This is a genomic window from Chitinispirillales bacterium ANBcel5 (assembly GCA_029688955.1).
Taxonomy (GTDB): Bacteria; Fibrobacterota; Chitinivibrionia; order Chitinivibrionales; family Chitinispirillaceae; genus Cellulosispirillum; species Cellulosispirillum alkaliphilum.
Window position 1 is genome coordinate 115344 of the sequence record JARUKZ010000007.1, and the last position, 47659, is coordinate 163002.

Below are 47659 nucleotides of genomic sequence, written 5' to 3' on the forward strand. Positions count from 1 at the left end.
AATCCGGTATCCTGGCAAATGGGAATGTTTGAAGAGGAGCCGATCTGGCAATTGGTAATTAATTGCTCAAGGATCATTTTAGCTCTTGGGAACGGTTCTTCCCTGTAAGCATCCTTAATCTTTGAAAGAACATCATTGGGCAAATTGCAGGCTGCCTCAATACACATTTGCCGTATTGCTGATACAACTTTTTTATAGGGTAGTGTTTTCATGGCAGAAATTATCGAATACTTATGGTTTGTGCGAGTTGTTCCAGTTTAGATCTGTAAGCTTTAAAATCGAGCGTAGTATTTCGAGCCACACCAGAATCTATCGCGGCTTTTGCAACAGCTATGCTTTCCTCCACCAAAACGCGGGGATCAAGTGGTTTTGGTATAATATATTCAGGGCCGAAACTGAGCTTTTGCACTCCGTATGCTTCAAGAACCGTTTGAGGGACATGGGGATCGCGTGCAAGTGAAGCGAGCGCATGGGTTGCAGCAATTTTCATCTCTTCATTGATCGTTGTTGCATGTACATCAAGAGCGCCCCTGAAAATGAAAGGGAACCCAAGAACGTTATTTACCTGATTTGGAAAATCACTTCTGCCCGTTGCCATAATTAGATCATCTCTGACAGCGCACGCCTCATTATAACCAATTTCGGGATCGGGGTTAGCCATAGCAAAAATGATTGGTTTGTCTGCCATACTCTTTACCATCTCTGCAGTAACCAGCCCTGCCATACTTAGCCCTGCAAAACAATCTGCACCTTCAAGCGCCTGGGCAAGAGTACGTTTGTTTGTTTGTGCTGCAAATGGGTCTTTATATTTGTTCATTCCCTCTTTGCGCCCTTTATAGATAACCCCTCTGCTATCCACCATAAGAATGTTTTCCATTTTTACTCCCAGGGATGCATAAAGGTGAGCGCACGATATGGCTGCTGCACCAGCCCCCGAAAAGACTACCTTCACCTCTGAAAGCGGCTTATCCTGCAATTTTGCTGCATTAATGAGCGCAGCTCCGCTGATTATCGCGGTTCCGTGCTGATCATCATGGAAAACCGGTATATTCATCCGCTCCCTGAGCTTTTCTTCAATATAAAAACACTCAGGAGCTTTTATATCCTCAAGATTTATTCCCCCAAAAGTTGGCTCCATACTTTTAACGGTGCTTACAAACACCTCCGGGTCTTCTATATCCAGCTCAAGGTCGAAAACATCGATATCTGCAAACCGCTTGAATAAGATGCCCTTACCCTCCATAACCGGCTTTCCGGCCAGGGGACCGATATCTCCAAGCCCAAGTACCGCGGTTCCGTTGGTTACCACTGCTACCAGATTACCCCGGGCTGTATAACGATAAGCTGTATCAGGGTCATTTTGGATCTCTTTGCATGGTTGGGCTACTCCCGGAGTATAAGCAAGGGAGAGATCGCGCTGCGTTTTGCATGGTTTGGTTGAAATTACTTCGATCTTTCCAGCTCTGCCCTGTTCGTGATAGGTAAGTGAATCTTCTTTTGATACCATTTTTCTATTCCTGTTTCGGTAGATTATCTTTTGCTTTAAATTTGTCGTTGTAGCCCAATAATATAGAAAAAAAAGAGCCATACTACAAAAAAATTATCCGCAAGTGCTATATTTCTCTTTTATTCACAGCTGTTTACCTTCTTATTTTCAGGATAACTATGGTTAGAAGAGTTTTTTGTTGTATCACTGTTTTGTTTCTATGCATTAGTGGTGAGCCGGTTGTTTTAAACGGTGAAATGGTCCCTGAGCTTTTGGGTGAACCGCTCGGTTCAATTAGAGTTGTGCGCCGGGATGGCAGAGCATTACCGTTTCAGATTGATGAGGTTACTGAAGAGGGGGAGTATGTACTTCCTCAGGGTGAGTATCCAAACAGTGATGAGGGTAGTGGCTATTTGAAGAAGAGGGATGAAATAGTTTTTCTGTGGGATGATACAGATAGAGGTGGTAATACCTCTCCCAAAATAGAGAATGCCGTAGAGGTGAGCATAAGACGAGCTGGTGAAAAGAGAGAGGTGTTTTTACTATCTGATTCACAAATCCCTCTTTCTGAAAGACGGTATATAGAATATGAACATGATAGCGGGCTGTTACGCACCCCGTTTTACTATGCTCAGTTTGCAGAGGAAAGGTTTCATTTCACCAGAGCCGGTGTTCGTGATTTTGAAACCGGCACATACATAGATCTCACCAATGAGCTTCGTGTTGATATTCTCTTTAGAGCGCTGTGGGGGCTTCTTCCGATCAGGTACACAGAGGATAACATAATTTGCTATGTAAGGCGTTATAAGGTGGGGCCTGTGCGGCTGATCAGGCGTGGAGATTTCAGTCTGAATTTGGGGCTTGGGGTAAGAGGGAGCCGTGCTGCGGTGAATCAGATCTGTTATCCTTCAAAGGTAAAAGTGCCGGTGTATGTTCATGTACCATTCAGGTTCCGTTCATTCTTCAGTCATGCTCACATAGAGATGACTCCGGTGATGAATAAGGATGGAGAGCAATTTGCTTTCTCTGTTCCATCCCATGATATCAGGCAAGAATTTGGGGGAGAAAAAGATACCCTGTGGGAAGTGATTCCCGACAATACACTTTTTTCGGTAAAAAAGGGTGATAAAGGATACGGATGGTTACTCCAAACAACCATGGATAAATCCTTGCTTAGTGGTAGTGGGTTTGTGTTCAGGACTCCTTCAGAAAGAGAGGGGATTGGGGAGAGTGGTTATCGCCTTGGGGTACGCAATGTACGTAGGGGGTATTATCACATAACCAATTGGGTGATTTTTTCTACCGGTTCTGCTCAGTCTATAAATAAAGGACACAGAGCTTTGGTTGAACCGGCTGAAATACGCAATGGTAAAACGGGGTTTCAAAGCCGATTAAATGCACTCGATCCCATTATCTCGATTATGCAGGAGGAGTAAGGGAGCAGTAAATACAATTTAGCTTGACCCGTTAGAGGCAGGCAACGTATGATTTAAACTGAATGGCACAAGTTTGTTTTTAATGGTAGTATTCATTTGCTGGTAAGGTGGTTTAAAACTAATAATCTGCTCTACCCGGAGGTGGGCCAATGAAAACCCCAAAAAACGAAGATACTAATTCGGTTGTAACGGTTGGGATGTTGGGAAAAGTTATAGCTGCAGAGGATTCCATAGGGAAAAACAACTCACTTAGTGATCTTTGTTCCCGGGTTAAGCAACTTACATGTTCCTACGAAGATGTCGCTGAGCAGATTGAGGATAATGCTTATAATGAATGCGAAAGTGGTAACCTTAACTATGCTATAGAGCAACTTGTTTCGGTGGCGTTCTTTTTTGAAAAACTTGAGAATAAAAACGAAGAAGTAAGTCGTGATCTGGCACAAATCTATCTATTGATTGGCCAGATTTATCAGTACTGTGGCTTTTTTGAAAAGAGTATCCTGTGGCTTAAGCGATCGGTGGTGGTTGATGATCAGTTCGCTGCTCCTTACCATAGTCTTGCCATCTCCTACAAAAATAACGGTGATATCAAGATGGCCCAAAAGTCTCTGATACAGGAAATCACCGTTGAGCCAGGCAACTACTACTCTTATCTGCTGTTAGCGGATCTCTATGAACAGAGCCAGGAGTATGAGGAGGCTGAGAGGTGTTTAATCAATCTACTGAAAAGAGATCCTCAAAACAGCCAGGCACTTCACCGATTAATCGTCTATTATAAAAATTCTGATCCTAAACTGGATACCGACCTGCTCAGAAAAAGGATCATAAACAAAAGCAGCAATTTAAACCGCATAGAAGTACTTATTCGGACCTATCATCTATGTACCGAGTCTCACTTCAATGAAGCACTTCAGTTCATTTTTAGCTGGTCGGAAAAGTTTCCCCACGTAACTATCACTCATCTTGTAGCGGCACATATCTATGGGGAACTGGGGCAGTATGCACGAAAAAGAAGAGAACTTTCCCTTTTTAAGCAAAGAAATCATGGCAGAGAACAAATCATTTTGAATAAACTTGGAGAATTTCAGGTGATTTTTGGAAAACAGGCTGCCGGGAGACTAAAAAACAAGTTGCTTGTTTCCTATCCGGGTGCAAATTAATACCACAAAAAAAATAACTGTTAAGAGAATCGGTCGCTTAATGCAATGTTAAACCTTCCTTAAGCTGCTCATTTATTTTACCCTTCTTTCGATCAGAATATTCTTTCTTTTAGAGGTGACATTTTTTTAATTGAATAATGTATATTAGAAAAATTGTTTTTTTAGCGAATAACCTTAACAGGAAAATCGATGAATCAGAGCATAAGAAAAAAATCCGCATTCGAGCTTAACCATCTTAGTGAAATTGCTGAACTGGCGTATCAGAAAAACAAAATCGAGCAGCAATTATACCAAAAATATAACGTTAAACGTGGGCTTCGAAATGCAGATGGAACCGGTGTTCTGGTTGGACTTACAAAAATTGGTGATGTGCATGGGTATATTCTCGATGAAAATGAGAAGGTACCGGTTGAGGGCAGGCTCAGGTACCGTGGCATAGATATAAAGGAGATTATTGAGGGGTGCCGCCGTGAAAACAGGCCCGGCTTTAATGAAGTGATCTATCTTCTTCTTTTTGGAAATTTGCCAAACAGGGATCAGCTTGAGCATTTTAAGGAGATGCTTGGGGCATGCAGAGATCTGCCCAATGGGTTCACCGAAAATATGATCCTTAAAGCTCCCAGTCGCAATATCATGAACAAACTGGCACGTTCTGTTCTTGCCTGTTACTCCTATGATGAAAATCCTGATGATTTAAGTATAGAAAACGTGCTGCGTCAAAGCATTGAACTTATCGCCCGTTTTCCTACTCTGGTGTCTTATGCTTACCAGGCAAAATGTCACTACTATGATGGAAAGAGTCTGGTTATTCATAAACCACAGCCAGAGTTAAGCACTGCTGAGAACATTCTCCACATGATTAGGCCAGACTCTTGCTATACTCAGCTTGAGGCAGAGACACTTGATCTTTGTCTTATAATACATGCTGAGCATGGGGGGGGTAACAACAGTGCGTTTGCGCTTCACGTTGTTTCCTCATCTGACACCGACACCTACTCCGCAATAGCTGCTGCTGTTGGTGCCATGAAAGGTCCTAAGCACGGTGGGGCAAATATTTATGTGGCAGATATGATGGAGGAGATAAAGCAGCAGGTAAAGGACTGGAAAGATGAAGATGAGATAAGTGCTTATCTCTCTAAAATTCTTAATAAAGAAGCTTTTGATCGTACCGGACTTATTTATGGAATGGGGCATGCAGTGTACACGCTTAGTGACCCCCGTACTATGGTGTTAAAGGGTAAAGCTGAGGAACTTGCAAGAGCAAAGAACCGGGAGGATGAGTTTGAACTCTTCAGGACTGTGGAACGTCTGGCTCCGGAAGTATTTGCACAATTTAAGGGAAGAAGGCATCTTGCTGCAAATGTCGATTTCTATTCCGGATTTGTGTATAATACCTTAAACATCCCCAAGGAACTGTATACACCTATATTTGCTATCTCAAGGATAGCCGGCTGGTCTGCGCATAGAATTGAAGAAATAGTCAGCGGTGGAAAGATAATCAGGCCTGCCTATAAGAGTGTATCTGCCAAAAAACCTTTTACACCTATTGATCAAAGATAGTTTGATCGACTATAGTGACTCCTGTTGTCATCATCGCCCAAAACATTGTAAACCCCTGTTGTATTTATAACTGCCGCCCCTGCTGCAATGTTATTATTGATCAAAGTGTCTTTGAGTGTTGGCCGGTTAGAGAATATGGAACAGTTGTTGAATATCAGTAATTAAAAAGTTAAGGGTATGTTTAGTGTTGAGAAACGGGCTGAATCTATGGCCCTTAGCTCTAATGCTATGGATAAAATAACAGGGGAGTAGTATATTAAAAAAAGCCATAGTTTGAATCGGTATTTCGTTTCACCAGTGCATAGGGATTTCTTAAAGTGATTATGGAAAAATTAACGGGAGAATACGAAGGGGTGAAAAATTATATACTCGATACTACAGTTCTTCTCTATGATGCTCAGGCACTCTTTAATTTTAGAAAAAACAATGTGATTATCCCTATCACTGTTATAGAGGACATCGATCATTTTAAAAAAGAGGTTAGTGAGATCGGCAGAAGTGCCCGGCAGACCTCAAGAATACTCGATACTCTAAGAAACAGAGCCAATCTCTCTACCGGTGTGAAGCTTGAAAATGGTGGGATGCTGTTTGTTAAAACCGGTGCAGGATCAACCTTCAGAAAACTTCCCGATGAACTAAGGGAGCGTAGCAGAGATAACCTGATACTGGCTATAGCGCTTCAGGTAAAAGAACAATCGGATAAACCGGCTATATTCGTATCTAAGGATATCAATCTTCGTATAAAGGCTGATGCTCTGGGGCTTGATGCAGAAGACTATGAATCGGACAAGGTAGATATCGAGGAGCTTTATCCCGGGTTCAAAAATATTGAGGTATCCGGTAATACAATTTCCCGGTTTGTGGAAAATGGTTTTTGTTCTTTGGAAGAAAAACTTCTCCCTAACCAGTATGTTTCCCTTATTTCCCAGCAGGATTCTCAGTTATCATACCCGGGACGTTTTGATGCCCTGGAGGAGAAAGTAGTGAGCGTTTCTCCTGAAAACAGGGAAGGGGGGTGGAGGATCACTCCAAGAAACAGAGAACAGGCATTTGCAATGGATGCCCTCTTAAATGACGAAATTCAGCTTGTTACACTCGTCGGTAAGGCCGGTACCGGTAAAACGCTTCTTGCCGTAGCTGCATCTCTGTTTAAAACAGTAGATGAAAATATCTACAGTCGTATTCTGGTTTCCCGGCCAACTCTGCCGCTGGGCAAAGACATAGGGTACCTTCCGGGTACTGTTGAAGAGAAGCTTACTCCCTGGATGTACCCGATAGTGGATAATGTTGAACTTTTAATGAGAAAAGACAGCAAGTCTTCACGGCAGAGTCGTGGTTTTCGCGAACTGGTTGAAATGGGTATCCTTATTGTCGAACCCCTTACCTATATCAGAGGGCGTTCTATTCATAATCAATACCTTATAATAGACGAAGCACAAAATCTCACACCACATGAAATCAAAACCATCATTACCCGGGTGGGGGAAGGCACAAAAATCGTGGTTACCGGAGATCCCTACCAGATCGATAACCCCTATATCGACTCTTCAAGTAACGGACTTTCCTATGTGGTTGAAAAGTTTAAAAAACAGGATGTGGCTGCGCATGTAACTCTCACCAGAGGTGAACGGTCCCGCCTTTCTGAGCTTGCTGCCAATTTGCTCTGAACACTGTTTGGGAGTAAGTGGTATAAGCTCACTTATAATTTTACCCCTGAGTCTTTGTTTGTTGTTCTTTCTGCTCCCCCCAAAAAAAACCGACCACTGCTATATGTAGGGGTTTATTATCCAGTGTCTACTTAATTTAAGACCATTTATTCTCTCTTTTACTTATTTACCCAAAAAAGACTACCTGAAATCTTAGTAAATTATTAATTTCAAGTAGTATAGTTGATCGATTTCTCTGTTTTGGGGAATATATGAAACATATCATTGTAATTTTAGCGCTTTGCGCCATAGTGAACGGCGGTGTGCGCAAGGAAATTTTTGGAGAATTATCGGGGGTATATCCTGCAGGGGATTACTTTGTTACTGGTACAATATATGTGCTTAGAGGAAAAACCTTGCATTTTGAAGCCGGTAGCAGACTCTACTTTGAGCAGTTCTCAGGAGTAACGGTGTTTGGAACTTTGATTCTTGAGGGCAGTGATGAGCAGCCGGTAACATTAACTTCAGCTCAGAAACTACCCGAACGACGACAGACTCCCGAGTCTTTTGACTGGAACGGGGTAGAGTTAAACGCTGATGCGGTGTTAATGAATGCCGAAAATACCATTATTACCCACAGTGTTTTTGGGTTTAATATCAAATCACATCAAACACCCGTAAGTCTGACCAATGTGCAGTTTGATAATATTGGGTATGCAAGTGTAGTACGGGATGGAAAGATTGTCACGCTTCTTCCTGAGAAACCGTATAGTAACCAGTGGAATATAAGCTCTGGTGATTAGAGCTACCGGCGACTCTAAAGAGGAGTCTGTTCGGGCAAATGCAGCAAGGGGAGCAAGCGGTGGAAAATTATACACAATCAGATACGAGAGATATACATGAATAAACTGAATCTTACTGTAGTCATCCTCTCTCTTTTATTTGCTAATACCTTCGCACTTACTGATCAGGAGATTGAATATTACCGGAATCAGGGCTTTTACGTTATAGAAAACAGTTTTCCATCAACTGTGACTCACGGTGTGTATTTGGTCACAAACGATTTAGAGATCGCACCTGGTGAGCGTGTTGAAGTTGAGCCGGGCACACTGATTCTTTTTATGAAAAACGCCGCTCTTAAGGTGAAGGGAACACTTATATGCCGTGCTACTCCACGCTCTACGGTCACCTTTTCTTCACTTCCTGCTCAAAGCTATAAAGAGCCTGTATCTAACGACGATGAGGTGATGTGGAGAGGAATAAAGGCCTTTGAAAATTCGACCATTGATATTCGTTACTGTAACATAAATGGTGCACTGGTAGGGGTTGAGCTTACATCACAGAACCTCTCCTTTGAATCAGAGATGGTTAATTTCAGGTACAATTTTTTAAATCTGGTGGTTTCTGATGTAATAGCTCCGGTAAAAGACGGGCAGTTTACCTCTGTTTCTCTGGGGCCAGACGACATACCCGATTATATCGCTTCCATAGAAGACTACAAATATGCAACGGATGTTTTTGATCTGTTTGCTGTTGAAGAGCAAAAGAGAAACAGACGTTCAAAACTCAGACGAGTCAGTATTATTTCTGCAACCACGGGAGCTGCGATCACCGCAGCATCATTTGCAGCATTTGGCTACTTTAATAACCAGTATAACAATTCAACCGATCGCTCCAAATTTAGCCCATCTCAAGTCGATTTGTATGAAAGAAGAAGACAACAGAGCTTTGATGCCGGGTTGGCAAGTGCGGTGTTCACCGCGGTCGCTGTTTCAATGATATTTTTTACAATTGAGTACTGATATTCTTTGTGAATATAGAATACCTACATAAGGAGATGAAAGATGCATAAGAACCAGATCACGGTTTATCTCTTTTCGGCCCTATTTCTGGTTTTTTTACGCTGCGCATTGGATGTGACAAACCCTGTTTCCAGTAATTATGAGGGAGATTATAAATTCGAAATCACAACGGAACTTGAAAATGAAAATGGTACCATTTTTACCCCCTACACGATCATAGTAAATAATCTTGGAGAAGATCAGTTTCTTCACTTTTTACTTACCACCGAGAAAAATGGCGTATTAAAAAAGGATACCATTTCACTTAATGATTCTGCCACAGTTACCTTCGTAAAAGAGTATGATGGGCAATTAAAAGTGACAGGTGTACGCCCAAACGATAAAACACTTACAGAAACGATAGATATATCGATCATTAATTCTATTTTTATTAGTGGGCCGGATTCCAGTAGCAGATCGGTATCCAGTGACACAGGGAAAATTGAATTCTTTGTGAATTTCAGTGAAGAATCAGAACTAAGCGACATGTTTATAGACTGGTATGTTAATGACTCTCTGGCACAAAACCTCAAAATTACCCAACCATTCACCTTTTATGCAGAAGAGGAAGGTGATTTTACAATTGTCGCGAAGTTTTCAGATTACGATTTAATAATCACCAATACACTTAGTGTGAGAAAAAATCAGCCTGTGTTAACATGCAGGGACAAACGAATTGTCTCGATGCCGGGGCAGACCATAACACTTACTGCTCCATTTGAAATAGAAGAGGGTACACCACACCTTTATCATTGGGAAAACAAGTCCGGAAATATAGATACAACTACTACAACCGATACACTATTCATTGTTTTTGATGATCCGGGAGAGTATAAAATAGATGTATGGTTTAGTGAAGAGAATAACGTTAACAGCCAGGCTTGTGTAATAGAGGTTGTTATCAATCAACCGGGTATACCAGTTATCGAAAGTATTAAAATCGATGCACCTGATTCGATATTCGTTCACAGTAAGAGTAAAATAAATATAGAAGCATCAGATAAAGATGGTAGTGTTGAGTGGCTGTATATGGCCAGAGATACTACCCGGGAAAGTGTATTAGACAGTATAAAAACTACCGGGGAAACGGTAGATACATTTTTCGTTCATATCTTTGAGGAGTATGACGTAAATGAGTTGTACTTTTGGGTAATAGATGATGAAAGTAACCGTTCACGAATAGAAAAGAGAGAATTCAATGTACGCAAAGGTAAACCGGTGATAGATACTGCCTGGATTGAAAGAGATACCATTTTCAGGGGGGATAAGGTAAAGCTCCATGTCTCTGCAATCAGTATAAATGGAACGGTTGAGGAAATACGGGTAGATTTGGCGCAAAATGATGCTCAGATCCAAAAAGTATCTGATTCGGTGTTTACAATTGTACCCCAGTCAGATGGCATCTGTACTCTGATTGTATATGCAGTTGATGAGCATGGATTTGAATCTCTAAAGGATACCACGTTACTTACTGTACTACCGGCGGATCCTCGTATCGATAGCCTGAGGCTTGTTACACCTGCCGATACTCTTTTTGCAGGTGAGAAACTTTTGGTCGTTTTGAGCGCTTCAGATCCTGATAACCTTCTTGATAGCGTCACAGTGTGGATATCAAAGGATGGTGAAGAAAGACGAAGAACACGAGAGGTTTTAGAAAACTCTGCAGAAGTTGAATTCCACTTTAGAACGGTCTCCGATACCGGAAAATGGGTGATCAGTGCCAAAGCAGTAAACAGTAAAGGGTATGAGTCAGAGGTAAAAAGAGACTCTGTTTTGGTTGAACCGGGATATCCGGTTATCCGTTCCATAAAACCGGATATCCCGGTGTGGGTTCTTGATCCTGTGGAAATTGTTATTGATGCCTACGATAACAGTGAAGTTGAGCGGTATTGGGTAAGTATTGATGGTGGAACAACCTGGAAGGAATCGGAATCCGGAACAAATTCTGTTTTGTTGGAGAATGGTTTTCCACTAACAGAGGATGATACTACCTACCTGGATGTATTGGTTAGGGTTAGGGATGATATGGGTTTAGAGGCAGAGAGGGAGTTTAAGCTCGAGGTACTGCTCGGTGTGCCAAAGCTTGAGGGATTCGTTTCCGGAGCAGGCGCTGAGAAGGATACATTTTTTGTGGTGGTGGATACTGGAGCCGGAACGTATCCGCTTCATGAGTTAGGCGCACGCGCTTTAGTAGGTGAAATAGAGCAGTATTACTGGAGCTTTGAAGAGTCGTTTGATACATCCGTTGCACAGAGTAGTTCTGATCCCGTTATTGAGATAGACGTAGCGGATAGTGTGATAAATGACAAAGCAGCTACCATGTGGATCTACGCCCGTGACAGTCGTGGTATACTGGGAGGCGGGGAGTTTGTGGTTGTGGCGGATAGTGTGCCGCCGGCACCAAGTCATTTTGATCGTGAAATAGTCGAAAATTCTGTTGTTCTGAAATGGAATGCTGTTCAGGACGCCTATGATGGGCCGGATACCCGTGTTCAGATCTATGTAAAGGAGGGCATATCTGGGGAGCCCGACAGAGCATTATTTGATGAAGATAATTTACCAACCCTTGGTGATGGGACTTTTGGTACAGAAACGGTGGCAGGTTATGACTACTTCACCTATAAATTTGAAGCTTCGTTTACCGGACCTGGTCGCTGGCGGGTGGTGCTCGAGGATGCCAGAGGTAGTAGAACTCCGGGTACAGATGTAGTTTCGCTTACAGCGCCTTAGTAACGTGATGTCAGATCATAATTAACTGATCTGACATCAGCAAAACCTTCAAGAGTGTACAATACCGAATACGATGAACGGTATATGTGGGATTGGGAATATCCCGCGCTTTCAGCGCTTGGGTTCATTTACGCACCTTCACCCGGGGCTGCGCCAGCGGACTGGCTTACCCCGGGCTATTATATTTCGCGCTTTCAGCGCTCCGGAAGGGGATTTGGCAGCAAGGTTCCGTTATATATATTTCGCTTCTTCAGCGCTCCGGAAGGGGATTTGGCAGCAAGGTTCCGTTATATATATTTCGCTTCTTCAGCGCTCCGGAAGGGGATTTGGCAGCAAGGTTCCGTTATATATATTTCGCGTCTTCAGCGCTCCGGAAGGGGTTTTGGCAGCAAGGTTCCGTTATATATATTTCGCGCCTTCAGCGCTCCGGAAGGGGATTTGGCAGCAATGTTCCATTCTATAGATTTCGCGCCTTCAGCGCTCCGGAAGGGGATTTGACAGCAATGTTCCATTCTATAGATTTCGCGCCTTCAGCGCTCCGGAAGGGGTTTTTCGGTAGCAAGGTTCCGTTCTATAAATTTCGCACCTTCAACGCATCTTAATTGGATATTCGGCAGCTAAGGTTCCAGTCTATTAAAACCGTATCTTCGACGCTTCGCAATGGTAATTCAAATTTCACGTTTTCAGTGCTTTGGAAGGACAATTAAGGCAGCAAGGCTATTTACTCTTTCTTTAGCCCTGATAAGGGCGTGATTTAAAAGCCCAGGGTAAGACGGTCTTCCGTCGCGGCCCTGGGTCGAGTGGGCGAAAAATTCCTCAAGCCCTGAAGGGGCGTGATACCCTGAGATGGAGGTTCTGCCGTAAGCTGTGGAATCAAGGAGGTTGAAATGTCGATTCAGGTATTTTCGCGCTGTTTATTCAACCCCGCGTATTAACCTTTTAATCTTCAATCTCCAAACACCTTTTCAGGATTCCACCACCGTATAAAACCCCGGTCGTTTTCTTACCACAAACCGCTTACCTCGTCCATTGGTTACCGTTTCTGATCGGTCACAGTGTGACACACAATCATCGTCACAGAGGCGCTTTCCGCATCCGGAGATATTTCTTATAAGACATTGACGGGAAGTCATGAGTGCTCGTTTTAGATTTAGGGCACTCCATAATTCAATGTGTGGTGGAATCGCTACTGCTCCACGCTCCTTTTTAGAAAACTCAGGAGAAAGAAACACTCCGCAAAACCCCTCTATGGACATCAGTGCCCTAACAGCATAGGAATTTACTATGTTAAAGCCTGGCCCGGCTATCCACTCTATACCCATTTTGGAAGCTTCGTGTGCGATGCCACTGTTATCAGTGACAATACGTCTTCCATCAAGCATTTTTAGCAGTTCTTTAGCCCTGCTAAAATCTGTTCCAATGAGTATGGAGCTGAATAAAGGGGTAATACCCTGATTACTATTAATCATTTCTGCTGTTTTAGCTACATTACCAATTCTGTGTGGAAGCACAAGGATGGTTGCATCACTGTCCTTTTTCAAATGGAAACCGGCCGAAATATCATCAATAAAGAAAGCCTTTTTCGCTCTCTTATCATTGAATGCAGCGTGCGCAACGGGTGGAACAGTAAACCGTGAAGAATCTATTGTTACACCACTGAGCTTCCCGACAGCTTCACATCTAAGCCGGTTCAGTTCTTTTTGGGGGATAAAACAATTGGGCGCAAGCTCCTGCAGATCAAGTTCACCCAGAACAAACTTGCTTGCCCCGAGTCGTGAGAACTGAGAAAAGAGAATTTCCCGGTCAAGGGGCCTTTTTGACGCTTCCGACAGAGGCACCTTTGAATAAAGGGTAACGCTTTCCTTTGGAGTTGTAAATACTGCTTTTAGATTAGTACCAGTGGTGCCCGACACACTGATCTTCAGAGGCACTCTCGTCCAGTTTACCTTTTCGATTATTGCTTTTATGTTGTCCGCTGTTTCCGACAGATCCTGTGTAAATACCTGACATCCCTTACTGATCTTACCCATCAGTTTATGCTCAATATTAAACTTGTAGTCAAATGCGTCTATCTTTTTCTCAAGAATACCTTTGCAGATAAAGGTAAAATCTGTAGTATAGATAAGTATTTCGGTGTTGGGTGGCGGATTGGTTTTGGCATCGAGAGTTAAAACCTTTTTATCAGCCCAGTAACGCGATACGTTCGCGATCAGCTTAAGAGACTGATCCCGTGATGTAGCAATAAACATATCTGAGCTGAGTTTCCCTTGTATATAACCGGAGGTAAAATCCCTGTTAAAGACCGTTTCCAGCCGTTTGTCTTCACTGCGAAGCGTTTTACCAGCTTCTAATGCATCAACCTGTTCTCTCCAGGCAGAAGTTACATTGTATACGTAGGCAAACTTTTTAATCCGTCCCTCTATCTTAAAAGAATCCACCCCCGCATCATAGAGCGCCTTGGCTTGGGGAAAAACAAAGTTATCTTTAAGGTTAAACACCGCTTTTGCGTCACTATTATTCTTTCTGCTTTGCGCTAAATACTGACGTCTGCAGGGCTGTACACATTCACCTCTGTTGCCCGATTTTTTGCACAGGTTACTGCTTAGATAACACTGGCCGGAGAAGGAGACACAAAAAGCTCCGTGCACAAAAGCTTCCACCTTTATAGAATGCTTATGGGCCGTATGGCAGAGTGGTTTTATCTCTTTTGCAGAAAGTTCTCGGGAGATGTTTATCTGTGATACTCCAAAGTGCGAAAGAAAAGATATCTGTCCCTCATTGTGAGTGGTGAGTTGTGTTGATGCGTGTACTTCAATCTCCGGCAGATGTGACCGTATGAGGTGCAGTAATCCAAGGTCCTGCACGATCACAACACGGATGCCTGCCTTGTAGACCTCTTTAAGAAGCTCAAAAACCCGGGGGAGTTCATGATCAAATATAAGGGTGTTCAGTGTTAAATAGAGCCTGCAATCCCTTTGTTGTGCAATACGCGCAAGGTTCTCAAGCTCCTGAACAGAGAGGTTAGCGGCTCTTTGACGGGCATTAAATGAGCTGGTTCCGCAGTAAACGGCATCCGCGCCGGCGCAAATGGCAGCTTTCACACTTTCTGTGTCACCACCGGGGGCGAGGAGTTCAATCTTTTTATCTATCTTTTCACTCATCTTTTTACAATTATCAAATAAGGAACAGTTAATTTCGAAGTAAAATATGGTATATTTAACCCCAAAGCATGAAAAAAATTACTTATTCTTAACACTGCAGGCAATTAAATGTTTCTACCCACCACCGCCAAAGAGGTAAAAAACTTAGGCTGGAAACAGCTGGATATAATTCTTGTGACCGGAGATTGCTACATCGATTCACCGCTGGTTGGTGTATCGGTAATAGGCCACTGTTTAATGGATGCAGGATTCAGGGTTGGGATCATTGGCCAGCCTGATATCAGGACTTCAAACGATATAACCCGACTTGGTGAGCCGGCCCTCTTTTGGGGCGTTAGCGGTGGGTGTATCGATTCGATGGTTGCAAACAGAACCGCATCAGGCAAACCGCGCCGAACCGATGACTATACTCCCGGGGGGATAAACAACAAACGTCCCGATCGTGCAGTGATTGCCTATTGCAATCTGATCAAGGCTCATTTTAAAAACAGTGCTCCCATTGTACTGGGGGGGCTTGAAGCGTCCCTTAGAAGAGTCGCGCATTATGATTACTGGTCAAAAAAAATACGTAAATCGATTCTGTTTGACAGTAAAGCCGATTACCTTCTCTACTCCATGGCGGAAAAATCGGTGGTTGAACTTGCCTGGCACCTGAAAAAGGGGCAGGATCCACGCGCGATTCGCGGACTATGTTTTATCGCTGAAAGTGCTCCCGGTGAAGGTATTGAGCTTCCGGAATTTGAAACGGTGCGATCCGATAGATGCGCATTTACCGAAATGTTTAATTTATTCTATAGAAATAACGATCCTGTAACAGCCAGGACCCTCTATCAGAAGCAGGATACACGTTTTTTGATTCAAAACCCGCCTCAGCCCTATCTTACAGAGAAGGAGCTTGATACCGTGTACTCTTTTGATTACATGCGCGATGCTCATCCTTATCATCTGAAGAATGGGCCTGTGAAGGCACTGGATACCATTCGCTTTTCGGTCTTGACTCATCAGGGATGTTATGGTGAGTGCAGTTTCTGTTCAATAGCGGTGCATCAGGGACGCGGTGTCAGGTGTCGCAGTAAAGCATCTATTGTAAATGAAGTAAAACGCGTTGCCGCTCATCCACTGTTTAAGGGAAATATCATGGATGTGGGCGGCCCCACTGCCAATATGTATGGTTTTGAATGTTCGAAAAAGCTTAAAAAGGGTGCGTGTGCTGATAAGGCATGTCTGTTCCCTGAAGTTTGTTCGTCAATGAAGATCGATCACTCAAAACAGATTACCCTTCTCAATGATATAAAGAAAGTTCCCGGCGTCAAACGGGTGTTTGTAACCTCAGGTATTCGCTATGATATGATCCTTGCGGACAAAAGTAATGGCACCCGATACTTAAAGACACTTATCCGCAGCCACATTTCCGGACAGATGAAAATTGCCCCGGAACATTGTTCTTCAGCAGTTCTGAAAAAAATGGGAAAGCCTGCTATAAATACCCTCTTACAATTTAAAAAACTTTTTGAACGACTTACAAAAGAGGATGGTAAAAAGCAGTTTTTGTCCTACTATTTTATCGCGGCTCACCCTGGGTGTGGTTTGAAAGAGATGAGACATCTAAAACAGGTTTGCTCAAAGGATCTTCACTATATACCAAAACAGGTTCAGCTTTTTACACCTTCACCATCGACGCGTTCGACTATGATGTACTGCACGGGAATCGATCCTTTCACCACCGAAAAGTGCTTTGTGGAAAAAAGTGATGCGGGACGAAAGAAGCAGATATCAGTGGTGTTGTAAGGCTCGATAAGGAGATGGGAAGGATTGTCCCGGGTGGATCGAAACTACAAAAGGTACTACGCTTTTTTTGTTCAGACATTTTCCAATAAAAATGCTTGCCGAAAGTAGCTGTTCCTAACGTCAGTATACAGAGTAACCCCGGGTATACTGTAAACTGTTACATTCAGTGAGCACCTGCGTAAGTTTCAACCAGGTATTTAGCTTCAAGTGCCGGGTAGAGAGGGTACTGATAATACTCTTCGGGGAGCCATTCAAACGAGAGGCTGTCAGTCGCTTTGAATTCAAGATCATGTTCTATGCCGCTATGAATACTCCCTTTACCTCTGTCCCAGAAAAAACCTGGCTGAGAAGGTGAATCGTAGTACTGAACTGCCCGGTTTGCGTCTTTTGTGTACTGGTTTTCTGCAATCACCTCTGCTTCAACGCCTATGCCCACAGTGTATTCACTTATATTTTGATACAGATTATTAAACAGGTGGACCTTGCCGTATCGTACACGCGGGTGGTTTTGCGCTGTTTGATACCAGTAGTTGTGATGCAATGTTACCATAAGGAAGCCACGGTCATCAGTATGAGAATCATCATGACCAATGATAGATGAAGAATTTTGGTTATAAAATTTATTCCATGACAGGGTGATATAGGTTGCTTGTCGCTTTATATCCACAAGTCCATCGGTGCAATCGGAAAAAGTATTGCGATTAATCCAGATATTTGATGCGCCTTCTTCTATCGATATCGCATCATCAGCAGCATTGGAAAAAGTGATATTTCGAATAATAATATTAGTCGCATCAGAAATGATAAAACCACCATCAAAAATCTGTGCGCCACTGAGACCCTCTATGGTTTTATTTGAAGCTATATGGAACATTCTTCTGGATGGATCACTTAACACAGGGTTGTGGGGTAATTCAATGGTTCCGGATATTTGTATGGTTAATGGTAGGGGAGATTGTATTTGTTCAATGAGCTCCTGAGCGCTTCTAACTGTTACCGTATCACCGCTTCCACCACCGGTCGTTCCGTTACCCAGTGTGGCGAATCCGTAAAGCGAAAAATCGGGTGCAGGTTTTGTGGCCGAAAGTCGCGAAATACGCCATAACTGCCTGTCATTATCGGTAGTTGGACTGAGCACAACAGAAGCATCATTCTCTGAAACCCCAAGTGCAAGGGAGTTACCGTAATTAACTATTCTGAAATGTTCATTTCCAATAGGTTCGAGTGTCCAGCTGTTATAGATGCTGTTTCTGTTTCTGTCCTGTATCGCAAGGGTGATATCATCTGTCTCTTCTGTGTTGATTAAATTATCACTGTAGGCATTAAACAGATAATAGTTATTATCCTCGATCTCTTCGACTCTCCAGTAGTTATAAATTGCGCCATTGTCACTGCCCTGAGTAAGTGGTGATTGGATCTCTGTGTTACCATTTTCGATGCTTAGTGGCAAACCACTGCTTTCATTAACTATAGTATAATAGTTATTCAAAAAGGAGATAGCTGTATCGGTTTGGTTGGTTAGGGTTACTGTATCGCTGCTGTACTGTGAGCCCGAAGAGATAAATGGTGTTGTGACTTCTAGGCTGGCGTAGTCGCCGGAAATTGGACTGATAAGAATTGTATAGCTGCCTTCAGGTAGATCTTCAAAAGTGAAAAGTCCGGTAACAGGATTGATTTCGACGTCTCGTTCAATGCCGTAGATATGTGCTGTTGCGGAGATGTTTCGTTCATCTGAAGACTGAACTGTACCGGTAATCGAAATGAATTCCCTGATGGTATCGGGTGGGAGTATAAAGTCCTGCGATGTTAATTCAGTTTCAAAGCTGATTAGAATAGCACTATTATTTCTGTCATTGATTTCGATGCTATAGGTACCTGTTGTTACGGAATCGAAATAGAAAACCCCGTTATTATCGGTTAACCCATCGGCAACGGTAGCCACAGAGGTAGGGGTGCTGTCATGGTTGCTGAGATACTCTGCAGGACGAATGCGTACAGAAGCGTTTTCAACTGCATTGCCCTGAGGATAGAATACCTGGCCAAAGATACTGTTGGTGGTTTCTGTGCCTGCTCCACCAGCGATATCGCTTGATGAAGTGCACCCGGTAAGAAGGAGTAAAAATATCAGTAAAACCGAAATCATCATGTATCCTTTTCAATAGTTGCCATAGGAAACATCTGGATGTTGAGCTGATATACAGAGTCGGCATTTTCTGTCTGTTTTGCCATATTTAAAAGTTCTGTGCGAAAGTTAGTGATAATCTCATTATACCTGGATAGTTGAGATTCGTCTATTGTTATGGTAACAGTCGATATGTTTCTTTTTTCCTTTGGATGGCGAAAGAGCGATTCTGCTGCAAGACGAATTGTTTCCTGCTGATACTTCTTTATCAGAATAGTTTTTATGGAGTCCTCTCCACTGGTAATAAACCTATTTTTAAGGACATACTTACCATCGCTGTTCTTTTCTATCAGATCCAGTTTCTCCAGTAGCTCCTTTGATTCACGGACCTCTTTTGCCGAAATGGGCGGTGTGAGCATCTTACCCAAAGTTTCAAAGTCATCTGAGAAGGGATAGATATGAATGAGGGTAAGGATGGCAGAGTGATACCATTTGGTATAAAATTCATATTGCCATCGTTGCAGAGAGTGTTTTGCCACTCCTTTGAGAGACATGAGTTCATTAAGGTATTTACTGGTATCGGTGTCGTTTTTAGCCTTATTTAATCGCACCAGGCAGTAGAAATACTGTTCTTCCTTGCTGTTGAGTTTACAGAGTTTGATAAATTTTGGTATATCCTTATGGGCGAGGTGTCTTTTTTTATGAAAGATTTTGCTTATATGTGATGCATCTATACCGACTTTGTTGGCGATAAAGCGGTAGGAGAACCAGACACATCTCTTTTTTTTCTGAAGGTAGTAAGCCTTCAGAAAATCCCGGTATTCTAAGTAATCATATAGTGAGATCATATAGTGTAATATACGGAAAAAAAAAAGTAAGAGGTGATAAAAAAGGGCAAATTAGAAAGAAAACTGTGGTCAAAAATGCCCACGGAGTACTTAAAAACGAGGTCTATTTATGCACCTATCAGGCAGTTAGGGGCTTTTGAAAAGCAAAAAAATGCCCACACCCTGTCTTGCATCGCAATAAGCGGCATTAACTTTGCAAGTTCTTATACTCAAGTACCTATAGTTATTTAACCGTGGAGTTAGCTGGATGGTAATAGATGTAAATAATGTTTGGCCTGGAAAGGCTTATCCTCTAGGGGCTACCTGGGATGGAGCTGGTGTTAATTTCGCCCTCTTCTCTGAGAACGCAACCGGTGTAAAATTGTGTTTGTTTGATGGTGATGGGGGCACAGAGTTTGCACAGATCGATATAAAGGAGCAGACCGATCAGGTGTGGCATCTGTATTTACCACAAGCCAGGCCCGGTCTTCGGTATGGGTACAGGGTAGAGGGACCCTATGCACCCGGTGAAGGTCATCGGTTCAATCCTTCAAAGCTGCTTCTTGACCCGTATGCCAGGGCTATTGATGGCACCATTAAGTGGGATGATTCTCTCTTTGGGTACAAGGTAGGTGAGGGTGATATGGTCAGGGATGATACCGACAGTGCCCCCTTTATTCCAAAGTGTGTGGTAGTCGATCCTGCATTCAGTTGGGGAGGGGATATGCGGCCCCAGATCCCCTGGCACAAAACGCTCATCTACGAGATGCACGTAAAGGGTTTTACGCAACTAAGCCAGGAGGTGCCAAAAGAGGTACGTTCCACCTATTCGGGCTTATGTACCCCTAAGGTGATTGACTACTTGCATTCACTGGGAATAACCGCGGTTGAGCTGTTGCCGGTTCATCAGTTTTTTGCCGATAGGTTTTTGGTAGAAAAGGGGCTTACCAATTACTGGGGGTATAACTCTATTGGTTTTTTCGCGCCGGATTGCCGCTATTCCAGTACCGGCAGCCTGGGCGAGCAGGTAGATGAGTTTAAGACCATGGTTAAAACGTTTCACCGGGAAGGAATAGAGGTGATTCTTGATGTAGTCTATAATCACACAGCAGAGGGTAATCATCTTGGACCCACTCTTTCTTTCAGAGGGATCGATAACCTTAGCTATTATCGACTTTCAGAGCAGGATAGGCGCTATTATGTGGATTATACCGGATGTGGTAACTCTCCAAATATGTTAAATCAGCACGTGCTTCAGATGATCATGGACAGTTTACGCTACTGGGTAACGGAGATGCATGTGGATGGTTTTCGCTTTGATCTGGCTTCAACTCTGGCCAGGGAACTTCATGATGTGAACAGGCTTGGGGTGTTTTTCGATGTGATTCACCAGGACCCTGTGATCTCCCAGGTTAAATTAATTGCTGAGCCCTGGGACCTTGGTCCGGGAGGGTATCAGGTGGGAAATTTCCCCACGCTTTGGGCCGAATGGAATGGAAAGTACCGCGACACAGTACGGCATTTCTGGAAGGCTGATCAGGGACAGGTGGGGGATTTGGCATATCGGCTCACCGGGAGCAGCGATCTGTATGAAAGCAGTGGAAGAAGACCGTATGCAAGTATAAATTTCATTACTGCTCATGACGGATTTACTCTAAGGGATCAGGTAAGTTACAATCAAAAGCACAATGAAGATAACTTGGAAGAAAACCGTGATGGAACAGATGACAATATAAGCTGGAATTGTGGAGTGGAGGGGCCAACAAACGACAAGGCGGTAAATGAGTTAAGGGCGCGTCAGATGAGAAACTTTATCTCTACACTCATTCTTGCTCAGGGAGTACCAATGATTACGGCCGGTGATGAGTTTGGGCGCACGCAGCACGGGAACAATAACCCCTACTGTCAGGATAATGATATCTCCTGGATAAACTGGGACATTAGCCCTGAGGGAAAACAGCAGCTTGACTTCACTCGGTTTTTAATTAAATTGTTTAAAGAGCACCCGGTATTTCAGAAAAGGAAATTTTTCAGCGGAAGAAACAGGTATTCATCCAAGTATAAAGATGTTACCTGGTTTCATCCCGAGGGGCACGAAATGAGTAAAAAGGATTGGCTCAATCCCCAAATTCGGTTTCTTGGGTTGCGCCTTGCGGGGGATGTGATGGAGGAGATTGATGAGCATGGAGAGCGACTGGTGGATGACACCTTTCTTATGCTGCTTAATGGCCATTCCAAGCCTATATCATTTATCTTGCCAACCTGTCCCCAAAAGGACAGCTGGGAGCGGCTTTTTGACACAGTGAATTCCTGTGTAGACAAAGAGCCCATTCTGTTTCGTTGCGGTAAGCCCTATAAAATGGAAGCGCACTCATTTGCTCTTTTTATAATAAAACGGGATTCATCAGATGCAGTAGACAAGTACAGGGAGAATTGTGAACAGGATTCAAAAAAATAATCAGCTGACTAAACAAAATGAAACGATAGCGGGTGAGAGTTTACGGGTTCATAACTCTGCCATAGCCGATATGTTTTATGAATACGCCGATTTGCTTCAGATCAGAAATGAAAATGCTTTTAAAATACGGGCCTATCGTAATGCGGCAAGAACCATTACTTCACTTCCCGGCGATATACATGAGTCTGTTGAAAATGGTGAAGATTTATCGCAATTGCCGGGGATAGGCAAAGATTTGGCTTCAAAAATTGCGCAGATTGCAAAAACGGGGCGTTTTGATGAATTGGAAAAACTTCGGGAGACGATGTCCCCTGAGCTCTCCAAACTTATGCAAATTGAGGGATTGGGGGGGCGAAGAGTTGGTGTTTTATACAGGGATTTGGGGATAGACTCCATAGAAAAACTTGAGCGGGCGGCCAAAGAGCACAAAATTGCTTCGCTGAGGGGTTTTGGGGCGAAAACAGAGAAGGCGATACTCGAAAATATCGAGAAGAGTCGTCGCTATGTTAAGGGTATACTGTTAAGTGAGGCCCAGGAAATTGCTTCACTGTTCACCCGCTATATGCGGGAAAGCGAGTATTGTGATACGGTGGTGGTGGCGGGGAGTTTCAGGAGGAGAAAAGAGACTGTAAGAGATCTTGATATACTGGTAACAAGTTCATACCCCCGGGAAGTTACAGACCATTTCTGTAACTATCCCTTTGCTATGAAAGTTAGCTCAAGGGGGCCAACCAGATCATCGGTAGCACTTCGCAACGGCTTTAAGGTAGATCTTAGAGTGGTGCCTCAGGAAAGTTTTGGTGCTGCTCTACATTATTTCACCGGTTCACAGGCCCACAATATCGCGGTGAGGAAAAGAGGGGGTAAGCGGGGATTAAAGATCAGTGAGTATGGTGTGTTCAGAGAAGAAAAAAGGGTGGCAGGGAGAACAGAGCAGGAGGTGTTTAATGCTGTGGGGTTGCCCTATATCGAGCCGGAGCTGCGCGAAGACCGGGGAGAGATTGACGCTGCGCTTGAGAGAAAATTACCCAAGCTGGTAAAGAGAAATGATATTTTGGGGGATCTGCATACGCACACCAATTATACCGATGGGGTAGCGTCGATTGAGCAGATGGTTGAGGCGGCAAAGAAGCGTGGCTATAACTATGTGGCTGTAACGGACCACTCAAAGCGCATCGCTATGGCTCATGGTCTCGATGAGAGTGCTTTACGGGGGCAGATGGAACGGATCGATCTTTTAAACGAACAGGTTAAACCATTTACAATTCTAAAAGGTATCGAAGTCGATATTCTCGAGGATGGAACACTTGATCTTCCCGACTCGGTTTTACGGGAGCTTGATGTGGTGGTTTGTTCTGTTCATTCTAAATTCTCATTATCTCCGCAAAAGCAAACAGAGCGAATAATTCGGGCAATGGATAACCCCTGGTTCTCTATTTTTGCTCATCCAACCGGAAGGCTTATAAATAAAAGGCCACCAATGCAATATGATGTAGAAAAAGTATGCAAAGCTGCTTCTCAGAGAGGGTGTTTTATAGAAATTAACAGTTCTCCGGAGCGGCTTGATGCCAATGATTTGTTTTGTATGACTGCCAGAACGTTTGGGATACCGGTGGTTATTTCCAGTGATGCGCACCGGGAAAGTGATCTGGACAATATCGCCTTTGGCCTGGATATGGCTCGGCGAGGGTGGGTAGAGAAAGGTGAGGTGTTAAACTGTCTCTCTGTTAAGAGTTTAAAGGCGCGGTTAAAGAGAGGGTAGAATAAGGTTATGCGGGTAGGGTTTGCTTCAGATCATGGTGGATTTGGCTTAAAGAGTGACTTTTTAAAACGGCTTGGAGAGCTGGGGTATGAACTGCTTGATTACGGAGCGTATGAATATGATGCTTCAGATGATTTTCCCGATTTTGTACACCCTCTGGCGGTGGCACTGAGGGAGGGTGAGGTTGAGAGGGCGATAGCAATTTGCGGCAGTGGGATTGGTGCCTGCATTGTGGCAAATAAGGTAAGGGGGGTGAGGGCTGCACTGGTAGGGGATTCCTTTTCTGCTCACCAGGGGGTTGAGCATGATGACATGAATTTCATCTGTATTGGTGCCCGTGTGGTGGGAAGAGAGCTTGCCTATGAGCTGGTTAGTGTGTTTCTTCAGGCCCGCTTTATTTCTTCAGGGAGGTTTTTACGGAGGGTGAAAAAAATCGATAACCTTGACTTGGGTTTGCGGTGAGTAGTTGCATACAGGGAAAATTACTCTACCTTAAGAAGCGTATAAGTTATTAATAATAGAAAGAGTTAAATCGCAATCATAAAGTGGCATAGAGCTTGCAATTATTTATGTGTAGTAATAATCTCTGGACTCCTTAGTATAGGAGTAGGCAGGTTTTGAGCTCAACGGAAAAGAGGAGGCGTTTTATGGATATTGCACAACAGGGATATAAAGGTGAACCAAGACAGAACCAGGCTACTGCAAAAACTATAGGTACCGGAACACTGGCTGAAGGTATAGTAGGGGCAGGAGCAATGGTTGTGGCGATTTTGGGGCTTGTGGGGATACTTCCTCTTATAATGCTCTATGTAGCAACCATTGCAGTTGGTGCTGCACTGCTTTTTGAAGGAGGAGCGGTTTCGAGCAGAATTGGTACTATGGCTCGTTCAGAGCGTGCTTTAAGTAATGAATATGCGGAGTTAGGAACCGGAATGACCGCGGAGTTTTTGGCTGGTGCTGCAGGGGTAGTATTAGGGGTGTTAGCATTACTTGGTATAGCACCTATAACGCTGGTATCCATTGCCGCAATAGTGTATGGAGGGGCATTGATTTTGGGTAGTTCTGCTACTGCCAGAATAAACTCATTATCATTTAGGAATTACGAAACCGAATCAGGCTCTCAGGCTGCACAGGAGGCGCTGGTAGCTGCATCCGGAGTACAGATGTTAGTAGGTATCGGTGCTGCCGTGCTTGGGATACTTGCTCTTATTGGCATAGCACCTGTAACTCTGACGTTGGTTTGTATGCTTATGCTCGGTTTTGCCGATATTATTAGTGGTGGAGCGATTGGTACCCGGGTAATGAGCATGTTTCGTCGTTAAGGGTAGAGTACATGAAACTTGTCTTGTGCGGTGGATTCTGTGCGATCCGGCAGTTGCGCGGATGAAACCGTGCGGGCAAGCACGAAGAGAATGTTAGGGCGTCAGTAAAAAGCAAGAGGGAGTGAAAAATGAGGTCTGGAACATCTAAAACGCTACTTCCCAGCACCTCTTTTGGCTATAACAGTATGGGGGCGCTTAAATCCGTAATGCTCCATATTCCAGGCAGAGAGCTTGAATTGGTTAAGGGTGATAATTGCAGTAAGTATATGTTTAAGTCCGTACCCGACAGTAAGCAGTACAGAAAAGATCTTATGAATCTCAAGACTTTTTTTCAGAACAGGGGAATTGTTGTTCATGAGTTATCAGATCTGGTTTCTTTAAACAACGAGATGATAAATTATCTGCCCTGCATTACTCGCGTACATGACACTGCAGTTATAACCGATCACGGCGCGATTGTTTCATCGATGGCTCACGAGGGGCGAAGAGATGAGCAGGTGGTGATACGTGAAGCACTGCAAAGGCTGAATATACCGTTGTTGTATGAGTTTGATGACCCGCTTGATGCCTTCGAAGGGTGTATGATTATATCCGATTCAACTCTTTTGGTGATGAATACAGCATTTCACAGCGAAAGTTCAAACTGGAAACTTATACCCGGGGCATTAAATTATTTCGATGAAGTGCTCTATATTGATATTGGTGGTAGCGCTCGTTTTTCACATCCCTATAGGTTGTTCAATAAAGTAAGTAATCATCTTGTCCTGGCATATCTTCCAGCTTTGCATAAATCTTTTAGGATCGATCGCTATGGTACCGAACGTATTGATCTTTCTTCCTATCTAAAATTTAAGGGAGTAGAGACAGTTGAACTTTCAGAGCAGGAGTACAAAAATATGGGATGTTGCTTTATTGCTCTGGAGGAGGGGGTTATTGTTCATCACCCACATGCTTTAGAAAAAAATACCCTAAAAGAATTACAGAAAAGGGGAGTACAGATGGTGTTCTTTCAACCTGAGGCCATACTTGCCGGGGGAGGAAGTTTGAGAAGTCATACTCTGAGACTGCTAAGAGGAAACGAATGTTAAACTAACTAACGGGGGATGGCTTATGCAGGTTCCAGCAGAAATATCTTACAGAGATGTAGAAAAGACCGAAGCAATTGATACCTTAGTGCGTCAAAAAATCGATAAACTCGACCGTATATGTGACCATATTACAAGTTGCAGAGTAATGATCGAGAAGAGCCAAAAACACCAGCGCTCGGGGCAACCCTACAAGGTCAGGGTTGATCTTAAAATCCCGCCCGGGCATGAGTTGGCCATAAGCAGAGATCCTGTTAAAGGGAGTATGCACCAGGACCTCTCTTCTGAGATCAGGTGGGCTTTTGATGCTGCGGAGAGGCGGTTAAAGGAGCTTATGGAAAAACAGCGAAGGGATGTAAAAAAACATCCATTCCAGGAGATGCAGGGGGTGATAGAGAAGATTTTCAAGGGCGAAGGCACAGGCTTTATCAGAACTATTGATGGAAGAGAGGTCTATTTTCATCAAAACAGTGTGGTAAACGAAAAATTTGAGGACCTAAAAGAGGGAGCAGGGGTAAGATTTGTAGAAAGTATGGGTGAGAAAGGTCCCCAGGCTTCTACAGTCATGATTGTTGAAGGACATAGAAGCTTATAGCCCTATCCCTTCTTTTTGATTGTATCCCTTTGCTCCGTGGTTTATTCAGGGCAAAGGGATTATATCTTTTTACAGAACCATCTTTATAGCTTTGTGTTCCCCCAGGGATCTAAAATAACGATCCCGCTCATGCTCATTAAAAACAACCAGCTCAACATTATAACTGACATACTTACCTTTATTACTCCTGTTGGATTCTTTGAAACTATACGATTCTGGTTGAATTACGCTATCCACTGCTTGTTTCATTGTTTGGGGATCGGTACCTATAATTGTGTATGTCCATTTTGCGGGGTAATTAATCTCTGCTTTTTTGTTGTTAATCATTGGTAGTCCTTCGTAGAAAAAAAATAGTACCTCAGTAACGTTGGTAACTGTTTACGGGGTATTACTCAAAATATTTTTACCGCAAACCGATTTTATTGATCTCTATGGACACTTTTAACTATCTTGTTTTTAGTTTAATTTTCCATCTTCTCTGGTAATAAAATAGTAATTAAACATGAAGAATTTAACCCCGATTCTAATCCTTCTTGCATTTTTCCTCTGTTGTGACAGCCAGGTACCGGCAGGGTTTAAAGGAGCATCGGTATACAGAACTGCTAATTTTAGAATTCATTTTCATGAAGCTACCTATAATTCACAAGAGATCCAAACGATTGCCCAAAAGAAGGAACGGTTGCTCCAACGTATTACAAATATCCTTCAGGTAGACTTTAATAAAGTCATTGAAACGTACCTCCATTCTACAGGGTATGTCTCCTACGCATACTCCGACCGACCAGAGGTCCATGAGACCAGGTATTATGTTGAAGAGGACAATGGGCATGAGATAGCGCATATCGTTGTATTCGATAAACTGGGATATAACAGCTCTCAGTTTATGGTGGAGGGGATAGCGGTTATGCTCGAGTACAATCGTCTCGATCCAATAACTACTTTTCAAAACCTTTTTGCTTTTAACCGCAACTGTTATTATTCAATGGGTCATGGCAATACAATCGGTAGCAGGTTCCTTGATAACACTTTCACTGGGAGTTGGTATGAGTATAAAGAAGCCGGGGCTTTTTTATACTATCTCTCACAGGTCTATGGGATTGAAGCTGTAAAAGAGTTATATAAAGCAGGTGTGGGTGTTTCAAAATCTAATTTCAGAGAGACCACAGAAATGGTTTTTGTGGAGATATTCGACATTTCCTTTAAAGAAGCTGAAACGTATTTTGTACATACTTATCTGCATACTGTTATTGGTCACTTGAACCACTGCTTATACGATTAATAAAAACCTGAGAGCTGCAGAAGATATGAAGCATATAATCTATTCTTTACCGATATTTCTGTTATTTTGTTTTTGTTCCGATCATCAGATTACATTTCCGGAAACTCCGTTGAAATCTGAAATCACAGGGTACGTCGAACCTGTGGGTAAGAGGGTAACAATTTTCCTGGAAGATGCTATGCCGATAGATTCTGTGCAAAGCGATAGCGTTACCGGCTACTTTAAATTCAGGGATGTTCCACACGGCACCTACAGGCTCAGAGCCCGGTATGAAGAGTATCCTTCAGTCACCCGATTTTTATCCGTTTACGGCCATACTTCAACGGGAACCATACGGTTAGGTCCCTATCCATCTTATTTTAGGCGCTCTATTCCATCTGACAGCTCCATAATCGACAAACGGTTTTTCCTAAACAACATCTACCCTGATACAACTCTGAACTTTACTATACAATTTACCGAAAAGATGGATACACTGAGTTTAGGTAATGCAATAACTGTTACTCCCCAGATCCACTATTCAACTCAGTTCTGGAAAGATGAGTTGGTTTTGACATTTAGTGCACGGGATATTTTTGGTCATCCGGAGATAAAGGTTACTATAGATGAATCTGCCAGAGATGGAAAATTGCAGAAATCCGGTTACAATCTTCATCTTTTCCTTTTTCCCGACACTTCATATTATGAAGAGATGATTAGCCATGAAATTTTTAGTTCGCTTTTTTCCACCTTTCCTCAGACTATTCGAAAACACCCTTTGGAAACACTGAACTTTCATTTCAGAAACCGCATGGACAGAGCTTCTGTAGAGAATGCTTTTGACATGGATATCGAGTCAGAGAAAACTTTTTCCTGGTCAATAAACAGTAGAAATGAACACGTCTTTTCCGTTCGATTTGCACCGATACTTCACTATGATACCACTTATGAAGTTACTTTTAATGAAGGTTACAGATCTTTGGATGGTACAAAAACAGGTGAAAATGTTAGCGCTACAGTTAGAACCGAGAGAATGATAATTGATCCACCTACAAATCCAGGTGAACCGCAAAATCAGGTGGTAAAGCTGGATGAAGTTATAGTGCTTAGTTGTAATTTTCAACCGGATCCTCTCAGCGTAGTTAATGCCTTATCAGTGGAGCCTTCGCTGAACTATCTGAAGGTAATTGTGAGCGATAAAGTCATCGAATTGTTTCACTCCGGATTTGAACCTCAGACTGAGTATGTTATATCGTTAGATACTAGTGTAAGATCTGTGGAAACGGCTCACCAGAGCACAAAGAGCTTTAGTTATCATTTCAGAACAGGTGTAGAAAAGCATAAATTACCGCAAAAGAGTGCCGCTATCGTTACTGTCCCGGCCGATACAACAGATTATCTTTCTTCCGGTCAACCGATGAGGTTATTATTTCCTGGCTCTGTACATAGGGCAAATGTAGAATCAGGTATTTCAGTTTATCCTGCGCTAAATTATATAACATCCTGGCGCGATACTCTTTTTACTGAAAATGATGCAACTAAACGCATGAGAAGCATATTGGAAATTAATCCTGTTCAGCCGCTTAAGACCAATTCATTATACAGAATAGAATTAAATAGTGATAATTTGGGTAAGGGTTGGATACAAAATGAAACTGTTGAGTTTTTTTTCAGAACACCATTGTTAAGACCGGTAGTATATACACCTTTTGATGGTTCGGTGAATGTAGCGCCAAACAGGAATATAACGGTACAATTTAATGCACCGATAGATACAAGCAGTGTACTATCTTTATTTAGTATAGATCCACCGCTTGAGTCTTTGCATATCGATTCCTATTCAAAAGATGAATTTATGGTTACGTTGGGCCACAATGGTTTTGAGGAGCTAACAGAGTATACGGTAAGCATTGAAAATACATTTACCGATATTTACGGTGTAGAAATGGACAGAGGTTTTCAGTGGAAATTCATTACGAGTGAATACTAATGCATACATTTACACTGGTTATTTTACTGTTCCTTTGTTCAAAAATCTATGCTTATGAATTTCTACTCCTGAACCCACAGAATGAGCAAAGCTATTCCTTTTACCAAAACAATAATGAACTGTTTAACCATTTATCGATTCCGCGCGTTAAATTTGGAACTATCCCTGTTACTATGGATTACATCGGGTTAATTGAGAGAAGTTTTAATAACTCTCATTACAGTGTTCCTTTGAAGGTTGTTCTATCAACTCAAACTACAAACAATAGATTTGGAATCAGCATAGGATATAAACGGGAAAACAGAGAGAATGTTCAACATGGACATAGAAGCCAGAGCGTCTTCCCGCCATCACCCGGGGGGAGAAGGAGAGAAGATTCAACACTTTTTTCTGCTCACAAGTTTTCGGAAAATGTAGCTAAACTTGGTTTTGAGTTATGTAATTTTAAAGAGACAAATAGATATATTGCTATTGCTTCTGATCTTTGGTGGGGGAGAAGAGAGGGATTTAAATATGATGAATCAAGAGTGGTTCAAAAGGTTTCTAACGATACTTACGATTCACACACACTAAATATTACCACCTTTAATGGGCATCAAACTGGTGGCTTTAGAACTAAGCTGGGAATCTTCAGGCATACTCATATTCCTACTATATATAGCACAATAATTTCATCACTGCAATGGTCTTTTGACAGGTGGCTTCCTCAATATATAGAAAACGTAAGATATCAAATTGAAAATAATTATACTTATACTCAAAATTATGGTAGTGTAAAACAGTTTAGTGGATATAACAAAACGGATTTTAAAGTGAATATTGGCTCAGGGTGGAAGTCACTTAACAGTAATATCGATAGTTATATGAGTAGTATTGGTGGTAGCAATTTTAGTCCTTCGATTACATTTGAAGGAGCGATGTTTGAAGGAAAGTATCAGGTTAAAAATGAAAAACGTACAACTGTAAATAGGTGGGATACTATCTGGGGTTTAACGGAAGGAAGTAAAAAAACACGTCAGGTTGATTGTGGCTTGTGGACCAGTTTAAGATTTAATATGCTAAAAAATATATATGTTACTATTAAATCAGAGCTGAGAGGGGAAATAGTACTTTCTCCTCTTAATTCAACACAAATTCGCAATGAAAATGTAGTAACCACAGGGTTTGTGAATACATTAAATGATCGCTTGCTTTATCATCTGGCTCTCACCCTACCTCCTCTTACCACTATCATTGATAAAGGTACTATCCAGGTGCCTTTGAATGAATGGAAAGTTTTTTTACAACTATCCTTTATCGCTGATAAGGGATAGCAAACAGTTAGAAAACCAGCTTGAGCAGTGTTTTTTTTGATCGGATTTGAGACACAAACTTAATTCTGGTTATTTTATGTTTTTCTGGCCATATTGCCTGACAGGTAACTATTTTGATTATAAGCTTCACGATACTGCAAAGTTCCAAAATCAAAAAAGGTGAGTAATGTGGTTCAGAGTGAACGGGTTACCAATCTCAATGCTAATCCTCTCACAAAAGGAAAATATGTACTCTACTGGATGCAGCAGTCTCAACGGGTAGACTACAATCATGCCCTTGAATTTGCCGCAGAGATGGCCAATAAAAGTAATGTTGCACTGGTTGTGTTTTTTGCTATTACCCCTTCTTTTCCTGAAGCTAATTTAAGGCATTATTATTTTATGCTTTCTGGGATTGCCGAAATCTACAGAGCTCTACAGGCGCGTGGAATCCAATTTGTTGTAAGGATTGGTGATCCAATCGCTGGTGTAGTAGCGATGGCAAAAGAGAGCGTGATGCTTGTAACGGACTGCGGATATACATCCATTCAGCGTTCATGGCGCAGAGATGTAGCTAAAAGAATTGACCGCACGATGATACAGGTTGAAAGCGATGTAGTTGTTCCCGTGACTACTGCATCAGAAAAAGAGGAGGTAGGGGCAAGGACAATACGATCAAAAATCAACAGGCACCTTCATGATTTTTTAACTCCTCTAAAAACGGTAATGGTATCCAGAGACTCTTTAAATTTCAAATTCGATACGGTTAATGTTGAAGACATATCGGGGATAATAAAAAGGATAAAACCTGATGAATCGGTTACGGAGGTAAAATGGATACGGGGCGGTTCTGCCCAGGCGCATAGAACACTTGAATTTTTTCTGGAAAAGAGGTTGTCCGGGTTTGCAAAAGAGCGAAACGATCCTTCCAAAAATCATCTTTCGAATCTAAGTCCCTATCTCCACTTTGGACAGATATCACCAGTATATGTTGCAATTGAGGTTGCAAAGAGAAAATCACCTGACAGTGATGCTTTTATAGAGGAGATGGTGATTCGCAGAGAGCTTAGTTGCAATTTTACCTATTACAATAAAAGGTATGATCGGTTTGACAGCATTCCTGAGTGGGCTAAAAACTCACTTTCCAAACACGATAAAGATAAAAGACCGCAAAGCTACAGTTTAAAAACGTTAGAAGAGGCAAAGACCCACGATCCATACTGGAATGCAGCACAGCTGGAGATGGTTTATTTGGGAAAGATGCATGGATATATGAGAATGTATTGGGGTAAAAAAATAATCGAATGGACCAATAATCCTCAGCTTGCATTTAAAAGAGCACTGTATCTGAATAATAAATATTCCTTAGATGGAAGAGATCCCAATAGTTTTACAGGAATAGCGTGGTGTTTTGGTAAACATGACCGTGCCTGGGCCCAGAGAGCCGTTTTCGGAAAAGTGCGGTATATGAATGATAATGGTCTTAAGAGAAAATTTGATATGGACCAGTATATAAAACTTGTTGATAAAAGAATCGGGGAGGAAAAAGCTGGTTAATGAATGTGTTTTGGCGCCTAAAGGAAAGTAAGCATCTCCAGAGAGATGCTTACATAAACACACTTATTTAACGATGTTAAACTGCTGTTTTACTACCTTATTGTTATCTGAAAGCACAGCGATATATCTGCCATTTACGATGTTTTGGTTCTGAGGGCTCCACACTGCTCTACCGGAATTGATAGAAAAAGTATTGCTGATGAGATTACCTCTAAGATCGTAAATTGAAAGTGATGTGTTTTCTGAAACAGGTCCGTTATAGGTTAAAACAGAGTTTGCAAAAGAAAAGGAAGAATTTGATGCGGCGTTTCTTACAACTCTCTGAGCGCTGGTTGTTTCAAAGTCAAAATCACTGTAAGTCATTCCTTCAAACACTATTTCATCGATAAAAAGCTCAGCGTCTTCGGACTGAAATGAGATCTTATTAACATGTGTTCTTCCGCTGCTCCAGGTCATGTCAGGATCCCCAGCAGTTTCAGACCATAGCGCAGCTTCAAGCATATCAGAAGTGACTTCAATTGTTGCCCATTCATCGCTTAGGGTGATATCGTAACCGTAGTATCCCCAATCGCCGATATCATTAACATCTTTGGTTTCCATTCTAAGGCGTACGGTTCCGCTTCCCTTCACTCTGAGATTAACGGAGGTGAGGTTAGTAAAATCAAAATACTGTGTACCTTCACCGACCAGATTGGTACCTATGCCTGCAAAAGGATGGTCGTTATCGCTTTCAGAAACATCAAAAACGACGTGCAAGTGGTTTTCATCTTCATTAATCATGCTTTCGGTGGTAGTTTCTGTGACCACATCCCCCAAGCTATTTCTTATAACAGCCCCGTCGCCGTCTTCATAGGTATACCAATACCCTTCACCTTCAAAGGACGCTGACTCGGTGACTAAACCATAGATCGCCCCGACATAGTTTTGGTGTAAAGCATCACCATACAAAGGCTCAAAGCTATCAAGAACGGCCGTATCGTCGAGGTTGTAACTTTGAGCATTTGCGAAGGCAAACAGAGAAAGTAGAGAAAGTGTAAGAGATTTTCTGAAAATGGACATATACCCTCCAACTTATGTTGTTAATACTAAGTACACAAAAAGTATACAATGAACGGGTAATTTTTTCCAGTGCATTTAAGCTATAAACAGCTTACTCAATGGACTATCCTTATAATCTTTTTTTATTTAACCTGAATTAGATGGCCTTCAAATCGGTATATTGTTTGCACTCTAGCTTATAAGCAAAGTTAAAAGGGGGGCGGAGATGATGGTAAGATTTTATCTCTTGATTGCATGGTGCTCTTTGGTGTTTCAGTCTGTATTACTGGCGCAAATGCCTCCAGAGCAGTTAAACGACACGGTAAATGGAGCAACAGATGGGGTAAATGGTGTAACTCCCGGTTATGGAGCCGGGTGGTGGATGTGGACAGTTATTTTACTGATAATTGTAGCATTTATTGTGTGGTGGGCGGTACGTGCAGGGGGATCAGCGAACAGGCCAGGTGGCCCTTCATCCCGTTCACGATCGGTAGGGCCGGGAGGAAGAGGAAGTACCTGAAAGAGCAGTTTGCCAACAATTAGGCGTTTAGTTTTTGTGCTGCTCTTTTAGCAGAGGCGCGTGAAAGTCTGTCATTTATGGCCATCCCCAAGCCCGTGGATGGAATGGGCAGTGCATAGATTATATCGAGCCCAAGAGAGTCGAGCCTCCTCATAGCCGCAAAAAGATTACACGCAGCTTCTCTGAGATCTCCTTTAGAAGAGAGTATCTCAGTGGATACAACATTTGAAGGGACTTTTTCTCTATCGATCGGGGTAAATGAGAGTAGTCCACTTTTTTGCTCTTTTGAAATTTCCTCTGTGCTGGTACAGAGTAGCAAGGGAGTAACAGGGGAGTAATGTTGCTCACATCTTCCTGGTGATAAACTTGAAAGTTTTTCCTTTTGAGGTACGATTAGTGGTCCAATAATCTTTTCAATCTCCTCTTTTTCCAGCCCACCCGGTCTTAACAGCATTGGTGTATTGGTGGTAAAAGATACTATCGTCGACTCTATCCCAACGCTGCAGGGACCACCATCAATGATTGTTTCTATATTCTTTCCAAGCTGCTCCTTCACATGAACTGCCCGGGTTGGGCTGATACGTCCAAAAGTATTTGCACTTGGGGCGGCAATCGGACAGCAAGCTTTTTTTATAAGTCCAAGTGCGATATCATTGGCGGGCATACGTACAGCAGTGCTGGGCAGACCAGCGGTTACAATATCTGGCACAACCGGCAACTTTGGAAGTACAATAGTTAAGGGACCGGGCCAGAAAGTTTCGGTAAGCTCCCGGGCTTTAGAAGGTACGTGAGAGGCTATTTTTTCCAACCATTTGGTATCATCTATGTGCAGTATCAAGGGATCAAAATGGGGACGTTTTTTAACCTCAAAAATCCGGGCTACAGCGTTTTTATCAAAACCACAGGCACCAAGGCCATAAACTGTTTCGGTAGGAAAGGCAACCAGTCCTCCCTGTTTAAGAATTTTTGCAGCTCTAATGATTTCATCTGTCATTTCTTATAAATCTCCGGTTTGGACCTGGGCAGTTTAGAAAACTTTTCCAACTGTATTCCCTGTTTAAGCAGCGATAAAGATAAATAACGATTACTCTGGCGGCAATGATAGAGTAATATACGTTCCTTGGGTAAAAGAAATTTGTTGTATTTTACTATTTAGGTAGATATTGAGCCACTGTGCTCCTATTATATTTAGTATCGCAAATAACTATCACTTACATTTTGGGCCTGGTGGATAGATGTCAAATACACTGTATCCTGATCGCAAAAATCTCGAAAAGCATTACAAAAAGATGTTTCCAACCTATTCCTCTGTGCTTGAGGATTTTCAAAGAAACATCAAGGATAATTTAAAGGAGTTGGATGTTCATCTTACGGTTAAATACCGGGTGAAGGCTTTTGAGAGTTATTATAAAAAATTACTCAGCAGAATGGTTGATGAGAAGCGTACAGGAGAACTCATTCCTATTCAGGATATAATCGGAATCAGGATAGTATGCCCGTTTTTAGAAAATCTACAGGAGATTGTAGATGTGTTGAATAACCGCTACACACTTGAAGAGGTGGAACGAAAGGGGGCACAACACACATTTAAGGAGTTTGGCTATAATTCGATTCACCTGCTTATTCAGATACCGGCTCATATCACAGAACGGTATCCACAGCTTGAGAGCGGGATTTGTGAAATTCAGATTCGTACCTTTCTTCAGGATGCCTGGGCGGAGGTTGAGCATGAACTGATATACAAAGCACATATTACTCCACTGGATGAGCCTTTAAGGAGAAAACTGGCTGCACTTAACGCTAATCTGACACTTTCGGATATCATTTTTCAGGAAATACGTGACTACCAGCGCCAGCTTCATACAGAACTTGAGAAACGCAGGTATTCATTTTTGTGTCAACTGGAGGGACAGAAGCCCGGACTTGCACCGTTGGTTCAAAAAGAGTGCAAGGAAAAGGAGTTAAAAGCAGAACCAGTATTATCGGGAAATAAAGATCAACTTTTGCTTGAAGCACTTTTTGCGCATAACAGAAAAGATTTTGCTTCTGCCATAGCTATTTATTCCAGAATACTTGATCACCAAATCGACCCTCCACTTAAGGCTATCGTTTTGGTTCATCGTGGTATGGCATATTTTTCAGAATCGAAATACACCAGCGCATTAAACGATTTTCGTGCTGCTACCAAGTGTGAGCCCACAAACAGTCGTGCCTTTTATCACCTTGGGATTGCAAACAGAATACAGAATAAGAACGCCGAGGCCATAGATTCTTTAAAAACGAGTATCGACCTGAATCCTTACGATTTTAGAGCTCTTCTGGCTTTGGCTATGACTTATTATGAGGTTGGGGACTATGTTGCTGCTCTTGAGCATTGTGATAAAGCACTTAGAATAGATCCTCAATCAAAACAAGGGAATGATTTTAAATCACTTGTGATCTCTAAAATGAACATGTAGACTGCTTGGAAAAGCTCATACTGAAGTAAAGGCTGACCAGGAGTAGTCAGCCTATTTAGCTTTTATTGGACAGATTTTGACCTTTTAATTGCGCAGAACTCACCACACATACTACACAGAGCCTCATCGTTTGAGGGGAGGCTTTTTCTGTAGGCTTGTGCTTTATCCGGATCAACACACAGAGAGAGCATCTTATCCCAGTTGAGGTCAATTTTAGCTCTGGAAATTTCATGATCCCACTTTATTGCCTTGGGATGTCCTCTTGAAATGTCGGCTGCGTGAGCTGCAATTCTTGAAGCAATCACGCCATCTCTCACATCATCGATTGAAGGAAGGCGAAGGTGTTCTGCGGGGGTTACATAGCAGAGAAAGTCTGCACCGGCCATACCCGCAACAGCGCCTCCTATTGCGGCTGTGATGTGGTCATATCCTGGTGAGATATCTGTGACCAATGGACCCAGTACGTAAAACGGGGCGTTATTGCATAACGTTTTTTGGATCTCAATGTTAGCTTTTACCTGATGCAGCGGAACATGTCCCGGCCCTTCAACAAACACTCCCACATTTTTGTTTCTGGCTTTTTTAACCAAATCTCCAAGAATGATCAGCTCTTCTATTTGAACTCTGTCGGTGGCGTCATAGAGTGCCCCGGGTCTGAAACCATCACCAAGGCTCACTGCAACATCATACTGAGCACATATATCCAGCAGTCGGTCATACTGTTCATAGAGAGGATTTTCCTTTTTATTGTGATGAATCCACTCCATAATGATTGTACCACCACGACTGGTGGCACCGGCAAGACGTTTGACCTCTTTGAATCGTTCTACCGACTGGCGTGTGACACCACAGTGCAGGGTTAAGAAATCCACACCTTGTTTACAGTGGTTTTCTATGACTTCAAACATGTCGTCTGCACTAAGATCGAGAATCGATTTTTCGTTTTGCCTTGCAATAACTGCCATTTCATAGAGTGGTACAGTTCCGATTGCGACCGGACACTGTTCTATGAGAGCTTTTCGAATAGCAGCCAGATCTCCGGCCGTAGAGAGGTCCATTATAGCATCCGCACCATGTTTAACAGATACTCTCATCTTCTCAAGTTCTTCTTCTATATCGCTTAGCGAGGAGGAGGTGCCGATATTGGCATTTATTTTGATACGAGTTTTAGTACCGAGGGTTAGTGGTTCTACTGTTCTTAGATTATTTCTAACTATTACTATTGAGCCATCGGCTACATGTTGTCGCAGTTGCTCAGGGTCTAACCCTTCTTTTTGTGCGGCAAATTTAATTTCGTCTGTAATAATTCCGGCTTTGGCCTGTTCAACCCTAGTCATAATTAATTGAAGGCTCCAATTTTTGTTGGGAATGAAAAAGTACAGTTTGGGAAAACTCTGAAGAGTCTGTAGAAGCTGTACTACTAAAAATGTACCACTAAAAATAGTAAGCGCACTAAGGAATAAATAAAAAAAGAGACCTTTTTTCAGACATGTATACTCATTTTAAGGCTTTAGGGGGTGATAAAAGAGCAAAAATTTGAATCCGGTACATAAAATGATCTATATTGAATGCTTCCTTTGTGGATCAGAGGGAAATTATTGAAAGTTTAATTGTTTAATACACCATAAATCATTGAAATAAAAGCCACACTTATGCTAAAATTATGAAGAGGTACCTGCAGATAATAAGCTGGTATTTTTTAGGAGGAACGAATGAACACGCTAACGAAAAAACAGCTCGAATACTTCAGAGATAAACTTCTTGCCGAACGGCAAAAGGTACTCGAAGAGATGGATGAACTCCAGCAGAGTAACTTAAAACAGTCTATATCGGATGCTTCCGGTGAAAACTCCCGTTACAGTTACCATTTAGGTGATGTGGCTTCTATATCCTATGGCAGAGAGTTTTCAATGGGTTTGGCAGAGCGCCAACAAAAATATCTTGAGCAGATCGATGATGCTATTCAGAGAATCGATGAAGGGACTTACGGTGTATGCAAAGTTACAGGGGAACTTATTGCCATTGAGCGGCTGGAGGAAGTACCTGTTGCTAAGTATTCGGTTAAAGGCAAAGAGATTATGGAGCGTAGAAAACGCCAGGGACTTTAGTTTTTTATCCTGCCCATCTGTTTTAATCAACCGCAAACAGAGTATATTTCATTATTAGAATATCACTAGGGGTGCAGAGAAAGTTATTTCTTCGCACTCCCTTGTTTTTTCTTATACTTAGTACTCAGTATCTCCCAATCCTGTTTGGAGCAACTATCAGTCAGGATTTTATGAAAAAAGCATTACCTTTATTATTCCTGATTTTTAGCTTTGGTTTCATTACTAACACTGCAGCTGACACGCTTTTTTTATCGTCTGATGGCTCTATTTCCAATTTAGATCGAACAGCTCCTCTAAAGCGCACTCTAAGAGCTGCAATGAGAAGTAGCTCTCAGCTGCAGTATACTATAACAGGGGTTATGGATTCACTTGGGTATCTGGATCACCGCCTATGGTCCAGAGCACCTGATACACTTGCTCTGTTACCTGGCAGGCGGTATGAAATTGAAACAATCGAAATTTCAAGCAACAGTGATATCAATTCCGACCAATACATTCCTTCTCTGCCAAGACCTTTTGATTGGGGAGAAGTGACAGCGCTATCATCAAAGATTACCAGAAAAATGGCTCAATCGGGGTATCCCTATTCGAGAGTTGTGGCATCGTTTCAAAAGTGCAGTGATGATGAAAACTCTGGTGTGTGCGTGCTGCTTGAAGTTGATTCTGATCATAAAACGAGGTTTTGGGCTCCTTTAATCTACGGAGAAACTAAAAATCCGGATCTCTATAGTCGTGAAATTCGGATAAAAGAGGGTGAAGTGTTTGATATAAGGAGAATTGAAGATGCACTTGGAAGGCTTGAGATGCGTCCCTATGTTTTAAGCGCAACCATTGAGCCACCTTTAATCATAGAGAGTGGTGAAGAATTCGACGATAGTTTAAAAAAAGTTGTAGTTCCATTTATCATACATGAGCGTTCCGGGATGGATCTTGAGGGTGCACTTGGTTTTCAATCCGGATCCTCTTCAAGTCTTAGAGGAAGTTTCAATCTTTCTTTAATTAATGTTTTCAATCAGGGAGAAGTTGCTGATATTCATTACTCCGGGAACAGAGTGCTTCAGGATTTCAATGCTGCAATCAGAAAACCTTGGGTTTTTGGATTACCGTTAAATGCCGGGCTAAAGCTTGGGATAGAGATTGAAGAGGCGGGGTATGGTTTTATGTCTGGTGAGATTAATTTTGATGCTGATGTGGGATCAAGGATTTTAACCGGAGTGGCATTTCATGGTTCAGAAACGGTGCATGATACCTCAGGGAGGTGGACCTTTTTTGGTACAGATCTTTTCTTAAAGCGTACTGCGCATAACTACAGACGCGGTGTACAGACTGGAGGGTTTTCTGTAAAAACGGGAACAGGTTTTGCTAAAAGAGAAAAGCTTTATACCAGGAGTCGGGTAGAATTAAATGCAGCGCTACAGGTTCCGTTGTTTGATAGACAAGCTATAATTCTCAGGCTTAATTCGAAAAATTTGATTACCAATGAAGAGACCCTGGCACCAGCAGAAATGTATCGAGTGGGTGGACATCAGTCCATTAGAGGGTATTCGGATAATGAATTTGCTTTCAAAAATGTAATGTACGGACAGCTTGAATACCTCTATTACTTTAATGACCGGGCTTCAGTATTTATTTTTCTGGATGCTGGAGCAGGCTTGGATAATGATGCTTCATTTGATTTCTCCAAACGACGTGTCATGATGGGGTATGGTGCAGGGGTGCGTTTCCCTGCAAGGGGAGGAATGGTTTCGGTTGAGTGGGCAAGAAACTATAAAGAGAGCCACAGGGGAGGAAGAGTGCACGTTGGGGTAAAAAACCGCTTTTAATAAAGAAAAGGTATATGAACTATACAACTTTGAAGGTAATCTGTTTTTTAGTAATTATTCCCTGTTTAGGTTATTCTGCTGAAAATAATCTCTGTTCAATACCTGAAGGGCAATGGTCATCTCTGCCTAACTCACAAAAAGCAGAGCACCTGAACCGTTTCTCTTCAGAGACTGATAAACAGTGTTTTTTAATTTATACCAAAAGGTTTTTATCTACAGGCAGAAGAGTTGATAATCAAGAGTATCTTGATCAACTTACGGCTTTCACCTCCAGGGCAGGGATCTCTTCGTCTTTTATCGCCTCATTATATGGTATAAAAATCCTGAGAGAAAATAAGCCTCTTTGGAACCAAATTGTTAAAAAGTGGAAAGATGAGAATCATCCGTACTATCTGGCTCTTTCTGGTGAAGTTGAACGGGGAAGATTTGCACTTGCCGACACTCTTTATGCCATTTTGGATGGCTATAAAGAGCTTAATGCCCAGGACATACTTAGATGGGCAAGGGTAAATGCGGTTATGGCACGATATGATAAATCTACACACCTATACTGTACGGTAATTGGCCTACAAAGCAGAATGTCTCATATTGTTTTAAATCAAATGCGTCAGTTCCTTAGGGAGGCCGATGATGTAGGTGCAGTGAGCAGTTCTTTGGAACAATTCAAAGCATGTGCCTTGAATCAGGAAAAAGCAGACACTGTTCTTATTTTAAACTGGCTTGCAGATGTGTATTCAGAAAATCAACTATTTGAAAAGGAACTTGATGTAGTAAAAATGCTTGAGTCCCTAAATGTTCCTGTTGGCAGGCGGCTTACAATGTCTGCAAGAGAACATTTTTCACAAAAAAGATACAGAAAAGCAGTACCATTTGCTCTAAAAGCCTATAAAACCCTTCAGCCAGGAGATTTGCATACAGAAGCAGCTACTATTCTTTATCACTCATATCAAAAGCTATCAGTTGCTGACTCTGCGCTGTTGTGGCTCAAGCGGTTAGACATTTCCCAAAAGAACAATAAAAATGCAGCTATATATCTTTATCAACAAACAGGGCACCTCGACTCAGCGTTAACTTTGCTTGAAACCTTTGAAGAATCGATAGTTAAAGATACTTTATTAGTGAGGCACTATCTCTTTTCCGATGATATGAAGCGTGCTATTGAAATGGCAAACAGTTCTTCTGTTAATTGGGTTCGTAATCGCAGAGATGCCTCATTGTGGCGGGCGCGGACATATCTGTTTGCCTTAAAAATCGATAAAGCGGCAGATGAATATGAATCGGTTCGTTTTTCTGCTTCCTGGCCATACATGGATGAGGTGTTGGGCTCCAGGTTTATACTAAAAAGATATAATCATCTGCCTGATTTTTTGCATTTTTGGGCGCAGATTAGGTATAATCTATTCTTAGGTAAAATAGATGAAGCAGAAAAAATGCTAAAAAAAGCAAATTTCAATATGCAGCAAAAGCAGATTCTTTTGCTGCTAGTAGCACGTGAATACATAAATAAGGAAAACTACCTTAAGGCTCTTAAAAGTATGGAAATGTGGAAAAACCAAAATCCATCTCCGGAATACCTTTATTATAGAGCATATACATTGTATAATATCGGAAATAGTGCAGATGCTGCAGAGCTGTTACAGAAGATCTTATTGGAGTATCCAATGGATGTCCATGCTCAAAAGGCCCGGTCACTGCTTTCAGATATACGTATTTCAAGGTAAGAGGTTACTTATACTCAGGAGGTTTATTAAATGAGTATTCGTTGGATTAGAAATATTCTTATAGATGGTCAAAAAAGCACGATTGAAATACAGATTGGTGCAAAAAGTATAGGAGATAAGTGTTACACCAGAATCAATGATGAACCAGAGGAATGGTTTGAAAATATTTATGAAACACGAAACGATATTATAGCTCAAGGTACAGATTATCTAAAAAAACGCCTTGAGGGAAAAAATATAACCTATCCGGATGGACAACCTTATGACTGGCAATAATTCAAAAAAATACTTGGTCGTACATGGCCACTTTTATCAACCACCAAGAGAGAACCCATGGCTTGATATAATCGAAAAGCAGGACTCAGCAGCACCATTTAATGACTGGAATGAACGAATTTACGACCAGTGTTACAGGCCTAATGCATACTCACGACTTCTTGATGGTAATGGGATGATCGCTGATATCCATAATAATTATCAGAATATGAGTTTTAATTTCGGGCCCACGCTTTTTTCATGGCTTGAACGGTATCACTCCAGAACGGTTCAGAGAATATTGGATGCAGATAAGCACAGCCGAATTAAATTCAACGGCCATGGGAATGCCATCGCTCAGGTGTATAATCATATTATTATGCCTTTAGCGTCCAAAAGGGATCAACTGACCCAGATTCGTTGGGCTAAGTATGTATACAGGAGGCGCTTTGGCTCTGATCCTGAAGGGATGTGGCTAGGTGAGACAGCAATCAATATGGAAACTGTTCTGTGTCTTGTAGAAGAGAATATAAAGTTTGTCGTTTTATCGCCAAATCAGGCCGAAAAGTACAGAAGAATCGGTGAAGGTGGATGGACTTTCACATCTCAGCAAGGAATAGATACCAGAATACCATACAGGATTTTTCCACGCGATAGAAATGGTGTTCAGCATGAAAAGTATCTTGATGTTTTCTTTTTTGATGAAGGTTTATCAAAAGAGATTAGTTTTAATGATCTTTTAACCGACTCACGTATATTTGGAAATAGAATAAATTCCTGCTACGATCATCACAATGATGCTAATCAGATAGTTACAATCGCTACTGACGGTGAAACTTTTGGTCATCATAAACCATTTGGTGATATGTGCCTGGCCTATTTTTTCAAAGCTATTGCCCCTGAGCTTGGAATTACGCCGGTAAATTTTGGGTACTATCTTTCAGTCAACCCACCAACTCATGAAGTTACTTTGAAAAACGACAGTGGTGAAGGGACTGCCTGGAGTTGTGCACACGGAGTAGGCAGATGGACAAGGGATTGTGGCTGCAAAACTGGTGGAGAGGATTCCTGGCATCAGGCGTGGAGAAAACCGTTGAGAGAATCCTTTGAATACCTGCAACATGAAATTGACCAGCAATATGAATCCAGGATGTCTGATATTACCAATAAACCCTGGGATCTGCGGGATAAATACATAAGTGTAATGGGGAAAGCATCTGTTTCGAAAATGAGAACCTTTCTCAAAAATAATTGTACAATTGGTGATGAATTAGATGATCAAAGAGTTTTGGAGATCAGAACGCTGCTTGAGGCTCAGAAGTTTATGCTTTTTGCCTTCACTTCATGCGGATGGTTTTTCTCAGATATCAGCGGTATAGAAACAATACAGAATATGGCCTATGCCTGTAGGGCACTACAGCTTGGGATTTGTAAGGATAAGCAAAAGGAAACACTAGAGCGCTTTCTTGAACACCTTGAAAAGGCTCCCAGTAACGTAAATAATGCAAACGGCAGAACTCTTTTTGAGAGGCACATTCTTCCATTTTTTCATCACGAACGTATACTGGCATTCACGGCTGCTATTCAGCAAATTCTTGCAGTAAAAAAGAGCTCTACCTATTCCAATTTTGCTTATACCCTCAAGGCTCGTTCTCTAAAGACACTTAAAGGGGCGAGGGCTGTATATGATGTTGCTCTTATTGATCTGGAAAATCCCACTACCGGGGAAAAAAGTGCCTGGTCAGTTTTAGTCTCTCACCAACATGAAACTGAACTTAGGGGATGGGTAACTCCTGCTGAAAAAAAATTATCAGGAAGTTTGGCTTCTAAACCTGATGCCTGGATGACTCATGAGGATGCTCTTTCTTTCTCTCTTTCCGATCTCTTTTATAGTTCCAGGAGGGAGTTGAACAAATTTCTCCAGAAAAATATGTCTTCAGATACCGATAAGCGTTTCAATGACTGGTTTAAACAAAATGAGAAGCACATTAATTTGCTTTCAAAACTTGGAATCGATCTACCTGAATATGCTGCAGCTCCTCTTGAATATGTATATCAGCAAAAGTGGAACAAATTAATTCTTGGGCTTCAAAAAAGGGGGAGTGAGGACGAGGTGTTTGGTGAGCTCCTTCAAATTTATACTATGATGAACAGGTATTCTCTAGCTTTGGATTTTGAAGAAACTGCAGGAGAACTTCAGGAAATCATTATTAAGGAGCTAATTGATCTCAGTGAAAAACTTACGGTGCAAAAGTGTGAACGATTGAAATATCTTCTTAATATTGTAGATAGATTCAGTATACCAGTAATAAAAAATAAGTTAGAGGATCTATTTTTTCCCATTCTCAGGGATGCTGTCAGCAATTTCTGTAATGATTGTAACATTCAGAATGCTTCGGAAAAACACGGTTCTATATCTAATGGAACACTGGAGCTGGTGGTGAAATTTGCTAGAAGAATGAACTTTTCAACGACAAGCTATAGCAGCTAAGTCTTTGAATAAAAAGGAATTGGTCTATGTCTGTAAAACCTTTCCGGAAATTACCAGTGTTTAAAGTTGCTTTAAATATAGCTCTTAGATATATTTAGTGTGTGAATGAATGTTTGTGATATTACCCTAATTTTAAGGTCTGCTTTATGATTGAAAACAATTTGATTTTCTGGATTGTTCAGGCATTCATTCTATTACTTGGAATTGCTGTTGGACATAGCTTTATACTCCTGAAAATTCGTAAAGAGGAAAACAAAAAACGGGAGCTTGAGCTCGCTTTGCTTAAGAAACGTGCTGAGATTTTAAAGCAGGGGAAAAAAGTAGCAGACGATCTTGAAGAAGTTCTCTACAAGGCAAAGATTCAGCAGGAAATTGATGATATAATCAGAAAAGATGAAAATCACTGAGACCTTTACGCTCGCCCCAGACTATTTCCATTTTTAAGTTACCTTAGGTAAAGGGATGGTTATTATTTTCCTTTGGTTTTACCTTTAGTTTTTGTAGCGGATATGTCGAAGTAGAACACCTCATCACTGCCACTGTCTTGTGTCTGTGGTTGTTGTAAATTTTTTCCTTGCTGTTGTGCAAAAATTTTGGAAGCACTGATATTCATATCAAGATCAAGATCTATTTGGTCATCAGATTTTTCATATACTTGTTTTAAACCTGCTTTAATCTGACGATCAAATTGTCTGGCAAATACTTTTACTCTGTCGATGTTTGTACGATCATCAAAAACTAGAGCCAAAAATGTATCATCATCAACATTAGCTATATAAATGTGCTTGTCTTTGCCTTGATGATACATGGTGCAGAACTCTGTTTCACCCATCAAATTGGCTATGGCGAGAGTTGATGCGCTGTTCCCTGCTACAAGAGCCGCAAGTGAGACTATGTCTACCGAATCAAATTCGCCCTGACTTGTTAACAGTCTTCCATCTTTGTTAATTAAAACTGCCAGCAATAAATTAGCTTTTTGAGTTAATGGTTTTAATACGCTATTTAGCAGTTCTATATCTTCTGGAAATAGTATTATATCCTTCATTAAGGATTTTCCTTAAAAAATTTTGATAATAAACCTTTATGGCCTTTAGTGTTTTTAGGGTTTATGGGTTTCTTAACTGGTTTACGGTGTTTTTCCCGATCTACGGTAGTAAAATAAAAAGAATCTTCCATCTCTTCGGGAGTTGGTGGCTCGGAAGGCCCATGCATGCTTCCAACCTCGAAATTGATCTCATCGTCTGTATTTTGCTGAGCAGCGTTTTGATTGTTGCTACTATTTGCTGGTTGCTGGTAATTTTGCTGCTGTGGAATGCCTTGCATAGGTGCAGAATTACCACTTAGGTCGGGGTTTGCAATATCATTCTGCTGTTGAGGCAGGGTTCCTTTCTCCCGCATTTTACGTTGTTTTTCCTCTATCTCACGTTGATATTTTTCTATCTCCAGATCAAGATCACTTTTATTGCTTAATGGTTCAGGATTTTCATTAATCTCTGCTTCAAATGGATTTGAAAATTCAGGTTCTTCACTTGGAGAGTCTTCCACGTGATGAATCATTGGGGAGAAATCAACAGAATCATAATTAGTATTTGTAGCTTCGTTTTCTTGATTATTTTGTTCATAGGAACCATTATTTTGAGTTAATTCTATATCTACCTCATTTTCCTGGAATCCCGGAATCCGTGGCATTTCATTATCATTATCTCCTGAAAATTGTGTTAATTCTGAATTGCCCGAAATCAAAGAATCATGTTGATTGGAATTGAAATCGTTTTGATAATCATCTTCTGGTTCCGGAGGAGTAGAATAACTTTTCAGTTCTCTCGGTTGTGATGATTGAGGATCGATATTTTGAGTTGATCCTGGATTGGTTGAACCTGGTTCTATTCCTGGCTGTGGCTGATACTGCTGTTGGCCCGGGTCATATTGCTGCTGTCCAGGATAGTACTGCTGCTGTTCAGGATAGTATTGCTGCTGTCCCGGATGGTACTGCTGCTGTCCCGGATGGTACTGCTGCTGTCCCGGATCATACTGCTGCTGTCCAGGATAGTACTGCTGCTGTCCAGGATCATACTGCTGCTGTCCCGGATCATACTGCTGCTGTCCCGGATCATACTGCTGCTGTCCAGGATCATACTGCTGCTGTCCAGGATCATACTGCTGCTGTC

38 protein-coding genes (1 of these 38 running past the window's edge) are annotated in these 47659 nt (G+C 41.9%); 26 read left to right on the plus strand and 12 right to left on the minus strand.

The features are described 5' to 3' along the window. On the minus strand, positions 1-212 hold the 5' portion of the coding sequence (locus tag QA601_05725) for a fumarate hydratase (GenBank protein MDG5814564.1). 637 nt of this gene lie to the left of the window's left edge; 212 of the gene's 849 nt are visible here — the first part of the coding sequence; it begins with the start codon at positions 210-212; its stop codon lies beyond the left edge, outside the window. A gap of 8 nt (positions 213-220) precedes the next feature. Further along, positions 221-1507, minus strand: coding sequence for a malic enzyme-like NAD(P)-binding protein (locus QA601_05730; GenBank protein ID MDG5814565.1), 1287 nt, complete (start codon positions 1505-1507; stop codon positions 221-223). Between the two features lie 158 nt (positions 1508-1665). Between QA601_05730 and QA601_05735 the strand changes: the two genes are divergently transcribed. The 7 genes from QA601_05735 to QA601_05765 all read left to right on the plus strand — a co-directional run bounded on the left by QA601_05735 (position 1666) and on the right by QA601_05765 (position 11859). Continuing rightward, positions 1666-2922 carry a hypothetical protein gene (locus QA601_05735; GenBank protein ID MDG5814566.1) on the plus strand — a complete coding sequence of 419 codons (1257 nt, stop codon included), beginning with the start codon at positions 1666-1668 and terminating at the stop codon, positions 2920-2922. A 149-nt stretch (positions 2923-3071) separates the two neighbouring features. Continuing rightward, positions 3072-4082 carry a tetratricopeptide repeat protein gene (locus tag QA601_05740; protein MDG5814567.1) on the plus strand — a complete coding sequence of 337 codons (1011 nt, stop codon included), beginning with the start codon at positions 3072-3074 and terminating at the stop codon, positions 4080-4082. Positions 4083-4271: 189 nt separating this feature from the next. Further along, entirely contained in the window at positions 4272-5642 is a 1371-nt protein-coding gene (locus QA601_05745) for a citrate/2-methylcitrate synthase (protein MDG5814568.1), read from the plus strand. 323 nt (positions 5643-5965) lie between these two features. After that, the gene (locus QA601_05750; protein MDG5814569.1) at positions 5966-7309 is read left to right on the plus strand and encodes a PhoH family protein; all 1344 of its coding nucleotides are present in this window, start codon (positions 5966-5968) and stop codon (positions 7307-7309) included. 251 nt (positions 7310-7560) lie between these two features. Next, positions 7561-8091, plus strand: coding sequence for a hypothetical protein (locus QA601_05755; GenBank protein ID MDG5814570.1), 531 nt, complete (start codon positions 7561-7563; stop codon positions 8089-8091). 96 nt (positions 8092-8187) lie between these two features. After that, positions 8188-9090 carry a hypothetical protein gene (locus QA601_05760; protein ID MDG5814571.1) on the plus strand — a complete coding sequence of 301 codons (903 nt, stop codon included), beginning with the start codon at positions 8188-8190 and terminating at the stop codon, positions 9088-9090. Between the two features lie 42 nt (positions 9091-9132). Further along, on the plus strand, positions 9133-11859 hold the full coding sequence (locus tag QA601_05765) for a hypothetical protein (GenBank protein ID MDG5814572.1): 2727 nt from the start codon (positions 9133-9135) through the stop codon (positions 11857-11859). Here QA601_05765 and QA601_05770 read toward each other — a convergent pair. Both QA601_05770 and QA601_05775 read right to left on the minus strand, forming a co-directional pair. Beyond that, entirely contained in the window at positions 11856-11987 is a 132-nt protein-coding gene (locus tag QA601_05770; protein MDG5814573.1) for a hypothetical protein, read from the minus strand. The genes QA601_05765 and QA601_05770 overlap by 4 nt on opposite strands. Positions 11988-12824: 837 nt before the next feature. After that, the gene (locus QA601_05775; GenBank protein ID MDG5814574.1) at positions 12825-15020 is read right to left on the minus strand and encodes a U32 family peptidase; all 2196 of its coding nucleotides are present in this window, start codon (positions 15018-15020) and stop codon (positions 12825-12827) included. A 108-nt stretch (positions 15021-15128) separates the two neighbouring features. On the opposite strand from QA601_05775, the gene QA601_05780 reads away from it, so the two are divergent. After that, on the plus strand, positions 15129-16808 hold the full coding sequence (locus tag QA601_05780; GenBank protein ID MDG5814575.1) for a YgiQ family radical SAM protein: 1680 nt from the start codon (positions 15129-15131) through the stop codon (positions 16806-16808). A 163-nt stretch (positions 16809-16971) separates the two neighbouring features. On the opposite strand, the gene QA601_05785 is transcribed toward QA601_05780, so the two are convergent. Further along, positions 16972-18954: an RICIN domain-containing protein gene (locus tag QA601_05785; GenBank protein MDG5814576.1), complete on the minus strand. Its 1983-nt coding sequence runs from the start codon at positions 18952-18954 to the stop codon at positions 16972-16974. Further along, positions 18951-19778 carry a TIGR02147 family protein gene (locus QA601_05790; GenBank protein MDG5814577.1) on the minus strand — a complete coding sequence of 276 codons (828 nt, stop codon included), beginning with the start codon at positions 19776-19778 and terminating at the stop codon, positions 18951-18953. Before QA601_05790 ends, QA601_05785 begins: the two co-directional genes overlap by 4 nt. Positions 19779-20025: 247 nt before the next feature. Here QA601_05790 and glgX point away from each other — a divergent pair, with 247 nt between their 5' ends. The 6 genes from glgX to QA601_05820 all read left to right on the plus strand — a co-directional run bounded on the left by glgX (position 20026) and on the right by QA601_05820 (position 26979). Continuing rightward, positions 20026-22215, plus strand: coding sequence for a glycogen debranching protein GlgX (glgX, locus tag QA601_05795; GenBank protein MDG5814578.1), 2190 nt, complete (start codon positions 20026-20028; stop codon positions 22213-22215). Then, the gene (polX, locus tag QA601_05800) at positions 22193-23977 is read left to right on the plus strand and encodes a DNA polymerase/3'-5' exonuclease PolX (protein ID MDG5814579.1); all 1785 of its coding nucleotides are present in this window, start codon (positions 22193-22195) and stop codon (positions 23975-23977) included. The genes glgX and polX overlap by 23 nt, the downstream gene beginning before the upstream one ends. Before the next feature lie 9 nt (positions 23978-23986). Beyond that, a complete protein-coding gene (locus tag QA601_05805) occupies positions 23987-24439 on the plus strand; it encodes an RpiB/LacA/LacB family sugar-phosphate isomerase (protein ID MDG5814580.1) in 453 nt (150 codons plus the stop codon). A 185-nt stretch (positions 24440-24624) separates the two neighbouring features. Beyond that, positions 24625-25299: a hypothetical protein gene (locus QA601_05810; GenBank protein MDG5814581.1), complete on the plus strand. Its 675-nt coding sequence runs from the start codon at positions 24625-24627 to the stop codon at positions 25297-25299. 128 nt (positions 25300-25427) lie between these two features. Next, positions 25428-26387, plus strand: coding sequence for a hypothetical protein (locus tag QA601_05815; GenBank protein ID MDG5814582.1), 960 nt, complete (start codon positions 25428-25430; stop codon positions 26385-26387). A gap of 22 nt (positions 26388-26409) precedes the next feature. Continuing rightward, positions 26410-26979, plus strand: a complete 570-nt coding sequence (locus QA601_05820; GenBank protein MDG5814583.1) for an HPF/RaiA family ribosome-associated protein — start codon at positions 26410-26412, stop codon at positions 26977-26979. Positions 26980-27048: 69 nt separating this feature from the next. Here QA601_05820 and QA601_05825 read toward each other — a convergent pair whose 3' ends face one another. Further along, positions 27049-27306: a DUF493 domain-containing protein gene (locus tag QA601_05825; GenBank protein ID MDG5814584.1), complete on the minus strand. Its 258-nt coding sequence runs from the start codon at positions 27304-27306 to the stop codon at positions 27049-27051. 175 nt (positions 27307-27481) lie between these two features. On the opposite strand from QA601_05825, the gene QA601_05830 reads away from it, so the two are divergent. From QA601_05830 to phrB, 4 genes are all read left to right on the plus strand, one after another. Further along, positions 27482-28258: a hypothetical protein gene (locus QA601_05830; GenBank protein MDG5814585.1), complete on the plus strand. Its 777-nt coding sequence runs from the start codon at positions 27482-27484 to the stop codon at positions 28256-28258. A 109-nt stretch (positions 28259-28367) separates the two neighbouring features. Next, positions 28368-30227: an Ig-like domain-containing protein gene (locus QA601_05835; protein ID MDG5814586.1), complete on the plus strand. Its 1860-nt coding sequence runs from the start codon at positions 28368-28370 to the stop codon at positions 30225-30227. Then, positions 30227-31540 carry a hypothetical protein gene (locus tag QA601_05840; protein MDG5814587.1) on the plus strand — a complete coding sequence of 438 codons (1314 nt, stop codon included), beginning with the start codon at positions 30227-30229 and terminating at the stop codon, positions 31538-31540. Before QA601_05835 ends, QA601_05840 begins: the two co-directional genes overlap by 1 nt. A gap of 168 nt (positions 31541-31708) precedes the next feature. After that, a complete protein-coding gene (gene phrB, locus QA601_05845; GenBank protein ID MDG5814588.1) occupies positions 31709-33076 on the plus strand; it encodes a deoxyribodipyrimidine photo-lyase in 1368 nt (455 codons plus the stop codon). A gap of 63 nt (positions 33077-33139) precedes the next feature. Here the strand turns inward: phrB and QA601_05850 are convergent, their stop codons facing one another. After that, the gene (locus QA601_05850) at positions 33140-34135 is read right to left on the minus strand and encodes a hypothetical protein (protein MDG5814589.1); all 996 of its coding nucleotides are present in this window, start codon (positions 34133-34135) and stop codon (positions 33140-33142) included. A 205-nt stretch (positions 34136-34340) separates the two neighbouring features. Between QA601_05850 and QA601_05855 the strand changes: the two genes are divergently transcribed. Continuing rightward, on the plus strand, positions 34341-34634 hold the full coding sequence (locus tag QA601_05855; protein MDG5814590.1) for a hypothetical protein: 294 nt from the start codon (positions 34341-34343) through the stop codon (positions 34632-34634). Positions 34635-34653: 19 nt separating this feature from the next. On the opposite strand, the gene QA601_05860 is transcribed toward QA601_05855, so the two are convergent. Beyond that, on the minus strand, positions 34654-35628 hold the full coding sequence (locus QA601_05860) for an L-threonylcarbamoyladenylate synthase (GenBank protein ID MDG5814591.1): 975 nt from the start codon (positions 35626-35628) through the stop codon (positions 34654-34656). Between the two features lie 241 nt (positions 35629-35869). Here QA601_05860 and QA601_05865 point away from each other — a divergent pair, with 241 nt between their 5' ends. Continuing rightward, a complete protein-coding gene (locus QA601_05865) occupies positions 35870-37093 on the plus strand; it encodes a tetratricopeptide repeat protein (GenBank protein ID MDG5814592.1) in 1224 nt (407 codons plus the stop codon). Between the two features lie 62 nt (positions 37094-37155). On the opposite strand, the gene thiC is transcribed toward QA601_05865, so the two are convergent. After that, positions 37156-38430, minus strand: a complete 1275-nt coding sequence (gene thiC, locus QA601_05870; GenBank protein ID MDG5814593.1) for a phosphomethylpyrimidine synthase ThiC — start codon at positions 38428-38430, stop codon at positions 37156-37158. Positions 38431-38805: 375 nt separating this feature from the next. Between thiC and QA601_05875 the strand changes: the two genes are divergently transcribed. The 6 genes from QA601_05875 to QA601_05900 all read left to right on the plus strand — a co-directional run bounded on the left by QA601_05875 (position 38806) and on the right by QA601_05900 (position 45898). Then, positions 38806-39201, plus strand: coding sequence for a hypothetical protein (locus QA601_05875; protein MDG5814594.1), 396 nt, complete (start codon positions 38806-38808; stop codon positions 39199-39201). 170 nt (positions 39202-39371) lie between these two features. Further along, on the plus strand, positions 39372-41024 hold the full coding sequence (locus QA601_05880) for a BamA/TamA family outer membrane protein (GenBank protein ID MDG5814595.1): 1653 nt from the start codon (positions 39372-39374) through the stop codon (positions 41022-41024). Positions 41025-41038: 14 nt separating this feature from the next. Next, positions 41039-42745: a hypothetical protein gene (locus QA601_05885; protein MDG5814596.1), complete on the plus strand. Its 1707-nt coding sequence runs from the start codon at positions 41039-41041 to the stop codon at positions 42743-42745. Positions 42746-42775: 30 nt separating this feature from the next. Continuing rightward, entirely contained in the window at positions 42776-43021 is a 246-nt protein-coding gene (locus QA601_05890) for a hypothetical protein (GenBank protein MDG5814597.1), read from the plus strand. Then, entirely contained in the window at positions 43008-45491 is a 2484-nt protein-coding gene (locus QA601_05895) for a DUF3536 domain-containing protein (protein MDG5814598.1), read from the plus strand. Before QA601_05890 ends, QA601_05895 begins: the two co-directional genes overlap by 14 nt. A 146-nt stretch (positions 45492-45637) precedes the next feature. After that, positions 45638-45898 carry a hypothetical protein gene (locus tag QA601_05900; GenBank protein ID MDG5814599.1) on the plus strand — a complete coding sequence of 87 codons (261 nt, stop codon included), beginning with the start codon at positions 45638-45640 and terminating at the stop codon, positions 45896-45898. Positions 45899-45960: 62 nt separating this feature from the next. Here the strand turns inward: QA601_05900 and QA601_05905 are convergent, their stop codons facing one another. Together QA601_05905 and QA601_05910 are read right to left on the minus strand one after the other, a co-directional pair. Continuing rightward, entirely contained in the window at positions 45961-46536 is a 576-nt protein-coding gene (locus QA601_05905; protein ID MDG5814600.1) for a roadblock/LC7 domain-containing protein, read from the minus strand. After that, a partial coding sequence (locus QA601_05910) for a hypothetical protein (GenBank protein ID MDG5814601.1) occupies positions 46536-47659 on the minus strand: 1124 nt, incomplete at its 5' end. The genes QA601_05905 and QA601_05910, both read right to left, overlap by 1 nt.

Excerpts from the sequence above, each read along its gene's own strand:
- QA601_05730 (MDG5814565.1), bottom strand. The coding sequence starts at position 1,507 with ATGGTATCAAAAGAAGATTCACTTACCTATCACGAACAGGGCAGAGCT.
- QA601_05735 (MDG5814566.1), top strand. The coding sequence starts at position 1,666 with ATGGTTAGAAGAGTTTTTTGTTGTATCACTGTTTTGTTTCTATGCATT.
- QA601_05740 (MDG5814567.1), top strand. The coding sequence starts at position 3,072 with ATGAAAACCCCAAAAAACGAAGATACTAATTCGGTTGTAACGGTTGGG.
- QA601_05745 (MDG5814568.1), top strand. The coding sequence starts at position 4,272 with ATGAATCAGAGCATAAGAAAAAAATCCGCATTCGAGCTTAACCATCTT.
- QA601_05750 (MDG5814569.1), top strand. The coding sequence starts at position 5,966 with ATGGAAAAATTAACGGGAGAATACGAAGGGGTGAAAAATTATATACTC.
- QA601_05755 (MDG5814570.1), top strand. The coding sequence starts at position 7,561 with ATGAAACATATCATTGTAATTTTAGCGCTTTGCGCCATAGTGAACGGC.
- QA601_05760 (MDG5814571.1), top strand. The coding sequence starts at position 8,188 with ATGAATAAACTGAATCTTACTGTAGTCATCCTCTCTCTTTTATTTGCT.
- QA601_05765 (MDG5814572.1), top strand. The coding sequence starts at position 9,133 with ATGCATAAGAACCAGATCACGGTTTATCTCTTTTCGGCCCTATTTCTG.
- QA601_05770 (MDG5814573.1), bottom strand. The coding sequence starts at position 11,987 with ATGAACCCAAGCGCTGAAAGCGCGGGATATTCCCAATCCCACATATAC.
- QA601_05775 (MDG5814574.1), bottom strand. The coding sequence starts at position 15,020 with ATGAGTGAAAAGATAGATAAAAAGATTGAACTCCTCGCCCCCGGTGGT.
- QA601_05780 (MDG5814575.1), top strand. The coding sequence starts at position 15,129 with ATGTTTCTACCCACCACCGCCAAAGAGGTAAAAAACTTAGGCTGGAAA.
- QA601_05785 (MDG5814576.1), bottom strand. The coding sequence starts at position 18,954 with ATGATGATTTCGGTTTTACTGATATTTTTACTCCTTCTTACCGGGTGC.
- QA601_05790 (MDG5814577.1), bottom strand. The coding sequence starts at position 19,778 with ATGATCTCACTATATGATTACTTAGAATACCGGGATTTTCTGAAGGCT.
- glgX (MDG5814578.1), top strand. The coding sequence starts at position 20,026 with ATGGTAATAGATGTAAATAATGTTTGGCCTGGAAAGGCTTATCCTCTA.
- QA601_05805 (MDG5814580.1), top strand. The coding sequence starts at position 23,987 with ATGCGGGTAGGGTTTGCTTCAGATCATGGTGGATTTGGCTTAAAGAGT.
- QA601_05810 (MDG5814581.1), top strand. The coding sequence starts at position 24,625 with ATGGATATTGCACAACAGGGATATAAAGGTGAACCAAGACAGAACCAG.
- QA601_05815 (MDG5814582.1), top strand. The coding sequence starts at position 25,428 with ATGAGGTCTGGAACATCTAAAACGCTACTTCCCAGCACCTCTTTTGGC.
- QA601_05820 (MDG5814583.1), top strand. The coding sequence starts at position 26,410 with ATGCAGGTTCCAGCAGAAATATCTTACAGAGATGTAGAAAAGACCGAA.
- QA601_05825 (MDG5814584.1), bottom strand. The coding sequence starts at position 27,306 with ATGATTAACAACAAAAAAGCAGAGATTAATTACCCCGCAAAATGGACA.
- QA601_05830 (MDG5814585.1), top strand. The coding sequence starts at position 27,482 with ATGAAGAATTTAACCCCGATTCTAATCCTTCTTGCATTTTTCCTCTGT.
- QA601_05840 (MDG5814587.1), top strand. The coding sequence starts at position 30,227 with ATGCATACATTTACACTGGTTATTTTACTGTTCCTTTGTTCAAAAATC.
- QA601_05850 (MDG5814589.1), bottom strand. The coding sequence starts at position 34,135 with ATGTCCATTTTCAGAAAATCTCTTACACTTTCTCTACTTTCTCTGTTT.
- QA601_05855 (MDG5814590.1), top strand. The coding sequence starts at position 34,341 with ATGATGGTAAGATTTTATCTCTTGATTGCATGGTGCTCTTTGGTGTTT.
- QA601_05860 (MDG5814591.1), bottom strand. The coding sequence starts at position 35,628 with ATGACAGATGAAATCATTAGAGCTGCAAAAATTCTTAAACAGGGAGGA.
- QA601_05865 (MDG5814592.1), top strand. The coding sequence starts at position 35,870 with ATGTCAAATACACTGTATCCTGATCGCAAAAATCTCGAAAAGCATTAC.
- thiC (MDG5814593.1), bottom strand. The coding sequence starts at position 38,430 with ATGACTAGGGTTGAACAGGCCAAAGCCGGAATTATTACAGACGAAATT.
- QA601_05875 (MDG5814594.1), top strand. The coding sequence starts at position 38,806 with ATGAACACGCTAACGAAAAAACAGCTCGAATACTTCAGAGATAAACTT.
- QA601_05880 (MDG5814595.1), top strand. The coding sequence starts at position 39,372 with ATGAAAAAAGCATTACCTTTATTATTCCTGATTTTTAGCTTTGGTTTC.
- QA601_05885 (MDG5814596.1), top strand. The coding sequence starts at position 41,039 with ATGAACTATACAACTTTGAAGGTAATCTGTTTTTTAGTAATTATTCCC.
- QA601_05890 (MDG5814597.1), top strand. The coding sequence starts at position 42,776 with ATGAGTATTCGTTGGATTAGAAATATTCTTATAGATGGTCAAAAAAGC.
- QA601_05895 (MDG5814598.1), top strand. The coding sequence starts at position 43,008 with ATGACTGGCAATAATTCAAAAAAATACTTGGTCGTACATGGCCACTTT.
- QA601_05900 (MDG5814599.1), top strand. The coding sequence starts at position 45,638 with ATGATTGAAAACAATTTGATTTTCTGGATTGTTCAGGCATTCATTCTA.
- QA601_05905 (MDG5814600.1), bottom strand. The coding sequence starts at position 46,536 with ATGAAGGATATAATACTATTTCCAGAAGATATAGAACTGCTAAATAGC.